51 protein-coding genes and 3 tRNA genes (1 of these 54 running past the window's edge) are annotated in these 57671 nt (G+C 26.5%); 16 read left to right on the plus strand and 38 right to left on the minus strand.

Annotation, left to right across the window (positions count from 1 at the left end; translation table 4 throughout):
• Positions 1 to 208 precede the first annotated feature (208 nt).
• Positions 209 to 1123, plus strand: a complete 915-nt coding sequence (locus ACWXVK_RS00870) for a gamma-glutamylcyclotransferase (protein WP_438340751.1) — start codon at positions 209 to 211, stop codon at positions 1121 to 1123.
• Between the two features lie 3 nt (positions 1124 to 1126).
• Complete coding sequence (locus tag ACWXVK_RS00875; protein ID WP_456016942.1) at positions 1127 to 2821, plus strand: GIY-YIG nuclease family protein; 1695 nt, start codon at positions 1127 to 1129, stop codon at positions 2819 to 2821.
• A 63-nt stretch (positions 2822 to 2884) separates the two neighbouring features.
• On the opposite strand, the gene ACWXVK_RS00880 is transcribed toward ACWXVK_RS00875, so the two are convergent.
• Complete coding sequence (locus ACWXVK_RS00880) at positions 2885 to 4579, minus strand: S41 family peptidase (RefSeq protein ID WP_456016945.1); 1695 nt, start codon at positions 4577 to 4579, stop codon at positions 2885 to 2887.
• Between the two features lie 457 nt (positions 4580 to 5036).
• On the opposite strand from ACWXVK_RS00880, the gene ACWXVK_RS00885 reads away from it, so the two are divergent.
• A tRNA-Arg gene (locus ACWXVK_RS00885) sits at positions 5037 to 5112 on the plus strand.
• 132 nt (positions 5113 to 5244) lie between these two features.
• Here ACWXVK_RS00885 and ACWXVK_RS00890 read toward each other — a convergent pair.
• The 8 genes from ACWXVK_RS00890 to ACWXVK_RS00925 form a co-directional block, all read right to left on the minus strand.
• Positions 5245 to 9624 (minus strand): hypothetical protein, encoded by a 4380-nt coding sequence (locus tag ACWXVK_RS00890; protein WP_456016947.1) that lies wholly within the window; start codon positions 9622 to 9624, stop codon positions 5245 to 5247.
• A gap of 265 nt (positions 9625 to 9889) precedes the next feature.
• The gene (locus ACWXVK_RS00895; RefSeq protein WP_455993963.1) at positions 9890 to 12019 is read right to left on the minus strand and encodes an MSC_0620 family F1-like ATPase-associated subunit; all 2130 of its coding nucleotides are present in this window, start codon (positions 12017 to 12019) and stop codon (positions 9890 to 9892) included.
• Entirely contained in the window at positions 12003 to 12476 is a 474-nt protein-coding gene (locus ACWXVK_RS00900) for an MSC_0621 family F1-like ATPase epsilon subunit (RefSeq protein WP_438340756.1), read from the minus strand. Before ACWXVK_RS00900 ends, ACWXVK_RS00895 begins: the two co-directional genes overlap by 17 nt.
• The gene (locus tag ACWXVK_RS00905; protein ID WP_456016949.1) at positions 12476 to 13384 is read right to left on the minus strand and encodes an MSC_0622 family F1-like ATPase gamma subunit; all 909 of its coding nucleotides are present in this window, start codon (positions 13382 to 13384) and stop codon (positions 12476 to 12478) included. Before ACWXVK_RS00905 ends, ACWXVK_RS00900 begins: the two co-directional genes overlap by 1 nt.
• 1 nt (position 13385) lies before the next feature.
• On the minus strand, positions 13386 to 13895 hold the full coding sequence (locus ACWXVK_RS00910) for an MSC_0623 family F1-like ATPase-associated protein (protein ID WP_455966326.1): 510 nt from the start codon (positions 13893 to 13895) through the stop codon (positions 13386 to 13388).
• Positions 13882 to 15363, minus strand: a complete 1482-nt coding sequence (locus ACWXVK_RS00915) for an MSC_0624 family F1-like ATPase-associated membrane protein (protein ID WP_456016951.1) — start codon at positions 15361 to 15363, stop codon at positions 13882 to 13884. Before ACWXVK_RS00915 ends, ACWXVK_RS00910 begins: the two co-directional genes overlap by 14 nt.
• On the minus strand, positions 15363 to 18161 hold the full coding sequence (gene mip / locus ACWXVK_RS00920; protein ID WP_456016954.1) for an Ig-specific serine endopeptidase MIP: 2799 nt from the start codon (positions 18159 to 18161) through the stop codon (positions 15363 to 15365). Before mip ends, ACWXVK_RS00915 begins: the two co-directional genes overlap by 1 nt.
• 140 nt (positions 18162 to 18301) lie before the next feature.
• Positions 18302 to 19180, minus strand: coding sequence for a DegV family protein (locus ACWXVK_RS00925; RefSeq protein WP_456016957.1), 879 nt, complete (start codon positions 19178 to 19180; stop codon positions 18302 to 18304).
• 271 nt (positions 19181 to 19451) lie between these two features.
• Here ACWXVK_RS00925 and tyrS point away from each other — a divergent pair, with 271 nt between their 5' ends.
• Positions 19452 to 20684, plus strand: coding sequence for a tyrosine--tRNA ligase (gene tyrS, locus ACWXVK_RS00930; protein WP_456016959.1), 1233 nt, complete (start codon positions 19452 to 19454; stop codon positions 20682 to 20684).
• Between the two features lie 700 nt (positions 20685 to 21384).
• Here the strand turns inward: tyrS and rplS are convergent.
• Genes rplS through rpsP form a run of 3 tightly spaced genes read right to left on the minus strand, consistent with a single transcriptional unit; the run spans position 21385 to position 22665 of the window.
• Positions 21385 to 21735, minus strand: coding sequence for a 50S ribosomal protein L19 (rplS, locus tag ACWXVK_RS00935; RefSeq protein ID WP_438340763.1), 351 nt, complete (start codon positions 21733 to 21735; stop codon positions 21385 to 21387).
• The gene (gene trmD / locus ACWXVK_RS00940; RefSeq protein ID WP_438340764.1) at positions 21725 to 22402 is read right to left on the minus strand and encodes a tRNA (guanosine(37)-N1)-methyltransferase TrmD; all 678 of its coding nucleotides are present in this window, start codon (positions 22400 to 22402) and stop codon (positions 21725 to 21727) included. The genes rplS and trmD overlap by 11 nt, the downstream gene beginning before the upstream one ends.
• A 2-nt stretch (positions 22403 to 22404) precedes the next feature.
• The gene (gene rpsP, locus ACWXVK_RS00945) at positions 22405 to 22665 is read right to left on the minus strand and encodes a 30S ribosomal protein S16 (protein ID WP_438340765.1); all 261 of its coding nucleotides are present in this window, start codon (positions 22663 to 22665) and stop codon (positions 22405 to 22407) included.
• Positions 22666 to 22872: 207 nt separating this feature from the next.
• Between rpsP and ACWXVK_RS00950 the strand changes: the two genes are divergently transcribed.
• Positions 22873 to 23277 carry a cytidine deaminase gene (locus tag ACWXVK_RS00950; protein ID WP_438340766.1) on the plus strand — a complete coding sequence of 135 codons (405 nt, stop codon included), beginning with the start codon at positions 22873 to 22875 and terminating at the stop codon, positions 23275 to 23277.
• A gap of 12 nt (positions 23278 to 23289) precedes the next feature.
• Complete coding sequence (locus ACWXVK_RS00955; protein ID WP_455966316.1) at positions 23290 to 24342, plus strand: helix-turn-helix transcriptional regulator; 1053 nt, start codon at positions 23290 to 23292, stop codon at positions 24340 to 24342.
• A gap of 78 nt (positions 24343 to 24420) precedes the next feature.
• Here the strand turns inward: ACWXVK_RS00955 and ACWXVK_RS00960 are convergent, their stop codons facing one another.
• The 4 genes from ACWXVK_RS00960 to ACWXVK_RS00975 are packed head-to-tail and all read right to left on the minus strand — an operon-like array spanning position 24421 to position 28845.
• A complete protein-coding gene (locus ACWXVK_RS00960; protein ID WP_455966314.1) occupies positions 24421 to 25002 on the minus strand; it encodes a hypothetical protein in 582 nt (193 codons plus the stop codon).
• A gap of 37 nt (positions 25003 to 25039) precedes the next feature.
• Complete coding sequence (locus tag ACWXVK_RS00965) at positions 25040 to 25513, minus strand: hypothetical protein (RefSeq protein ID WP_438340769.1); 474 nt, start codon at positions 25511 to 25513, stop codon at positions 25040 to 25042.
• A 10-nt stretch (positions 25514 to 25523) separates the two neighbouring features.
• Complete coding sequence (locus ACWXVK_RS00970; RefSeq protein ID WP_456016961.1) at positions 25524 to 27872, minus strand: OppA family ABC transporter substrate-binding lipoprotein; 2349 nt, start codon at positions 27870 to 27872, stop codon at positions 25524 to 25526.
• A 22-nt stretch (positions 27873 to 27894) separates the two neighbouring features.
• On the minus strand, positions 27895 to 28845 hold the full coding sequence (locus tag ACWXVK_RS00975; RefSeq protein WP_444705092.1) for a hypothetical protein: 951 nt from the start codon (positions 28843 to 28845) through the stop codon (positions 27895 to 27897).
• A gap of 101 nt (positions 28846 to 28946) precedes the next feature.
• On the opposite strand from ACWXVK_RS00975, the gene ACWXVK_RS00980 reads away from it, so the two are divergent.
• Together ACWXVK_RS00980 and ACWXVK_RS00985 are read left to right on the plus strand one after the other, a co-directional pair.
• A complete protein-coding gene (locus tag ACWXVK_RS00980; RefSeq protein WP_455994550.1) occupies positions 28947 to 30812 on the plus strand; it encodes an MAG3240 family lipoprotein in 1866 nt (621 codons plus the stop codon).
• Positions 30813 to 30815: 3 nt separating this feature from the next.
• The gene (locus tag ACWXVK_RS00985; RefSeq protein ID WP_438340773.1) at positions 30816 to 31826 is read left to right on the plus strand and encodes an HxHSH motif-containing lipoprotein; all 1011 of its coding nucleotides are present in this window, start codon (positions 30816 to 30818) and stop codon (positions 31824 to 31826) included.
• A gap of 61 nt (positions 31827 to 31887) precedes the next feature.
• Here ACWXVK_RS00985 and ACWXVK_RS00990 read toward each other — a convergent pair whose 3' ends face one another.
• Genes ACWXVK_RS00990 through ACWXVK_RS01000 form a run of 3 tightly spaced genes read right to left on the minus strand, consistent with a single transcriptional unit; the run spans position 31888 to position 34999 of the window.
• On the minus strand, positions 31888 to 33063 hold the full coding sequence (locus ACWXVK_RS00990; protein ID WP_456016963.1) for an ABC transporter permease subunit: 1176 nt from the start codon (positions 33061 to 33063) through the stop codon (positions 31888 to 31890).
• Positions 33053 to 34012, minus strand: a complete 960-nt coding sequence (locus ACWXVK_RS00995) for an ABC transporter permease subunit (protein ID WP_455966304.1) — start codon at positions 34010 to 34012, stop codon at positions 33053 to 33055. Before ACWXVK_RS00995 ends, ACWXVK_RS00990 begins: the two co-directional genes overlap by 11 nt.
• A 51-nt stretch (positions 34013 to 34063) precedes the next feature.
• A complete protein-coding gene (locus ACWXVK_RS01000) occupies positions 34064 to 34999 on the minus strand; it encodes a Vmc-like lipoprotein signal peptide domain-containing protein (protein ID WP_456011896.1) in 936 nt (311 codons plus the stop codon).
• Positions 35000 to 35222: 223 nt separating this feature from the next.
• Between ACWXVK_RS01000 and ACWXVK_RS01005 the strand changes: the two genes are divergently transcribed.
• From ACWXVK_RS01005 to recU, 5 genes are all read left to right on the plus strand, one after another.
• Positions 35223 to 36290, plus strand: coding sequence for a hypothetical protein (locus ACWXVK_RS01005; RefSeq protein WP_456012653.1), 1068 nt, complete (start codon positions 35223 to 35225; stop codon positions 36288 to 36290).
• A gap of 220 nt (positions 36291 to 36510) precedes the next feature.
• Positions 36511 to 37029 (plus strand): peptide-methionine (S)-S-oxide reductase MsrA, encoded by a 519-nt coding sequence (gene msrA / locus ACWXVK_RS01010; protein WP_438340778.1) that lies wholly within the window; start codon positions 36511 to 36513, stop codon positions 37027 to 37029.
• Positions 37030 to 37221: 192 nt separating this feature from the next.
• Positions 37222 to 38073, plus strand: coding sequence for an MAGa7180 family putative nuclease (locus tag ACWXVK_RS01015; protein WP_438340779.1), 852 nt, complete (start codon positions 37222 to 37224; stop codon positions 38071 to 38073).
• Positions 38063 to 40189, plus strand: coding sequence for a UU173 family protein (locus ACWXVK_RS01020; protein WP_456016965.1), 2127 nt, complete (start codon positions 38063 to 38065; stop codon positions 40187 to 40189). The genes ACWXVK_RS01015 and ACWXVK_RS01020 overlap by 11 nt, the downstream gene beginning before the upstream one ends.
• 51 nt (positions 40190 to 40240) lie before the next feature.
• Complete coding sequence (gene recU, locus ACWXVK_RS01025) at positions 40241 to 40744, plus strand: Holliday junction resolvase RecU (protein ID WP_438340781.1); 504 nt, start codon at positions 40241 to 40243, stop codon at positions 40742 to 40744.
• Here the strand turns inward: recU and ACWXVK_RS01030 are convergent.
• The 10 genes from ACWXVK_RS01030 to prfA form a co-directional block, all read right to left on the minus strand.
• Complete coding sequence (locus tag ACWXVK_RS01030) at positions 40734 to 41030, minus strand: HU family DNA-binding protein (protein WP_438340782.1); 297 nt, start codon at positions 41028 to 41030, stop codon at positions 40734 to 40736. The two genes, recU and ACWXVK_RS01030, sit on opposite strands and share 11 nt — an antisense overlap.
• Before the next feature lie 29 nt (positions 41031 to 41059).
• On the minus strand, positions 41060 to 42034 hold the full coding sequence (locus ACWXVK_RS01035; RefSeq protein ID WP_456016967.1) for an NAD(P)H-dependent glycerol-3-phosphate dehydrogenase: 975 nt from the start codon (positions 42032 to 42034) through the stop codon (positions 41060 to 41062).
• Positions 42035 to 42036: 2 nt separating this feature from the next.
• Positions 42037 to 43353 (minus strand): ribosome biogenesis GTPase Der, encoded by a 1317-nt coding sequence (gene der / locus ACWXVK_RS01040; protein ID WP_438340784.1) that lies wholly within the window; start codon positions 43351 to 43353, stop codon positions 42037 to 42039.
• A complete protein-coding gene (gene cmk / locus ACWXVK_RS01045) occupies positions 43353 to 44021 on the minus strand; it encodes a (d)CMP kinase (RefSeq protein WP_456016969.1) in 669 nt (222 codons plus the stop codon). Before cmk ends, der begins: the two co-directional genes overlap by 1 nt.
• A complete protein-coding gene (locus ACWXVK_RS01050) occupies positions 44021 to 44311 on the minus strand; it encodes a hypothetical protein (RefSeq protein ID WP_438340786.1) in 291 nt (96 codons plus the stop codon). Before ACWXVK_RS01050 ends, cmk begins: the two co-directional genes overlap by 1 nt.
• A gap of 3 nt (positions 44312 to 44314) precedes the next feature.
• A complete protein-coding gene (locus ACWXVK_RS01055) occupies positions 44315 to 45424 on the minus strand; it encodes a hypothetical protein (RefSeq protein WP_438340787.1) in 1110 nt (369 codons plus the stop codon).
• An 81-nt stretch (positions 45425 to 45505) separates the two neighbouring features.
• On the minus strand, positions 45506 to 47347 hold the full coding sequence (gene topA / locus ACWXVK_RS01060; RefSeq protein ID WP_438340788.1) for a type I DNA topoisomerase: 1842 nt from the start codon (positions 47345 to 47347) through the stop codon (positions 45506 to 45508).
• Positions 47348 to 47437: 90 nt separating this feature from the next.
• The gene (dnaJ, locus tag ACWXVK_RS01065) at positions 47438 to 48544 is read right to left on the minus strand and encodes a molecular chaperone DnaJ (RefSeq protein ID WP_456016971.1); all 1107 of its coding nucleotides are present in this window, start codon (positions 48542 to 48544) and stop codon (positions 47438 to 47440) included.
• Positions 48545 to 48579: 35 nt separating this feature from the next.
• Positions 48580 to 49290 carry a peptide chain release factor N(5)-glutamine methyltransferase gene (locus tag ACWXVK_RS01070; protein ID WP_438340790.1) on the minus strand — a complete coding sequence of 237 codons (711 nt, stop codon included), beginning with the start codon at positions 49288 to 49290 and terminating at the stop codon, positions 48580 to 48582.
• The gene (gene prfA, locus ACWXVK_RS01075; protein WP_444705103.1) at positions 49290 to 50369 is read right to left on the minus strand and encodes a peptide chain release factor 1; all 1080 of its coding nucleotides are present in this window, start codon (positions 50367 to 50369) and stop codon (positions 49290 to 49292) included. The genes ACWXVK_RS01070 and prfA overlap by 1 nt, the downstream gene beginning before the upstream one ends.
• Positions 50370 to 50464: 95 nt before the next feature.
• Between prfA and ACWXVK_RS01080 the strand changes: the two genes are divergently transcribed.
• Positions 50465 to 50539 (plus strand) — tRNA-Thr (locus tag ACWXVK_RS01080).
• Between the two features lie 101 nt (positions 50540 to 50640).
• Here the strand turns inward: ACWXVK_RS01080 and ACWXVK_RS01085 are convergent.
• From ACWXVK_RS01085 to ACWXVK_RS01105, 5 genes are all read right to left on the minus strand, one after another.
• A tRNA-Trp gene (locus ACWXVK_RS01085) sits at positions 50641 to 50715 on the minus strand.
• A gap of 36 nt (positions 50716 to 50751) precedes the next feature.
• Positions 50752 to 50976 carry a phosphopantetheine-binding protein gene (locus ACWXVK_RS01090; protein ID WP_438340792.1) on the minus strand — a complete coding sequence of 75 codons (225 nt, stop codon included), beginning with the start codon at positions 50974 to 50976 and terminating at the stop codon, positions 50752 to 50754.
• 8 nt (positions 50977 to 50984) lie between these two features.
• Positions 50985 to 51530 carry an MHO_1590 family protein gene (locus ACWXVK_RS01095; RefSeq protein ID WP_438340793.1) on the minus strand — a complete coding sequence of 182 codons (546 nt, stop codon included), beginning with the start codon at positions 51528 to 51530 and terminating at the stop codon, positions 50985 to 50987.
• Positions 51530 to 52663, minus strand: coding sequence for an MHO_1580 family protein (locus ACWXVK_RS01100; RefSeq protein ID WP_456016973.1), 1134 nt, complete (start codon positions 52661 to 52663; stop codon positions 51530 to 51532). The genes ACWXVK_RS01095 and ACWXVK_RS01100 overlap by 1 nt, the downstream gene beginning before the upstream one ends.
• Positions 52647 to 52955 (minus strand): MG284/MPN403 family protein, encoded by a 309-nt coding sequence (locus ACWXVK_RS01105; RefSeq protein WP_438340795.1) that lies wholly within the window; start codon positions 52953 to 52955, stop codon positions 52647 to 52649. Before ACWXVK_RS01105 ends, ACWXVK_RS01100 begins: the two co-directional genes overlap by 17 nt.
• Positions 52956 to 53079: 124 nt before the next feature.
• On the opposite strand from ACWXVK_RS01105, the gene ACWXVK_RS01110 reads away from it, so the two are divergent.
• Positions 53080 to 53787: a pseudouridine synthase gene (locus ACWXVK_RS01110; protein ID WP_438340796.1), complete on the plus strand. Its 708-nt coding sequence runs from the start codon at positions 53080 to 53082 to the stop codon at positions 53785 to 53787.
• A 16-nt stretch (positions 53788 to 53803) separates the two neighbouring features.
• On the opposite strand, the gene ACWXVK_RS01115 is transcribed toward ACWXVK_RS01110, so the two are convergent.
• The 3 genes from ACWXVK_RS01115 to efp are packed head-to-tail and all read right to left on the minus strand — an operon-like array spanning position 53804 to position 56506.
• Positions 53804 to 55645 (minus strand): hypothetical protein, encoded by a 1842-nt coding sequence (locus ACWXVK_RS01115; protein WP_456016975.1) that lies wholly within the window; start codon positions 55643 to 55645, stop codon positions 53804 to 53806.
• On the minus strand, positions 55638 to 55949 hold the full coding sequence (locus ACWXVK_RS01120; RefSeq protein WP_438340798.1) for an MMB_0454 family protein: 312 nt from the start codon (positions 55947 to 55949) through the stop codon (positions 55638 to 55640). The genes ACWXVK_RS01115 and ACWXVK_RS01120 overlap by 8 nt, the downstream gene beginning before the upstream one ends.
• Complete coding sequence (gene efp, locus ACWXVK_RS01125) at positions 55949 to 56506, minus strand: elongation factor P (protein WP_438340799.1); 558 nt, start codon at positions 56504 to 56506, stop codon at positions 55949 to 55951. Before efp ends, ACWXVK_RS01120 begins: the two co-directional genes overlap by 1 nt.
• A 139-nt stretch (positions 56507 to 56645) precedes the next feature.
• On the opposite strand from efp, the gene nadE reads away from it, so the two are divergent.
• Positions 56646 to 57413, plus strand: coding sequence for an NAD(+) synthase (gene nadE, locus ACWXVK_RS01130; RefSeq protein ID WP_456012663.1), 768 nt, complete (start codon positions 56646 to 56648; stop codon positions 57411 to 57413).
• 148 nt (positions 57414 to 57561) lie between these two features.
• Here nadE and ACWXVK_RS01135 read toward each other — a convergent pair whose 3' ends face one another.
• Positions 57562 to 57671 carry the 3' portion of an MHO_1580 family protein gene (locus tag ACWXVK_RS01135; RefSeq protein WP_456016977.1) on the minus strand. Its footprint extends 1000 nt past the window's final position, so the window shows 110 of its 1110 coding nt (coding positions 1001-1110); its start codon lies beyond the right edge, outside the window — the gene reads right to left on this strand; it ends in the stop codon at positions 57562 to 57564.

Genomic DNA, 57671 nt, shown 5'->3' on the forward strand with positions numbered 1-57671 from the left:
TGTTTTTTTCATAAACACCTCAATAAAATATTTTTTGTATAGTTTTTTACATTAATTTAATATTTTAGATAAAAAAAAAAAAAAAAAAGAAAAGAGGCTCAAAATTAGGAAATTTTTAAATATTACAAGCTAAAATGGGCTTAAAAAAATAATATTAAATATAATTAATAATATCTACCTAAAATTTGTTTATGTTTAAGGAGTAAAAATGGAAAAAGACAACAAAATTTATTTATTTTCATATGGAACTATTCAAGATGAATTGTTCTATAAAAATTTATTGTCGCCTGATTGCGTAAGAAGACCCGCTTTATTAAATGGCTATGCTAAGTGTGTTGATGAAACTGCATATTTTTTATTAAAAAAAGATATTGCCCATCAAGTTAAAGGCACTCTTTTTGAAATAACAAAGGATGAATTATTTATGATTGATAGATGAGAAATGTTTCCGCAATATCAAAGATTTCAGGCCAATGTTATTGCCACTGATACAAACGAAATTATCGAAAACGTATATGTGTATACTAAATTAGAATTTGGTAAATATTATCTAGCAACCGATGACATGGGATTTTCAACTTCGCCTAATGAAAATGAGCAAAATTTAAAAGCTTTTATCACGTTAGAACAACAAACAGAATTATTTCCGTTGGTTGATAATGCTATTTTGTATGAAATTTCCGATGAAGAATTTGAAAAAATAATTCATCTTTCGCATCCGTATGTTGCATTGATATTGGATGACCAAAAATTTAAGAATTATTTGGTTGACCCTTATGCAGTTTTAGGTATTAAAATTCATGATAAAAAATATGCTTTGTTAATTTCGTTTGGTAGAAAAAATTCATTAAATAGTATTTTTTATTATCATGCTATAGAAAATAAAATTGAAGGGGTAGAAATTATTAAAGATATTAAACCACTTTATAAATTTAATATTGATTTCTTATTAGATAAAAAGCCAATTAAGTACATTAATTTAAAGTTAGATAAAACAATCGAAAAACCTAAGTTTGGTGTATTTGAAGATATTGCCTATGAAATAACCCTTAATGATTTTGATATCGATCCATTTAGAAGATTAGATATTATTATTCATACTCTCGAAGAAAATATGAAATAGCTAATGATTGATAAAGAATTAATTAAAGGCGTTTCAACAAAACCTGGTGTTTATTTTTGAAAAGATAAAGATGGCAATGTTATTTATGTGGGCAAAGCCAAAAACCTAAAATCACGGATGTCACAATATTTTGACAAAAATGTTCATAATTCATTTAAAACTAGTGCAATGTTAAAACATATTGCTTCTTTTGATACAACTGTTTTTGATAAGGAATCGGAAGCCTTGATGTTTGAACGAGCTAGTATTAATAGATATAAACCTAAATATAATGTAATGCTCCCCTCTCATAATAATTATCCTTATATTTGTATTATAAAAAAAGCCAATAAAATTGATATACAACTTAAAAATGAATATAAAAAACGTGATGATATTATTTATTATGGTCCGGTTGTAGATGGTGAAAAAACACGTCTATTAATTAAATATTTAGTCCATTTATTAAAAACGCAAGAAGGATTAATTATTAAAAAAATGACTCCGGTAGAGGTAGATAAAAGATTCGCAAAAGCAAAGGAAATAATAAAATTTAATAAAGAATTTAAACAAGAATTAATTAGTAAAATTAGAAGCGCCTCCTTACAACTTGATTTTAGAAGGGCGGAAGAACTTAAAAAAATTCTTGATTTTATAAACGAAAAGAATAATATCCAAAACATTAGATTAAAGACAAAAAAATCTATTGATGTATGGGGCGTATATTTATATGATAATATTTTGTTTGCTTCTATTTTACAATATCGTTATTCATTGTTAAATAATCGCCAAGACTTTCAATTTTATTTTGAAAAAAATGAAGAAGAATTGGTATTTGAATTTATAGAAAATTTTTATAAAAACAATCCTATTCCTGATCAAATAATTATTGATGATAAATATAAGAATCAGCCTTTTAATAAAGAAATTAGAAATTCGATTATTAAAAAGAATTATAGTATAAATTCTAAATTACTTGATTTAGCTAATGCTAATGCTAAGAATGATTTAAGCAATAAAATAAAGAAAATAAAAGATAAGACAAAAAGCAATGATATTCTCCAATCTCTAAAAAATATATTAAATATTGATTGTTCAAGGTTTGCAATATTCGATAATTCGTTTCAATCAGCAACTAAAGAAGTCGTTGGCAGAGGGATGATTTTTGTTGATGGAATTAATGTTAAGAAATTTAATCGTTCTTATATACTTTGCAAAAATGAAGATGCTAATTCTGATTACCATTATATGTTTCAAAATATTAGTAAGTTTTTTTGTGACCATTCAATTGATGAAGATATTAATTTGATTTTTGTTGATGGCGGTGAGATTCAAATTAATGCTGCAATTAAGGCCTTGAAAAAATTTCATAAAAATGTGCCTATTTTCGGACTTGTAAAAAATAATCACCACGAGTTTGCAAGATTAATTAATGATAGTGGCGTAGAAATTAAAATTTCAGATGCTAAGGTGTTTAATTTTTTATCGCAAATTCAATATGATGTCGATAAGAGCGCTAAGGTCGTTTATAATAAAAGACACAATAAAATAATTACAGATAGTCTCTTAACAAAAATAAAAGGTGTTGGGCCTAAGATAGAACAAAAATTATTGGAAAAGTTTGGCTCATATCAGGCAATAATTGACGCAGATATTTTAGAATTATCTAAAATTATTAATACAAAAATCGCTAGTGAAATTAAGAAAATAAAAATCTAAAAGTAGGAATTTTAAATTCCTACTTTATTGTTTAAAGAAAAAAAATTCAATTTAAATTTAGATTTATTTAGGCAAAATTTTAGTTAGATAGTCTATATCATAAAAGTTGTTATATGGAATTTCAATGTCTGGTTTTACACCATCTTCTAGATTTATTTCTGATCCGTGATGTTTATATAAATAATTTAATGGTGAACTAGTTGATATTGATGTTCCATCATTTAAAACCAAGGGCAATACAGGCGCGGTCCCTCCTCCAGATTTTTGACCTATAATTTTGGCTACTTTTAGTTCCCTTATGATTCCTGAAAATGTGTTAGCAGCACTAAAAGTATTTTTGCTAGTTAATATATAGTAATTAAAGTTTTCAAATGCATCATTATCATAATAATTGCCGTCCTTGTTAGCATCGATTTTATATTTTTGTGTTTCTATAATACCAGAAAGTAGTGATTTACTATGCACAACAATGTCCTTATTTGTTAATAAACCAACAGCACGATACATTGCTCCAATATTTCCACCACCATTTCTAGAAATATCAATCACAACATTTTTAATATTTTTTTGTTTTAATATTTTTTGTAATGTATTTCTTAAAAATTCAAATGTGTCGCTTTTGATATTTTTTGCATAAATTTCATTATTAGATGCTGTTTCAAAATTATCGATAATAATATATGCTAAGTTACCATTTATAATAAAACCATCTTGTTTAATTTTTTGCTCAAGTATGGCTCTTTTTTGCTCAAGGTATTCATTAACTTTGGCATATTCACTTCGTTCAGTTCCATATAATTGAGATGCATAATCATTGATTTTTTTGCTATTGTTTGTGAATATATTTAACATATTAATTCTAGTATGCAAGTCATTTAATTTGTTAAAGAATAATTTTGCATATGCCTTGTTATATATATCGGGATTATTGCTTAATAATTCTTTTTTTATATCGGTGATATACTGTTGAAAGTTTGATATATTTTTATATGATTTAAGTCCATAAAAATTATCAAGGGTAAATAAGAGATTATCAAGATTATAAATTCGATCCTGTGTTGTTTCTTTATCCGCCGACCATGAACCTTGTTGATATGAGTAAGCGTCATTTTCATCTTCCATTAGTGAAAAAAATTTACCATAAACCGCATCGCCATTATAGTAGAGATTGTAATAGTTTTGACTACAAAATAAGGTATTAAAAATACTTAAAGGAATAAAAGTTCTTCTCCCCTCTTTAAAAATATCGATGTGATAACTTCTTAGATCAAATTTGATAGGTCCGTTTAAGTCGTCAATATTTTCAATTTTTGAGCCTTCATAACTTATGAAACGTGAGTAATTAGTCGAATTGCCTTGCTTAACAAAATTAAAAAATGCTTCGTTGCTAACACTAATAATATCACGATCTGCGTCAATATACATTAATTGATTATTTGAAACTAGTTGTGTTGCATTGATGTCATAAGTCGGTATTTTTCTAATTAGCGAAGTATCAACGAAGCCATTTAAAACACCTAACATTTCCTCAATAGCAACATATGGTTGATGAATTTTATTGTCAAGAAAATATAAGTTTAGATTTTTATTTTTTATTGAATAATCTTTTGATGATAAATTTATAAATTTTGTTTTCTTGATATTAAAAATTTTAGAAGGACCATTGTCTAAATAATCAAAATCACTATAACATGAAACAGCACTCAATGATATTAGCGGTAATGGTGTACCTAATAGAAATAAGAACTTTTTCTTCATATTTTAATTCCCTCTTAATTCCCTATAATATTGAAATTTTACGCTTTTATTAAGGTTCATTATCAAAATTATTGATTTACTTATGCAAAGATGTGAAATAGATTAATTTAATTAGTTTTTTATAAAAACTTATTGATTTTGAAAAATTTATAAGTTTGTGTTGCTCTATACAAAAACAAAATTTTTTGATATTTGAAATTAAATATTTATTTTCCCAATTTTATGATTTAAAAATACAAACTCAACTTAAATTAAGATAGATTTATGATTTTATTTAATTGTTTAACTACAATTTTATCAAAATTTTGCATCTTTTATTATAGGATAATAGCCTATATAAAAAGCTCATATTTTGATATCAAAATTCATTTTATATGTATTATGATAATTAATGCAAAAATAAATTTTATAAAAAGCGTTCTTAAATTTATTTTAGTGCTAAAATATTATATGCAACGGTCGTGTAGCTCAGGGGATAGAGTACGTGCCTTCTAAGCATGTGGTCGCAGGTTCGAATCCTGCTACGATCGCCATTTTTTTTATTCTTTTTTTATACTAAATTATTAATAAAACTTAATTTAATTGTTTTTAATACAAAATAAGAAAAGACCCAAATCTTTTTATTTAAATTTGAGTCTGATGTTTTTTTCTGATATTTTTATTTTTTAGTTATTAGTATGGGTTTGTGGTTTATTGATTAGTTGTTCAAGTTTCTTTGATTTTTCAACTAATTCTTGACTTGTTTTTTCTAATTCTTTTTTAGCATTTGTATTTGCTAAATTTGCTTCTTCTTTTTCCTTTGTTTTACTTACTAAAGTTTGGTTTAGGTTTGTGATATCTTTATTTATAGTTTCTAGTTTTTCTTCTTGTTCACTTATATCTTGTGTTGTTTCTTTTAAGACACTTTGAGATTCGCTAAGTTGTTGTTTGGTTTTTTGCAACTCGTTATCTTTATTTTTTAATTGCTCAATTGTGTTATCTAGATTTTGTTGTGCAATATCTAATAATGATATTGTATTATCTTTATTATTTTGAATTTTTTGTTGCTCTAATCTTGTGAATTCGAGATTTTTGTTTATTTTATTTATTTCTGCAATTTTTTTATCCTTTGATTGTGTCAGAGTTTTTAACTCAGCTTCCTTTTCTTCTTTTTTGTTTAAAAACATTTGAATATCACTATTTATTTTTTTCAATTTTGAAGCATCATTAGCTTTAGTATCTTTGATTTTTTTAATTTCTTTATTTGCTGCTTGTAATTTTAAGTTTATATTTTCTATATTTTGAGCTTTATTTGCTACCTTCTTATTTGCTTCTTCTAAATCCTTTTGTGCTTGTGCATTTGTGTTTTCAGTTATGGTTTTTGATTGATTTGAGTTATTGATAGCATGTTCTATATTTTTAATATTTTCATTAACAATGCTAATTTGACTTGCTAATTTGTCAGCTTCTTGTTGTGTATTTTGTTTTGTAGTTTTATAATCTTGCAATACTTGTTGTTCATCATTTAATTGCTTTGATATGTTGTTTAATTCTTGATTTTTATTATTTAGTTTTTGGGTTGCTATTTTATGTTCAAAATCTGCTTTTTCCTTATTAGCTTGGGCTTTTTGTTCTTCTAGTTTTGCTATTTCATGTGCATTATTTTTTTTGTTTACTTCTTTTTGTTTTTCATCTATTGTTTGTATCGTGGTTTGAAGTTGGGTTTCGAGACCACTTTTATTTTTTAGAGTTTCCTTTAAATTATTATCAGCTTCTAGTTTTGCTAAGGTTGCTTCTTCTTTATTTTTCTTAATTTCCTGAATTTTAGCGTTTGCTTCTTTTAATTTAGTGTTTGCTAATTCAAGATCACTAGTTTTTTGTGTTACATTTTTATTAGCTTGACTCAATTCGCTTTCAGCTCCGTTATTTTCTGTTTGCAATGTTTTGCTTGAATTAGTTAATGGCGCTAATGAAAGGTTGATTTTAGCAATTTCATTATCTATTTGATTTATTTTTGTTTCAGTTTCTTGTATTTTTTGTTGTAATAAATTTTTATTTGTTTCTACATTATTTAAGGTATCTATAGCTTTTTGTTCTTCTGCAATTTTTGTATTTAAGTTTTTTATATTACTTTCATATTCTTTTTTAGCTTCTTGTAATTCTGCTATATTTGATTGTTTTGTAGCATTAGCATTCTGAAGTTCTTGCTTCGCAGCATTTAACTCTCTTTTTATCCTATCTATCTCATTATTTTTTGTTTGAATAGAAGATTTTGTTTGTTCAAGTTCGTGCATTGCGTTATTTTTTTCACGTTCAGCATTGTTGTATTCTTGTTGAACATTATCTTTTTCTTTAGTTTTTTCGGCAAGTATTTTTGTTTTTTCTTCTAATACCCTTTGGGCATCATTATATTTTTGCTCATAGGATTCTAATTTAGAATTAAGGCGCAATATGTCATCATTATAATAATCGTTTTTCTCCTCTTCTAATTCTCTTATTTCTTTTTCTATTTTTTTTATAATTGACGCACCACCATATGTTATTGGCTCATCATGTTTGCGTTCAGATTCTAAATCTCCTTCTGTTTCTTTCGTTAGCGCCTCAAATATTTGGGCATATTGTTTTTCTATTTCTTTTTCAAGTTTTTTTATTTCATTATCAAAGTCTATCTGATATTTTTTATTTTGTTCTATTAACTTATCATATTCATTTTTTACATTTTCGTAGTTATTATTTTCTACTTTTGCGGTTTCAAATGCTGATTTTTTTTCTTTTTCCGCTTTTCTAAATTCATTAGTTGCCTGAGCTAAAATTTGACTAATTCCATCTAATTCGGTGTTCTTTTCTTGTAACACTTGCATATTATATTGTTCTAAACGTTGTAGATTTGATAAATTAGTTTCTTCTATTTCTAATTCTTTTTCTTTTTTAGATACAGCAACTGATTTATCTTTAATTGAGTTGTTAGTTTCATCTAATTTATTCTCAGTTTCTGTGATTTTTTGTTTACTTGTATCTAATGCACTTGAAGCTTTGTTTTTTTCTTGTGATTTGGTAGTTTTGGAAGCAGTTTTTTGTTTTATTTCTTCCGTGTATTTTTGTAGGCCTTGTTCTAGCTTTGCTTTTTCTTGTTGTAGTGAACTCTTTAGATTATTTTGTTGTTGCAATTCCTTATTTTTTAGAGCAATATCATTTTGATTCTGCGAAAGTTTTTGCTTAGCTTGCTTTGCTTTTTCTATTGCACTCTTTTGAGACTCATTTGCCTTTTTTAATGCATCAATCGCACTTTGTAAATCATTTGCTAATTGCAAAATTTTGATTGATTCCTCTTGTAAATTATTGTTGATATTTAAAAGGTTTGTATCAGCCTCTTCTTTTTTAGTTTCTAGTTCTTTTAATTGTCTGTTTGTGTTTTCTAGGCTTTGCTTTGTTGATTTTTGTGCTTCCTGAGCTTGTACTAGTTCTTTATTTGCCTCTATTAATTCATTATTTTTAGTCGAAATTTCACTTGCTTTTTGATTTAGTGATTGTGTTGCTTGTGCTAGCTTTTCATTTGCTTTTGTAACTTCTTGTTGTGCTTTATTTTGTTCAACCATTAATTGTTTTTTTACATCGGTTTTATCTAGAATTTCTTTTTCTTTTTTGCCTATATCTAAACTAATTTTATCAAGAAGTTGTTGCACACTTTGTTTCTGAGTTTCGAGAGTTTCTTTTTGTTTTTGTGTAAGTTCTAATTCCTTGTTTTTTAGTGAAATTTCGCCTTGCTTTTCTAGCAGGTTTTGCTTTGCTTGTTCAGCTTTTTCTACTTTATTTTTTTGATTCTCATTCTCTTTTTTTAATTCATCAATAGCAGAGTGCAGTTGCATTGTTATTTGATCGATTTTGTTGGTTTGTTCTTGAAAACTGTTGTTATTTTGTAATAAATTTGCCTCAAGATTTTTTCTTTGTTTTTCGAGGTCTATGATTGTCTGATTAATATTATCTAAATTTTGCATTGAATTATTTAGGGCTTCCTGAGCTTGTGCTAGTTCTTTATTTGCCTCTATTAATTCATTGTTTTTAGTTGAAATTTCACTTTGTTTTTGTGCTAAAAGATGATCGGTTTGTTTGATCTTTTCTTGTAGTTTATTGATTTTCTCTTGATTGTCATTTTTTTGTGCTTCTAGTTGATTTCTAACATTAGTTTGTGCCTGAATTTCAGATTCTTTTTGGCTAATTATGTTGTTAATTCTTTCTAGATTTTTATCGGCATTTTGTTTTTGATTATTTATTAGTTCTTTTTTATTTTTTGCTTCTTCAAGATCTTTGTTTATTAAAGAAATTTCGTTTTGTTTTTGGACTAAATTTTGGTTAGCCTCATATGATTTTTCTGTCGCATTTTTTTGGTTATGGTCAGCTTGCTTTAATTCAATAATTGCCATTTGAAGTTCTTTGATTATTGCGCTTAGTTTTTTTGAATCAATAGAAGGATTTGTTTTTGGTGAGTCTTTATCTTTTTTTAGATTTTCATTCTGTTTTTTTAATTCCTGGTTTTTTGTAAGTGAATCTAAGAGTTTTCTTTCTAAATCTTCTTTAATTTTTTGCGCTTCTTTTAATAGTTTATTTGTTCTTTCTTGTTCTATTGCTTTCTTATTAAGTTCAGTTATATTGTTTAATGTCTTGAATTTATGGCTTAAAATAGGTTTATTTTTAAAAATTATTTGAAATTCATAATCAGTGCTAGATTCTAAAGGAGCTTCGTTTCTTTTCTCGCCCCAAGAAATAGTTTCATTATTTTTGTTTATAATGTATTTCTTTTCAAGAAAAGCTTTTGGATTATTTTCGGGAAAGATTCTTGCTGTAAATTCGGTGTTTTCATAATTTTTATAGTTTTTTAGTATAAATGAAGCTGAGTTACTAGTTATTTTTTGTTTGTTTATTTCTAACTTATTTTGGTTATTGCTAACTAGGTATGCTGTTATTATGGCGCCAGTTGCTAATGTTGCTGCTATCGCTAGTTCTGCTCCTAGTAAAACTCTAGGTGTTTTTTTCTTTTTTGTTTTAATTTCATGTTTGTTTTCAGTCATATTTAAACCTTTTCTTATGTTTTGGTATTTAATTTTTTTACTAATATAATAATGTTTTTTTTTTTTTTTTGAATTTCGGGTTATGAACATTGGGCAGGGTTATAAATTGGGCATCAAATTTGAACTTATTTTGCTATTGAAATGTGAAATTTACTAGCTTTTTTGAAAATTTAGCCTGGTTAATTTTGCTTTTTTTTTTAAAAAAAAAAAAAAATAGAGTTTTAATAATTGTGTAACAATTTCTTATTAAAAACTCTATTTTGAATTAGATTATTGACATTACAATAGAAAGAACAAGAACAAACAAGATTATGCCGATTACTGAAATTGAAAGTTTTTTTAATTTTATAGTACCGAGTTTTTTGCTTTTTATAGCAATAAAGGTAATTGCAATTATTGTTAATAATGCACTAATTGCAAATATTGCATAACCAGCTTGGTTTAAAGCTTTCTTTCCTTCTAGATTATTATCTTTAATTTGAATTTCTGCTTTTAGATATGAATTTGTAAATTTTTCTTTGTCCTCTTTTTTATCTGGTTTTTTATTATCGATTAAAGCAGCAAGAATATCAAATCTTTCAATAATGTTTTTGACTTGTTTAGTGTAATTATCATATCAGCTAAAAATATTAATAGTTCTTGAACCAGTTGAAGAAATTAAACGAGATATTTGTTTATTTATAAGGTCATAATATTGATTTATTAAATTTAAATCAAATCCATTTTGAGCAAAGTTTTTCTTAATAATGTCTTTATTTATCTTAATTATTTCTTCAAATTGTATTAAAACAGCTTTAAGAGAGTTAGCAAGACTACTAAAATAATCTACACCATTGATTGTTGAAGAAAATAAACTAGTTAATAATAGATAATTTGAGTTTTTAATGTCGGCTTCGATAACAGATTTGTTATTTTCGTTTTTTAAGAGATTTTCAGCAGCTTTTGTGATTATATCGTTAGCAGCATTTACATACGATTCTTTATTAGTGATTAAAACTCCTGTACCAACCATATTATATAAAACGCTACGTAGCGTATCATTTCTTAAATCATTATAGTTTATTTTGTCATCAATTCCCAAAGCGGTAAATATTTTGCTAAATAGTTGTTTATTTTCTTTAATTATTTCTTCATATGCGTAATTAAGTGATTCTTGTTCCGGAGAAGTATCAATATTTATTTTAATTACATAATCACGACTCTTTTTAGGATCTACTCTATCACTAATTCTCACTGTTGCTGATAATGAATTTCCACCTTCACTTTTTAGATTAATTACGCTATATTTAAATCTAGTGTTAATGGCATTATCAAAAAAGAATATCTTTTCTTTTTCTTCTGCTTTTGAACTATCAAAAAACGTTTTTAGATTGTTTGCTGTTTTAGATGTGTAAATTGAAGAAACATTAGGTATTAGCGAAGGAAGAGCTTGAATTTGCTCTTGGGTATCAATTTCTTTTTGTTGTTTATCCCCGGGAATTATTGGCGGTTTTCTTATTGGTTCATCTTCTTTTTTATTTTTTTGTTCATCAAGAATGAATTTTTTATTCTGATCAAGATCAAATTTAACAAATTTCTTATGTAATTTCGAAACAATGTAATCTTCTCATGATGCAAAGTCTTTGGGCTGAGTAAAACTAAAACCATTAATTGTATTTTCTTTTTCTTTGAAGGTGCCGAATTTAATATTAATTTGTTCTCCTATTTTAGGAATGTCTACCTTGTCAAAAAGCATGTTTGGAAGTTGCTTTTGCAACGCACCAAAGTAATCCTTTATTAATTTATCAAGTCTTTGTTTGGTAATTGTATTAAGTTGTTCTTTATCTTTTGTAATTTTTCCATTTGGCTTAATTTGTTCTTCATAGTTAGTTTCTTTAGTTTTTCCGACCTTTATGTTATCAAATTTTTGCCCTTCGTATTCAACTACAGATGGAATGTAATTTTTATTAGTTGACATTACATATGGAAAAACAATTGTGAAACCAAGGTTATTCATATGCTTAGTTTTTAATGCATCTTTGTTTTTTTCAAGATACTGTTGTAGGACTTGGATGTAGATGAGTTTTTCTAAATTAGGTTTAAAATCCTTGTCTAAATCTTTCAACAATTTTCCTTTTTCATTATCAAGATATTTAATAGTAAAGTCAATTATTTTTTCAACATTTTTTTCCACATTATCTTTTGTAAATTTGGCAAAGGTATCAAAGTCGAGAGCTAGGCTAGGTTTTTCTGGAGCTTTTGGTTTTTGCTTATTTGGATCAGCGGGTTTTTGAGGCGCATCTTGTTTGAGTTCTTTTGTTTCATCTTGACGATTGTAGGCAGAAATAAGAGCTAACGAGGGAAGCGGGATCACACTGATTAAACTTAAAGAGAATAATTTATTTTTTAATTTCATAATTTTCCTCCTTGACTAATTTTAGTTTTTGCTCCATTTTTAGCATATATAGCCTTTGCTTTAAATGTTTTTCTTCAAGAAATTGGTCAAGACTTAGTCCAATTTTTTGCAATGATTCATAGTAATTAATTTTAGTTGTTATTTCTTTGATTTGCAAATTATCAAATTTTATCTTATTGTTTTGTTTGTATAATTCTAACTTACTAAATGAATTAATGTTAATTTCGTTTTCTTTGATGATTATATTTGCGTTAATTAAAAATAAAAATAATTCTTTTTCTTGATCAAGGTCTCTAATTTTAATAACTGTGTTTTCAAATGCCATCATTGAATTCGAATTAGCAAGACCCCACTCATCCTCTTCATCAATATTGATAAATAATATGGCATTTCTGATTGATAGATGTTTATTACCAATGAAGTGAATATTAATTTTAAATGAATTATTATTAATCATTATTTAATACCCCCAAAACCTTCGTTTGCTTTTGTTAATAAAACAATTTCTTCAATTTCCTTTTCGCGTTTAGTACGAATTATTTTTTTCTTAACCTTTGCAATATCTTCTTCAATTTGATTAATAATTTTATTGGTTGTAACAAGGTCATTTTTGGCATTGTAGAAAAATGACTCAATTAACAATGAATATATAGCATTTTCTAAAATGATGTTTATTTCATTTTCAACAAAATCCTCAATACCGGGATAAATTTTGTAACCAGAAATATCACCAACTGAATTTTGTTTATCAACTTCATTTACTAGTTTATTAATGTTGAATTCATCAATAGGAAGAACTGTAAAGTGCCCGTTATAATTTTTGTTGGTATTAAGAACAAAATTAACTTTTGAATAGTTATTATCTATATATAAGGTCTTAACTAATTGACTAACTCTTCAAGTAAGATTGGTAGCCTGTTTTTCTTCTTCACCAAAGGATTTTATTACGTTAAACTTGTTTTGATTGCAAAATTCACTAGCTCTTTGGCCAATTGTTATAAAATCATCGTGTTTAGGATTTACATTTGTAAGTAGCTTTTTTTCATATCTACTATATGAATCTGTTGAGTATTTTTGGTTCTCGGTCAAATAAATCCAAAGTACTGATCGTTTTTTAAATATATTACGTAATTTTTGAATAGTTTTATTATTATTTTCAGAATCATTAATTAACTTATTTTTTATTGTGTATTTTTCCTTAATAGCATTGATTAAGTTGATATTTAGCAATGCATTAGAAATATTGAATTTTAGCTTCCTCGTAAGCTTCATTATCTCAATCAAAAGAATATTTTTGGAATTATTTACCTTTGTCAATATTCCTTCAAGGTTTTGTAATTTTTCTTCTCATTTTTTTAAATGCATACTATCATCCTATAATACTTTTTTCGTTGTAAAATATGTTTAATAAATTAGATTCATTATCTGTTTTAACGATAATATTTTCAATAATTTCAACAAAGAAATTCTTATTTAATAATTGCTTTATCTCTTCATTGAAGTAAAGCGCTATTTTTGATTTAAATAGATTAGTTTCAGTTCTTAGATTAATTGATTCAATATTTGTTGATGGAAATTGCTTTATAAATGGTACTAGGTAGTAATTATTCAATCTTTCGTCCAATTTATAAGATAAAACAAATTCATCCAAAATAATTTCATATTTTTTATTTTGAGCCTGTTTTAGATAATTAAACAATTTTTTAACATCCATATCCTTTGATTTTGTTTGAGCTTTTAATTGAATTGTTGACATTAATTTATCGAAGGAGATAAAGTTAGGTTGTTTCTTTAGTTGCATGAAATCATAATTAAATACTTCTAAATCATTTTGTACGGCTTTTAAAATATTTTGCTCTTTCCTACTTAACTTCATTTGAAACTCCTTGGTTTATGACATTATTTTTCTTTGTAATTACTGTTAGAGTTCAAATTAGATTTATAACAGTTGATATGTTAAATAAAACAGCAAAACTTAAAGTAGTGATTACAAAAATTTGGTCCAGCGAAAGTTTTGAAGGAATATTATAGAATGATTGGTTATTATTTGAAAGTAGTAATGCATTTAAACCGTTAATTATTAGGGTAAATATTACTAATAAAACTAAACTCTTCAATATTATTGAAACATATATAGGTTCATTTGAAGTTCTGTATTTATAAAGCATTAATATTATAATGCTGAATATTGAAGAAAATAAAAGAGTAATATTTGTGACAATAATTTCTTGATTTTTTAAACTTACAATTGCGGTTATTATTCAAATTAGTGTAAAAATAAAGCCGGTAAAAATTGTATTTAATAAAACTCCTTTAATTTTTAGTGGTTTTAGAAAACTTACTAGGACATAACTAATAAAAAATAGGACAATAAATATTAAGCCAATAAGATAAATATAATTTCTTGATGGTTTTTCAGCATCAATGACATTTGAACTTGTTTTATAAAATAGTGCACGAATAAATCAAATTACAGTAGTAAAGGCAAAACCAATATAAAGAAGTAGTCTTTCTCTAGATTCATTATTTTTTTGTTGTTTTGATGCAGTTCATAAAATTCTTTCGATATTAATTCCAAATATTAGCACTCCTAATGTGACAAAAATTAGAATTAAGTAAAATAGATTAATTCCACTTTTTTGTGAAAATAAACTTATAAAGAATTGATGTACAGGATTATTATCTAGAAAATCAAATTTTTGCTCATCTTTTTCGATGGTGAATATTCATGCTGATATCGTAGCCATAAATCCTATGACTAAAATTGATCGAGAAATAATTGAAATAATAAGAGTTTTTTTGTTTTTATAAAATAAAGGATTAGTTTTTTTCTTTAATTTGTATGTATAAATTGCATAGGCAACATCGACAATTAATAATATAACTGATAAGAATGATAAATAGTAGTAACTTAGTGTTTTTTCATTAAACATCGTAAATAACAATATTACAGAAATAATTGATAGGGTTGAATATATGATAAATCAAGGTATATATTTTTTAGCCGATTCTTTATGGGTGAAGATATTAGAAAAGTTTTTGCTAATTGTGTATAAAAAGATACTAATTAATAGTGAAATTCTGAATATAGCAAGGTAATTAATACGTTCCAATGATAAACTTGAAAAGTTTAGGAAGTATTCAGGGGTATTTGTAAAAGGAGCGAAAAGTTTTGTTGAAAAAATTGTTATGGGGGCAAAAAATAAGATTAATCCTGATAAAAAAATAAACAAGGAAATGATAGTAATTTTCAAGATTGATACTAACAGATTTTTTCGCTTATTATTGAATAATGACTCAAAGTCATCATATATGCGATTTTCTTTGACTGTGGAATTTTGCATTATCTTGTGGTTCCTTTCTTAAATTTAAATTGCTCTGGAATATTCTCATCACCTAATCCGTTTGTAAATAGGTTGGTTTTTTGTAGATTTGGATAAAGATTTTTTAGAGCTTGTCTATATGATTTTGTTTGATTCTTGCCACCACCATAAATTAAGTCATATTCTGGAAGATTATATTTTCCGAATAAACCTTGATAATCAAAACCTTCTGATCTAAACGCAAGAGCAAGCCCAGTTCTTGCAAATTGATTGGTTGTATGGTGAATAGCGACTAATTCATTATTTTGGTTTCTAATTGATGAACCAGATGATCCGCCAGCTGGTGCTCATCTTCTTGGTAGATAGTTAAGGCTCATGCTGATATATTTCTTATTTTCATATTCAAATAATTTATCACCATTGATTGGCGCACTAATAAAAGAATCTAAAACCCCAGGTTTGTCAGCGAATGAACGATAACCAATTTGATATGATAAATAATTTCCTCTATTTAGCACATCGCTAGGGAATGAAGATGGCCCGTTTTCAGAATTGGTTAATTTTGCATCATAAAAGTCATAATTAGCATTAAATCATAAACTAAATGAATAACCAAACTTTGCTCTTTCTCTTTGATCATCATCGATGTATGCTTTTAAATAGAAATCTTCACGGGCGCTTGGCCATCCAACGGCAAATAAATGATCAAGACTAGGTGGAATCTTTCCACTTAACGGATAATCTATTGCTTGATAATCCACAAGATATGATTTGCTTCTAAATTTGATATGAGATTTTTTATCATTTGCATAATCATTTGTAACTTCTTTAGCTAGATTGAAATCTTTTTTAGCCTTTAAAGCTTCAGTTAAGGTTGCTGAATTAGAGGATGCGGAAAAATCTTTAATTTTTTCAAAGTCAATTTCAATAACAGCAAAATCAGCAAATTCTTCAACACCTTCATAAATTTTCTTTTGACGTTCTGATAAAAAATCAGTTGGATGAGTGCTTAGGTAGTCAGTTGCATTAAAAATGGTTCTAATTGCATCTTTATTTTGAGTTCCAAAAGTTGTGATATTGTCATCCATATCTGATATTCTTAGTTTTGCTCCGCTATGAATGTCTTTATTAATTCTTGTTAATGAGAATCCACTTAAATCCTTAGTTATAGCCCTTGCAACGTGGGCATTTGTTCCAAAATATCATTTAGTTGGATATTTTCCTGTGCTATCTGGTTGAAAGTCTAGAATTCACATAGTACCAGATTCAACATTATTTTCCTTCTTTGATTCAGCACGTTTTTTGTATTCATTAATTTTTTGCTCTAATTCCTTAATTTCTGCCGGTCTTGTATGTTTTTCGAAATGAGTTATTCTATCATCATATTCTTTAAGACTTTGTGTTTTTTGCTTGTTAAGACTTTCCACAAGATGTTCATCAGTATTTTCTTTTATTTTTTTATCTCAATCTGCTTCAACTTGTTTTTTATCTTCTTTTAGCTGAGCAATTTTTTCTTGAATTTTTTTCTTGAAGGTTTCTTCATTTTTTTCATCTTGTCAGAATTTAATTAAATCATTAGATTCAGAAATTTCTTTTTCATAAGTTTTGTAATTACTTATTGAAATTGAAAATGTTTGTTTAGCTATTTTTAGATACTGTTCGTTAATGATTGTTCTTGCGACACCGATGGTTTTAAAGATATCTGGTTTTCCTAATGAATCAATTAAACTAGGTTGCTTACCAACCTCAACACCATTTAATTCCAATCCATCTAATGTGCCATCTTGTTTGTATGTAGGGACACTGAAACCTTTGTAGGCGGAATTTTCATAGGTATCTAATTTTAATTCTTGCGCTTTTTGATCAAATTCTTTTTTCTTTGCATCGCTTATATTTAGGGAAGCTCTGAAATCTTTTAAATTATTAATACCGTTTTTCTTATAATTATCTTTCAGTCTTTCTACATATTCATTGTTATCTTTTTTATAACGATCATATTGACTTAATTTTTGATATTTTTGAATTTCACTTTCTTCAATTTTTTCATCAGAAACTCTTCCATTAGGTCTATTACCTTCACTATCAACATTGAAATTATTTTTGTTTAAACCTGATAGTTTAAATTTGTAATTTTTTTGCGTGTTAGTTGCTTTGTTTCTAAATACAAGTCTAATTTCAGCTTCGCCAGTGGTGTTGGCCTTATCTGCCAAATCAATATTAAAGACACTAAATTCAATTTTTTTGTTTATCGCATCATCTTTGGCTTTTATAACCAGTGATGCATATTGTTTTTGAAGTTGACTAGGAAAGATTTGCTTTTTTTCATGATAAGGGAAGAGATTTTCAAAAGATAAAACAAAATTAGTCTCAATATCTTGGGAACTAGTTAATCTATTAAAATCAGCTAAAAATTGTTCATCAGAATATTTAAGAGTGCTATCAATTTTTGGTTTACCATCGTTTTCTTCGTTAATTTTGCGAATATTTTCTAGTTCACTAGAAATTTGATTGTTTAGTTGAGATAATTTAGTTTTTGCTTTTTTTAGTTCAATGTTACTAATGTTATTATCTTCAAGCAATTCTTTAATTTTTTTAATTTCATTTTTTGATTCGATATAGGCCTTGCTTTTGAAATTTGTTTTATTTTCATTTTCAACATTTTTTAATAAACCTTCTAATTTAGTAAGGGCTTCTTTAACTAAACGCTTTTCTTTATCTTGCTCATTTTCACATGAAATTAAGCCTAGAGTAGGCAGAAAACTTAATACCGATGATGCTATTAAAATATTTAGCAAAGTGCGTTTTTTCTTTGTATTCATAATCTTTCCTTTCAAATGCTATATTTTTATAATTTATAGTTTAAGGTTTTAATTTATAAATTAAACTTGTATTCAATTATTAGGAATTATATACTACTTTTATTTAAAAAACGAGTTTTTTACTCGTTGTTTAAACCTAATTATTTTTTTAGTAATGAGTCGAATTTTTTTTGGGTTTCATTATCTATAGAAACTATTGAAACTGCTACGGCCCCAATTCCTGTATGAATAGAAACATCGGCTGGTAACTTGTATGTATAAATTGGGATCTGATCATTTATGATGTTTTTAAATTTTGTCAAAAGCTCCTCAATCATTTCATTATCTGAATGAAGAACAAAAAGCACTTTTCCATCAGGAGTGTCTTTGCTTTTATTTCACATATCTGTAACAGTTTTTTCAAGTGATTTAGTAAATACGCGTCCAATTGAGTCCTTTTCTAATACACCATTGTCAAAAGCGATTAGTGGAACTATTTTTAATAATTTAGCTATTGCAGCAGCACCTTTTGAAAGCCTTCCACCTTTGACAAGAGCGTCGTTAAATTGTGGAATTAAGATTAATCTTTCATTATTTATTTCAAAATGTTTTATAGCATCTTTAAAAGAAACACCTGAATTAATTTGAGATTCAAATTTAAATAAATCTTTTAGAATCAAGAAGGAAATTCTTTTTGATTCAACAATATATACTTTGTTATTATCTTGAAATTGTGTTTTAAGAAATGATGTTTGTGATGATAAAAATTTAGAGATAGGATAAACTAAAATTAAATCATATTCATTTAAGTATTTGTTTATCTCGATATCATTAATCGCTGGCGAAGAAGCCGCAGTGGTGGCATTAATTTTTTTATTTTCTCTTCACATTTTAGTATAATCATCAACAACAATATCTCTTCCGATTTGATATGTTTTACCGTCTATTTCGCATTGCAATGGTATAAATCCTCAACCAAGCTCATTAGCCTGCTTTTCCGTTAATCCAGATGAAGAATCAACAATAATTTTTATTTTCATACATTCCTCCTAAAAAATGGTTGTAGCAAAATAATTTAGTATTATATATAAATAATTTAAAAAAAAATTATAAAAACCCACAAAATAAGTTGATTTATTAAATTTTTTATATTTATATTTATGTTTGCCATTAGTACTTTTTCGTTTTTTAATTAGTATAAAAAGTTTTAAAAATTAAAAGTTAGCTATAATTTTAAAAATATTAAACAATAGAGTTTTAAAATAATCATAACCAAACTAGTTGGTCTTAACTTAAGGAGTTATTTACATTATGAATTTTTTAGAAGAGCTTAAAAACAGAAAAATACTAAATAATATTTCTAACGAAGAAAAGTTTTCTCAAATTTCTCATGATTCAGGAATTTATATTGGTTTTGACCCTACCGCCAAAAGTCTTCATTTAGGAAATTATTTGCAAATTGCTACCTTATTAAGATTTAAGAAACAAGGCTATAAGGCTTATGCAATTCTAGGAGGGATTACTGGGATGATTGGTGATCCAAGTTTTAGAAAGAGTGAAAGAAGCTTCCTTGATCAAAAAACCCTTATCAGCAATAAGGAATCAATAAAAAAACAACTAGAAAATTTTGGTTTATCAGTGATTGATAATATCGAATTTTATAAAGATATGACGTTATTTGATTTTCTTTCACAAATAGGAAAAATGATAAATGTAAATTATTTATTAGAAAAAGAAAGTATTGCAACTCGATTGGAAAATGGATTAACATTTACTGAATTTAGTTATCAGCTTATTCAAGGTTGAGACTTTAAGAACATGTTCGAAAAGTATGATGTGAAGATTCAGGCTGGCGGTTCAGATCAATGGGGTAATATTACAACTGGTCTTGAGTTTATTAGAAAAATTTATGGAGAAGCTGCTTGTGCGATTGCTTTAACAATTAATTTATTAACTGATGAAAATGGAAATAAATTTGGTAAGTCAACTGGCGGCGGCTCCTTGTGGTTAGATAAAAATATGACAACTCCTTATTCTCTATATCAATTTTTATTAAATCAATCAGATTCCAAAGTGGATGAATATTTAAAGACATTAACTTTTCTTAAATTAGATGAAATTCAAAATATTATGAGAGAGCATGAGCAAGCTAAATTTAAAAGAGTAGCGCAAAGAATTTTAGCATTTGAAGTGGTTAAGGATATTCATGGAATACAATATGCAAATCAGGCAAAAAAAATAAGTGAAATTTTATTTGCAAATAGTAAAGAGGAATTATTAATTAGCGATATTGAAATAATTAAAGAATCCCTTAAAACTTTTAGTGTTAAACACGGTACTAAATTTATTGATTTTATAAAGGAAAATAAAATCACTTCTTCAAATAGGGAAACTCGAGAATTTATAGCTAAAAAATCCTTTATGCTTGATAACGAGATTGTTGAAAATGAAAATATTGTAATTAATTTTGATAGATATGATAATAAGTATGCAGTCCTTAAAAAAGGAAAAAAAGAGTTTTTTATTTTAATAAATGCAAATTAGAAGAAAAAATATTCTACCCTTAAATTTAATTAATGAAATAAAATTTAATTTATTTGATTTGTTTTAGGCAAAATAGCAAAAGTACAATTGATATTTGCAAAAGATGGAAATTACTATTAAAGATTTTGCAGAAATAAAATAGAGGATGATTATAACATAAGATATTTTGGAGATAAAAGACTAGATAATTTTGAAAAATACAAAGAAATCTCGAACCTTAATTTTTTTGTTGTTAACAAAGCCAAGAGTGTATTCTGATTTTAGTTGTGAATAATTTTTTTGGATAATTTAAATATGAAGACAACTGATGTATGCTAGGCAGTAATTTTCCAAACTTATATTATGGTTTGCAAAAAATAGAATGCCTAGCAAAAATTTAGTAATTGCTTTTGTAATAATATTTAGATTAAGAATATGTATTTGCACAAGTTAAATAGCAATCCTTAGAAGCAAAATAGAAGTATTGATACTTATTTTAAATTGCTATTTTTTTAATACTTTTGGTAATAAAGCTCCTTGTTTTGAAAATATTGATATTAATAAAATTATTTTAGCTATTGAAAAACTGTGGATACGATGTTTTGCAATTAATTTACTAAGACAGCAAGATTAATTATTTTAAGGGTGATTGCTGAAAAAAATATTTTTGTTATAAAAAAGCATGTTAGGTGAAACATGCTTTTTTAAGATACAAGAATAACTATTTTTTAATTTCTTTCAATCTTGCGCTTTTTCCTTTAAGACCTCTCATGTAGTAAAGTTTAGCTCTTCTAACCTTATTTTTTCTAGTTACTTGAATAGCAGAAATTAAAGGAGAGTTAATTTTAAATACACGTTCAACGCCAATACCATATGAATCTTTTCTAACAGTGATAGATTTATTGATACCTTCACCATATGCAGCAATAACTAGCCCTTCAAATACTTGAATTCTTTCTTTATCGCCTTCTTTAATTCTAACGTGAACTCTAACTATGTACCCTTCTCTTATTTCGGGAAGATCTGTTCTAATTTGGTCTTTTTCTACAAGTTCTAATAAGCTACTTCTCATTTTTTATCCTTTCGATAATATCTTTACGATTTTTTAGTGTTTTTAAATAAGCATGTTTCTCACGTCATTCTTTTATTAGTTTATGATTACCAGAAAGTAATATTTCAGGAACTTTTAGTCCTTTATATTCTGCTGGTCTAGTGTATTGGGGATAGTCAAGTAGCCCTTCGTTTTCAAAACTTTCATTTTGATGGCTCCCCTTGCGCAAAACTCCGGGAACTAATCTAGCAACAGCTTCACAAACAACCATAGCTGCAGTTTCTCCACCTGTTAGAATATAATCTCCAATTGATAATTCTTCATCCACAAAATTTAAAACGCGTTCATCAAAACCTTCATAATGGCCACACACGAGTGTTATTTCATTATGCTTAGCAAGTTCGTGTGCTTTCATTTGGTTGAATTTTTGTCCTTGTGGACTAATTAGGATTTTATAACTATTGGGTAGTGTTTCGAGAGCGAGATCGATAGGCTCGACTTGTAGAAGCATTCCATCACCCCCGCCGTATATAGAATCATCAACCTTATTTCTTTTTTCTTTTGAAAATTTTCTAAAATCAATAATATTTAATTCTAGGTGCCCAAGACGTATTGCTTTGCCTATAACACTATAGGTTTTAAATGCTTCAAAATGTTCTGGGAATATTGTGAGAATGTTTATTTTCATAACTATTTGTTTTTTGATTCGATGTATTTTTTGTAGAAATCGTTCTTCTTTAAAAGAGTTCTAACTGTTTCAGTAGGCTTTGCTCCGTTGTTTAAGTATACAGTTGTTAATTCTTCATTTAGATATAAATTTTTTGTATGAGGATCATAGTATCCTAATTCATCAATAAATTTTCCATCACGTGGTGCTCTAGCATCAGAAGCAACAACTTTATATGTAGCATGGAATTTTTTTCCGGTTCTTTTTAGTCTTAATTTAACCATAAGTATTCCTCCTTGAAGTTTTTATATATTTTTAGTATATTTAAATTTTAATAAAAAAATTTTAACACAAAAAAATAAATGTTAAGTAAAAATGCTTAACACTTTAATTTGATTTTTATATTTGATATAAGCAAAGATGATTTGTATTATTTAGTTTTATAGTTTTATAAACTATAAACTATAAATAGTATAATTATTATTATTATTATGAACAAAGAATTATTAAAAGAAAAATTAAACTATTCATTTGCACCATATTCAAAGGTTAAAGTGGCAGCTTTAGCTATTGATAAGTTGGGCAATGAATATTATGGAGTCAATTGTGAAAATGCTGCGTATCCTAGTGGACTTTGCGCTGAAAGATCTGCACTTTTTGGTTCGGTAGCATATGGCGCAGAAGTGGGGACATTTAAGGAAATACATATAATTAGCAATTTGAATAAAATATTATTCCCATGCGGTGCCTGTCTACAAGTAATGTCTCAATTTTTAGATAAAGATTCCAAGGTAGTATTGCATTCTACTGATCTAACTGAGGAAAGACAATTTTCGATGAATCAATTAATACCTAGCGCAGTAAAAAATGAAGACATTATCCACGCTGCAAAATAAAATGGGGATTTTATGGAAACTGAACATGTTTGCGATTTAAAACATCTTGATTTGCATGGAAATAATTTTGGAGAAGAAATTTCTTATTATTTAGAAAAATTTTCAATATCACAAAAAGAATTGGCACAACGTTTAGGGCTTAGTGCTCAATATGTCTATATAATCATTAATAGCAAAACGAATGTTAATTTAAGTATTGCAATTATTGAAGGCTTGGAAAATGTTTTTAATTTGGAATTAGGTACGCTATCTGAGGTTTATTCAATATATGCTAATAAGGAAAAATCTAATCTGCAAGATGCTGAAAAACTTTTGGTGCAATATGGAGAGGACTTTATCATTAAGAATCCAAGTTTGCCACTGGTAAGTAATATTAAATTAACAAAGGATATGCCTATTAGCAAAAAATTGATGATTATGAATAGGTTTTATGGCGTTGCTAATTTAGATAATTATACCCAATATTTGCGTGAAAATGCACTAGCAGATGAAAGTATTTATGCCAACCCTAATAGTAAGGTTTGAATTAGATTTTGTGAGTTATCGGTTTTGGAAACAATTAGTACTAAAAAAATTGGTGTTTTTAGAAAAAATAATTTTGAAGTTGTGTATAAAAGAGTTGTTAAATTAATATGCGCTAAAAATTTAAACTTTAAAAATAAAATTGATGAAATACAAAATTATTTATTGACTAAAGGAATTATTTTGATTACAATGCCTTTTATCGAGAATAGCGATATTGCGGCCATTACTTTTCAAAAAGGAGCTAGAAGACTTATATTTGTTTCGGATATTTTCAATTGTGAAGCATTTATTTTTAACTATATTTTGCATGAATTAACACATTGTTTTTTTGTTAATAAAAACGAAAATGAAATTGATGATATTTATATTGAGGCATATCATAAAATTAAGTCTGAATATAATTTTAAATATGAGGGTATTGATGATGCTCTATTGGCTTTTGACAAGTGTAGTGCAGTGCAACATGATGATCGCAAGGGTGAGGTTTGCGATATAACTAAGAAAGTTTTTTATAAATACGAAAAAGTTTCTTTTAGTTAATATTTCTTGTAAAATATTCATTAAATGAAATAATTAAGAAATAAAAATAGGATCTGACTTAATAGATCCTATTTTTATTTAATTGTCTAAATCCAAATAAATATACTCAGTGGCCTCAGTGTTCATTTTCCCATTAACAATTATATCTAGGCATTTTACAGAATATCTGATAGCAGGTTGCTTCTTTTCGAGACCTTCAAGTACAAATTCCATCTCTATAACATGACCAGAAAGATATTTTAAGTTTCCTAATGTTGATGTAAAAGATAAATATTTTTTAAAATTTTCATTTGCTTTAACATTTTCGAACGTTCTTGAAGGGTCATTAGCAGCTTTTGATGTAATTCCCCTATCAATTGGATAGGAATCAGCTCTAATTTTTTGCAATATTTTCATTAATTCTTCACGAGGTAACTTTTTACCTTCATTTGTTAGGGTATATGAAAATGAGTTTTTTATTTCGCCTAATTGTGAAGTCGTTAGAAGTTTTGCTTTAGGACGTTTTAAAGGGTTTATTTTGCCTGTTGCATTATTTTGACTTTTGTCAGGCAAAAGCTGATTGTTTTGGCTATTTGTCGGTCCTCCACACGAAACAGCTATTAGCGGAAATATGATTCCACTAAATGAACTAAATATTAGAAATTTTTTTATCTTTTTCATATCTATATTATACCACTCCATTTTTTAATGTTTTAAATTAATCAGTTTGCAATTTGACTATTCCATTAGCTTCTTCTTGATAATTTCTATCGACACATTTTATAGTGTATTTAATTATTGGTGTTTGTCCATCAAATGCCAGTTTGAATTCATATATATGTGCTGAACCTAAACCATTTAATTTATGATATTTAAATGAAAAGTTTTTTTTAAATTCAGCATCTCAATTAATGATTTGAAAAGTATTTATTTTAGTATTATATTTTGATTTTGTAAACTTATCTCATAAGGCATATAATTTTCCTTCTTCATTTAATTTTTTGCCCTCGGGTTTTAATGTGAATTCAAATTTGTCTTTTATTTCTTGGATTTGTGAGTCGGTTAATAATTGTACTTTTGGTTTATTTGGATTTTTTTTATCAAAATTACATGATAATGTAACAATTGGCAGTGTGAGGATAGAACTAGTAGCAATTATTGATAAGAATATTTTCTTCTTATTTTTAATCATTTTTTTCTCCTTATTTAATTTTTATATCTTGTAAATAATTTAAGTTATTTCAACCAAGTGGTTTAATGATGTTATTTTGATAAATAATTTTAGAAAAGCTATTGATGTTAATTTGATTTATAAGATTTATTGAATAACTAATTAGATTATTAATTTCATTAATAAGTTTTAATTGGTTTTCTACTTCTAAATTACTTAGATAAGTGATAAATAATGTTTCTTGTGTTTTGCTCAAACTATTTTTGAGATTTATATTATTATTCACTAAAAAATTATGCAATGAAATAATCTGTTCAAAACTAGTTAAATAATCTTTCTTATTTTTAGATATAAGGTCAATTAATTTATTTAAATTATTTTCAAAATTTGTTAATTGTTTGTATAAATATTCTGGTGTTGTTCCTTGGAATAGTTTAAATGTAGATTTTTTGTATATTGATTTATTTCTCTCAAAAAATTCTTGATATTTTTCAAAGTTATCAATTTTAGTTATATCTATGTTTAGCCGGCGGTCGATAGAATTAAAAATCTTTTTAATCAGCAGTATCCTTTTGTTAATAAATTGATTATCCTTGGTGATCATTATAGGAATATTTACATAAATATTTTCATTTGAATTAGATGTTTTATAAAAATTATCAATTATATTTCTTAGGTTAGTTTCAATAAATTTAAATCATGTTGATTTAATCTTGTCTTCAACAAAAACAATTAATGGATCATTTAGTCTATTTTTATTTTGGTATTGGAATGTATCACTTAATTTTTTATTATTTGCTCCAAAAATAATAGGTTTCGATATTTGATTATATGCATCCTTTAGTTCACTTATTCCAATAGCTTCATTAGAAGCTAAAATATCAAGATTTTCTGGTGCTTGACTTAATCATAGATTTTTGTCATCCTCAATTAGGCTATACTGGTTTATTAGGTTGTTAAATAATGATTGAAATGTCAAATTATTTTTGCTAAGTTCTAGTGAGTTATTATCTTTTAATCCATAATATAGTTTCATAAAGTTTTTATTCATATATTTCGTTTTTATATCAGGATTTTGGTTAATGATAATATTGTTGTTAATTGAATATCTATTATAATTTTTTTGATATGAAAAATTATATTTCTTATAGTTTTCAAGAATATAGTTTTTTTCATCTAAATTAAGGTCTTCATATTCTATTTTTGAAATAATATTTTGCTTAAAAGCATTTAATGATTGGAGTGAAAACGTAGATTGCGATAAGGGCAACGAGTTGTATTGAATGATTATTTCTTTAAGATTATCATCTTCATTTTTTTGATAGTTTTTATTTATTTTTAAGGTAGTTTCATTGGCATTCATATGCGAAATAAAATAATTACTTGCATAAAATCTGTTTTGGTAGGTTTCACCATAATTAAAAAATCAATCAAGATTTTTTAGGGGATCTTTGTAACTTGATTCTATTATTTCATAAGGAATTGCATCTAGATAATTTTGAATAATAAGGATATTATCAAATATTTGTTTTAGATTTTTAAATGATCCGCCCCTTGTTTTAATAGTAATTTTATTATTATCAAAATTAAGTAGTGCATCAACATCAATATCATTTTGAATTAGGTAGTTATATAAATCGAAACCATCATTTTTTTGTAGTTTTTTATTGTTATATTTTGAAAGATCAATCTTATGCTTTGCAGCAAAAGAGTGGCGATATTCTTTGTTTCGTAACAATTTTGATAATAACCCCAGTTTAAATGATTTGTGGTTAATATGGTTATTGGTATTTATAATATTGCCTAGGTAATTAATCCAAACATTGTCTCTATTTTTGATGTCTATTATAACTTTATTTGTGTTATTCAAATCTTTAGCAAAGTTTGGGTTATTTATTGATTTGATATCACTCGAAGGAACAAATAGGAAGGGTGAGTTAAAACCATTACCTTTATCCTTTTTAGGCTTAAAAATACCATTTTCTGGTTTGTTTGATTCATTTTCATAATCTACAATATCAGTATTATCATTACTATATTCATTAGTGCCTATTGGTGTTGTGATATTAATTTTGTTGGCCCATTCTAATTTATAATGAAGTTCCGAGGGAGCTAAAACAATATTGTCTCTAAAATCAATTAAGGGCTGTTGGCTTGATTTTATTCGTATTAGTTTTGCTGCTGTTGCTAGGTTAATTTTGTGAATATTTTTACTAGTATAGTTATCATCAAGGTAGCTAAAGCTAGCATAATCATTACCATAATTATTTTTTTCAATGAAACGATATTTATTGGTGTTGAAATTATTTTTTACACATGATATTGTAATTATGGGCATTAAACTGATTAACGGTGTTAATAAAATCATTTTTTTGTTCATTTTATTTCCTCCCTTAGTTTGTTTAAACATGACTATGAAAACTTAAAAGCATTATTGTTGTGACAATAGAAGCAGCAAAAATTATTAATGTTCGATATAAAGTTTTAGTATCTTTGTTTCTTATATGAATAAATTCAGGGACTAGTTCAAAGATAGCGGTAAATATGATAATTGCGCCTCCAAAAATCAATAATGAGGATTGTATTCATTTTAAATCATCGTTTATGAATCGCCCAGTAAATGCTCCTAAAAAAATGAAGGGGATTATAAGTAAAAAAGTTATGAAATTATATAAAACTGCCTTTCCTTTTTTTTCTCCATATTGAATTTGACGGAAGTATATGATTGTGACTTCAATAAGGATATGGATGGTAAATGTTATTAGTAGAGTAAGTGAACTTGAAAAAGTATTTTGAGTAAATATTATTTTAAATATTGAATATCCAATAAAAAAACCATCAATTATTCTGTGACTTAATAACATAACAATTGCTAATCAAGCTGCTTTGGGGTTATCAATATCTTTGAATGAAATTAGGTGATCTGAGTGGTTATGTTCTTCATGACTTTTATGAGGATCTATTTTAGATTTTCTAATAAATAAATACCTTCCTGCAATAACAACACTAAAGCCTATTAATGCACTTATCCCGAGAATACCGACAGTTACTAGTGTCCTGTTTATTTCTGAACCAAACTTATTTGGGCCATCATGTGTAAAATCGATAGCAATTTTATATCCTTCTCGCAAAAAACCGAATGCCCCTATCATTAAAAACATTCCAGTTGAAAAAGCGTACATATAAATAATTGCATTACCTTTTTTTGCTTTTTCAGATGGCTTTATAAACGAAAGGAGACCTAATAATATGAGTGGTAAAATCATTAATATTGGGATATAAACTAGTATATTTATGAATATGGTTAATTCTATATTATTTTCAAATGCAGTCCCCACGTTATTTATTATCATATATTTACCTCCTTTCACAATGTTTATTAATTCGTAATTTTGTAATAATTATACAATATTTTTATAACTATAATATAAAAAAAAGTGATAAAATTTGTATTATGAAAATAAGAAAAAAGCTATTAAATTTGTTATTAATTTCTCCTATTGTGGCAATTCCTTTTGCGGTTTTAAGTTGTAGTCAAAATATTAAAAAAGAAGTATATTTAGATATTGATAAGGTATCGAGAGTATTTTTGAATAGATTAACTCTTAGTCAAATAGCTTCAATAGAAAAAGATGAACATATATTTTATTGATTCGATAAGAATGGCCGCCATAATTTTGATGCAGTAAAGATAGAAAATAAAAAAATGTACCTACTTAATAAAAATGAATGGGTTGAATATAAACCGGATTTTCCATATAGAAATAATTGAAAGCAGTTTACTACTGGCAATAATAATATTCGTATATTCGATTCAGATGAAAAGAGTGATATTAATAGCTTTTTGAATGAATATTCGTTTGATGATGTTGACTCAGCAGGTTCTTTTAATGACGAATGATTTACAACTCTATCATTGATATTTGGGAAAGATTTTAATAGAAATAGGGACCCCTATTTCGAGGACATACAGACAGTAATTTTTAGATTGAACCAAGATATTGATTTGAATTATTCTATAATGAATCGTAAATATCTTATTAATGCTAAAAAGCATAGGGTATTGTTTTCAAATTGAATTCAACCTCAATATATACAAGCAAAATCTTTTTTGTCAAATGAACATAATGAGATGAGATCAACATTTGTAAAACTATTAAAACTTTATTTAAATAAGTTTAACGTTGATGTGGCATCAATCGATATTGATTGAAGCAATAGCGAAATAAAACATTCATACTCTGGAGCTACAGATTATATTTCCTTTGAGATAAGTAGTATTAAGGATTGGAACGGTCAAGAATTAATAAAATCTAAAAATAAGAATAAAAAGTATTATTTAAATGGCTTCAGAAATTATGCCACAAATGGAAAATTTGGGGTCGGAACTAAAGGAATAAAAGAAGAATATCCATTATTTACTGATTACGTCGAAAATCCCCTTTTATTCATGGATGGAAAGAGATATCTAACAATTATTGATAATATTAATCACTTCATAAAGTCATCAGGTTCAAAAGATTATTGAAATGCCAAAGGTTTGATGAATTTATTTTGAAATCTAAAAGATGAGATCTTTGTAATAAAGATTCCAGAATATAGAAAAAAAGAAGATCTTGAATATAAAATAGTTGATTTTGAATTTACTGATTATTTTGACACTAATCAGGTTTTTAGAGCAATTGTTGAGGTTACTAAGAAAGATGGCACAAAAAAGAAATATTCCTGGTTAAGTTCTAACTTTGATGATCATGGACACAGATTAAAGGGGTTGATTACTAAAAATAAAAATAACGCAAATATTTTACCTGAGGATATTTATTCATTTAAACCAAGTAATAATGGGATAAAAGCTGGCATAAAACTTTCGGATTTTGTTAACAGTAACAAGGATTCAGCGTTTATGGAAGGGCTTAATGAAGCATCAAATAAGATGGATAAATTGTTTAATTATTGAAATAACGATAGTAGACAAAATTTTGATGTTTCGCTTTTAGATAATAATTCATATCAAGTCAAGGTGCTTGAAGCATATATTAATAACTATTTATTAGCTTATGCTCTAGAAAATAAACAAGGCAAAACATTAGATGGTATAAAGAGAATTGAACTTAATTTAATACCAGAAAAAAATAAATTAGGTCAATTATATATTGAATTAAATTTTATTTCATTTAATAATCCGTCTGATTTTAAGTATAAATCAAAAAATGATAAAGTTATAGCAAAGGCTTCTGTTTATTGAAATTATTTTAAGGGCTATGATGTTCAAAAATCTAATGATATATTTACACTTATTAATTTTGAAAGGTTGGTATAACTAATGAGGATCAAAAAAATTTTGACTAGTTTTTTGGGATTATCTTTATTTGGATTGCCTGCTATTTCAATCTCATGTATAAGATATCCAAATGATTCAGAAAATGTATCATTAAATGAATCGATAGAAAATAAGAGTAACATTGTTGAGATAAAACTTGAAAATAAACCAACACTTGAAATAAAAAAAATATACGATAATGAACTCTTGAAATTATTTTTAGAAGTTAAACAGACGTATCGAAATTATCGTAAGCGATATATTAGAATTATAAGAAGAATAGATGCTTTTAGAAACAAGGTTGCTGCATTAATTATCGACCAAGGAAAACCTGAGAATTCAAAAAAAATTAATGATTTTTTTGTTAAATGATTAGAAGAAGCAGGTAAACAAAAAACAAGTTTAGCTAAACTTTTAGATAAATATCAACTAATTTTTCAAGATGTTGATGCCGTTTTGAACGATGTTAATTTAGTTTTTGATAATCAACAGTTTATTAAATTTATCGAAATTATTGATAAGAGATTGAGTGGAAAGGATATTAATCTTGGTGAGCTGCAAAAGTCCATTATCGATGCCTGAGATTTTTTAAGAAAGAATGTATTTAATGAAAAAAAGGTTTCGAAAATAGAAGATCTTGACAAGATAAATATCGAGAGTGACAAGAATTCTCATACTCATTCACATGCCATTGTTAATCTTACCTTTGAAATGGGGTTATGGCATTTATTGTTAAAAAAGAGTGTAAAGGATCAAAAAATAATAGGTGAATTAAAAAAAGATTTTAAAGTTTTAAAAGAAAATGTTATTGACAACATTGGCCAAAAAAACTATGAATCAGATTATAATTTTTTAATTAAACTATTTAGTGAAAATATGGATTTTAACAAATCTAATAATCTAATTAATGATGAATATCAAGCCAAAGCTAAACAAATTATGGAAAGTATTAAGAAAATATTGATTGATGTTGCTAAAAAGGAAGGTATATCTGATAAATTAAATCTTAATTAATTGAATTTTTTAAAAAAATAGGCCTAAGTTGAATTTCTTTGCGAAGTATGCTTGGCCTATTTTATTTTGTTTTTGGGTTAAATGTATTAGCTAAACCTGATGATAGTAGCTTTAAATTTATTGAAAAAGCAATTATAAATATTGATGCGGTTAAGAGATATCCAGGATTATTGGATACCAAACTAATTGCTTCTTTTAAAATGAAACCTATATTTATGCTATTTGAATCATTAATAAAATCTAGGAATGCTAATGAAGAAGCAATTAAGATATTAATAGAAAATCTTTCAACTAATATTATTAGAAAGTTTGCAAAAATTCTTTTGAAAATATGATTATAGGCAATTCTTCAATTTGATGCACCAACAGCCCTTGAAGCAACGATAAATTCTTGTGTTAGCAAGGAATTGATTTCTTCTTTTGCAAATTTGAAATATGAAATTCAGCAAATTATTGATAATGATATAAACAACCCATATAAACTTGTTCCGATAAAAATAGATAATAGAAAAACTCAAATAATTTCTGGGATAACACTAATAGAGTTAATTATTCTATCAATAAATCGTACAATTATATTTTGCTTATAAATATTTATAATAACTGCAAAATTAAAACCGATAAAAATATTAATAATAATTGCAGCAAGAATTATTAAAATAGTTGACCAAATAGATGTTATCGTTCTAGCATATATATCAATTCCTTGGTTGTTTGTTCCTAGAAATAAACCATTAGGAATTTCTATGGGCATATCTTTGGATAATTGTAAGAGATTTACTGCTTTGATTAGATTGTAAGGATTGTATGTTAAAGTAACAATATCTGTATAAATAGTTTGCTCTCCACCAATATCTCTCGCTGAGTCAAATTCAATTCAAAATATTAAGTTTCTATGTTCACTAGCCGCTGATTTTGCTTCCAGTTTTGCGATGTTTCTTATAAAATCTAATTCAACACCACGATTAAAGTTTTTTGTTATTTTTTGAGAAATATTTGATGGCAGGTCATTAACTAGTGTTGTATTTTCATTGATTGAGTGAGTAGGAGAGTTTTTAATTAAAAATGTGGCAATTAATAAAGCTAATATTAAAATAGCAAAGCATATAAAACAAATAAGATTAAATTTATTGGCAAAAAATCTTTTTCAGTATTGTTTTGCGGAATTTGTATGGATAACATAAGGATTCGAATTCGATTTTTTTTCTCTTGCAAAGTTAAATAGATTATTGTGCATTTTTACCTCGTTTATATTTTTTAAAAAGAAGTAAAGAAGTGAATTCGTTTTTCGGGCTCAACTTTATTATAGCGATTTTATTGATTAATAAAAGAAAACTTAGTAAAATAAAATTAAAGATAAAGTAAAACATAATAATATCTACTTCACCTTTTCTGAAAGCAAATGAAATTAATAAACTTTGGCCTGGGATTGAAAAAATTCTTTCAACTAAAATTGTTATTGTGAATAATAAAACATAGAGAACAAAAAATAAGTTGAGTTCGCCAATTAACAATTCTTTTAAAACAACTTTTTTTAGTAAATCACGCTTTTTCATTCCATATGTTTTTGCAAATAGATAATAATCTGATTTAATAATTTCAAACGTTTTTTTTCTTGATTTAGAAAAGAAGATAGCTACTGTTGGAAGTGAAGAAATTAGTATAGGAACTATTAGCGAAGCAAAGCTAAGTTTACTATTTAAAAACTGCGAGGGATAGCCAAATATGTCTGCACTTGATAAAGCAAGAATGCAAATAATTAAGATTGGTAAGGAACCTAAAAAAGAAATAATAATAGAGGTTATAACATCATATGATTTATTAAATTTATAAGCAGAAAACACTCCTAATATGTTGCCGACAATAAAACTAATAATAAATACTGATAGACTTATTAAAAAGGTCCAACGAAATTGCCGTAAGTAGAGAAATAAAATGTTATTTTCAACACTTGCTAATTCATGAGAGTATATTTTTCCGGGATTAAATGTAAATAAATTTGTTAAAAAGGTCTTAAATCTAGCTCCATAGTTATGTGAAATTTGTGAATAAATAGCTATATTTTTTTTAATTTGAGGTTCAATTAAAACATTTATTGCAAAGAATATAATAACAATTGAAATAAAGAAAATAAAAAAATAGAAAGCAATATTTTTGAACAAGTTTATCTTAATTTTAGTTGTCATAATTTACCCCCTATTTTTAACCCTATCTATCATTGGCGTATTTTGAATGCGTTATTCTTCGTGATGGTCATCGATGTTTTCTATTTGAATTGATTCTGTTTGAACTATTTTTTTGTCTGCGGTGTTATAGAAATTTATATTTAATATTAAGAAGTTATCTACAAATTTAGTTTTTGAATCATCAAAATTGATACTAAATTCAATATCATTTTTATTCTTATCAACTTTTTCGATTGGTAGTGTTTTTTGTAATTCTTCTAATAAATTTTTAAAGCCTTTTTCCTGCTCTGCTTTTAGTTTATTCAAGAAATTAGTTTGTGCTTCTTTTTCTTCAATTTTATTTTTTAATTTTGTTGTAAATTTTCAATTTGAAATCGTTTTTACAGGTTCGATTTTTTTGAAACCAATTAATGTAAATCTAATTGTAGTATTTAAAACCTTGAATTTAATATCTAGGTGGATTTCACCCTCATCATCATGCGAATGAGTTGAAGCGGAGATACTTAATTCTTCTTTTTCTCTTAATTCATTTTCGATAAAAATAATTGAATATTTTGAAAAAACTTTTTTAACATCTTCTCATTTTTTTGCTGATTTTAATTCCTTAACTACATCAGAAGCAATAACTTCTTCTTGATTTTCGGCTATTTTTTGAACAATTAATCCTGATTTTTCTTGTGTGTTTCTTTTATTGAAACTTGATATTGCTAGTTTTATTTTTTCTAATAATGATTTAACCTTTTTTTCGTCTTTTTCATCTTTTTTAAGTTTATTTATCTCTTCTAGTATTTTTTGAGCATTCTCTTTTTCATTTAAATCTTCCTCATATTTAATAATTTTTTGAATTTGGTCTTTTTTTGAAATAATTTGGTTGATTTCCGCAGTTGAATCGCCATTTTTATTACTACATGATGCAACTACTAATGGAGTGCTTAAAACTGCTATTAAAGGTGATAGTGATAAAAATAACTTTATGTTTTTTTTCATATATTTACCTCATTTAAAATTAAATTACTTTAATAAATTATAACAAAAATAGTTTAACTATATTTTTATTTTTTTTGCATTTTTGTCTTATTTATGCGATTTTTATTAAAATAATGTGAAAAATTAAATAAAATTTAAATTAACAAAGTAATTAACTAAAATTAATTATAAAATTGTTTCCAATTGGTATTATAAACTTGTTGCTGAAAGGTTAAGATGTTATATGAGTAAAAAAGATTTATTGATGTTAGAGAATCGAATAAATTCATGTACAACCTTTGGAGAATTTTTAAGAAATATTTTCACAATTGCCAATATTAAGACAAATGATGTTTGTAAAAAGATTAAAGCCGATCGAAGAAAAATATTTAACTTGTTAAACGATTTAAGAGATGATGTTAGTCTTAATTTAATTCAAGATTTAGAAAAAATGTTAGACCTAAAAATTGGCTATTTAACAAATAAATGATATTTTTTTAGAAATAATCTTAATGTTGGCCCATTAGACAAAACAGAAATAATTAAAAGACTAGGCTGGGAGATACTTGAAAAAAATCGTTATCTTACTAATATCTTGGGTGATAATAGGCTTAGCCAGTCGCCAAGTGAAGAAGAAATAATTGAATTTCTTGAAAAATATTATGGAACATTGAACATTGAGGAATATTCAAAGTATATTTCAAAACATTTGTATATTAATCATTGCAAAATTACAAAACATAATAGAATCCCTTTTATTCGTTTTTGTGAATTGTTCATTAGAGAAAATTTTAAAGGAAAAGACATTGCTTCAAGATCAAGATTTAAGGAATATTTACCAAAATTTGTTATTGTTAGATTAATTGATACACTGTTTAATGAAATTGATTCTTTTGATGAAAAAATTAGTAAAGTTTCTTTGCTTCTTAAAGATAGAAATATTGAGTTAATAAAACTGCCCTATATTGAAAAAACGATGACAAGATCGATAACCTTTTCATTTGGCCCTAAAAAATATATTATTATAACTGATATGTATAATTCCGAAATATTGATTTTATTTTCATTATTTAGAGAAATTATGATTTGCTTTAATCCTTGATTATCAAGAGAAGAGTATTATGAAGAATTTAGAAAAAAATATGATATTTGAAGAGGATACAATAAGGCTAGAAATTTAAGAATGATTGATGATATTTTAGAAGGAATTAAGCAAATTTCTTTGCTTGATAAGAATAATGCTAATTTTTATGAAAATATTCTTGAAATTTATAAGAGCATTGCTAAAAAATATAAAAAAATAAAATTTTAGATGCTAAATATTTTAAAAACTACTAAAAATAAGTTGATTTATAACAAAATAAAAAAACATAAAATATAGGCTGATATCTATTTTTTATTTTTAATGTTATTATATTAAAATAAACTAATAATAATTTAAATTATGAATACCTAATAGAAATTAAGATATATTTAGCTTGGTTTTTAAGTGTTATATTAACTTAAAATTAAATTAAATAAGGAGGAAAATTATGAAAAAAACTATCTATCTAGCTGGCGGATGCTTTTGGGGTGTGCAAGCCTATTTTTCGCGTTTAAAAGGTGTTATAGAAACTAAGACTGGTTATGCAAACGGTAATACTGATGTAACCTCATATTATCAAATTAAATCAACCTTACATGCTGAGACAGTGAGGGTCATTTATGATAATGAGAAAATTTCTTTAGAGGAACTTGTTTTACACTTATTTAGAATTATTAATCCAGGATCCTTAAATAAGCAGGGAGGTGATATTGGTATCCAATATCGAACCGGTGTATACTATGATAATGAAAGTGATTTTACTAAATTAGAAAAGTTATTTAATATTTTAAAGGGAAATTATAGTGAATTTTATGTAGAACTTTTACCTCTCACAAATTTTGTAATCGCAGAAGAATATCATCAAGATTATTTGCAAAGAAATCCATCTGGTTATTGTCATGTAAGACTTGATATTGAACCTGAATTAAATGAGAGTGAGAAAAAAATTATTAATTTATTAAAATAATATCATTATATTAAGATAGGTAACGAGAAAAAAACATAGCAAGAAAAGCTATGTTTTTAGTTAAATCCATATTATTTCGTTTATTTTTTTAAAAAAATTCAAATATAGTTAACATAATACTTAGTAAAATTAATAAATAATAACTTAAATGTATTTATTTTTATTTTTTTTAAGTATAAGTGAGGTAAATAAATGAATGAAGAAAAGAAAATAATTATTCCCAACCGCTTGCATTATAACGGCAATCAATATGTAGTTGATCATGAAACAAAAACAGTTAAATTAACTGCTGAATACCATAAAAACTTATTATCAAAAAAACCTGGTGAATTTGGCGGTTTTAGAAAAATAACTGGTTCAGCTCTTGGAGATATTTTAAAACTAACTCAGTTTAATAGCCCTTTTGCTGCATTTGCGAGAATAGCTAATTTTAGATTTCCAGTATTGGATCCGAAATATGTAAATGCCGGAGTTATTCTAGAACCTAAAATTCTTGAAAAAATTGAAAAATCATTCAATTTACCTATTCAACGGTTCCCTGCCGAAAAGTTTAACTATGATTATTTCAAAAATAATGTTTTTTTTGGCGGATTACCAGATGGCTATATTGCTGAAAAGAAGATGATTATTGAAATAAAAACCGTCGGAAGCAAAAAACTTGAATCTTGGAAACAAGGTATGATTAATGTTGCTTATTTAAAACAAGCACAATTATATTCGTATTTGATGGGGGCCAAACATTTTGCAATTATTGCTTGTTTTTTAGAAGAAGAAGATTACAAAGACCCTAATTTAGTTGACATAAATAATCGAGTTGTTAAGGGTTGACCTTTTGAGGTAAATGAAGAACAGGTCTTGGATGATATGGCAGCATGCAAAAAATGATATGATAAATACACAAAATTAGGTATTAGTCCTACTTGAAATAATAGTATAGATGTTGATATTGTAAAATATTTAGAATGTAAGAATTATGATGAATGAAAAAAATTATATCTAGAGTGAGTTAATGAAGGCAAGGCTGTGGCAGAGTATGAAAAATAAGGTAAGATATTCATTTAGCGATTTTTTAGTTGCTAATACTACACACCCATGGTTAGTATTTAATAGCATTGATGGCAATTTAGATTCAAGCCATGAAATTTTTGCAGGTAATTTTAATTTTGATTTAGAGGACGATAATGATTCTAGTGTCAATCATGAACTTATTAACTTTTATTTTGATAAAATAGACAATATTTCAAACGAGTTTGCGTCTAAATATTTAGATAAGGAAAAGCAAGACTATATCCAAGAACTCGACACCCTGGAAAAAATAGATTTTTTAAAGGAAACAGTTCGTAATAATCATGAATTAATTAATAACACAGTTGATGAAGATGTATATAAAAATTTAAATTTTCTTTTTTCCATTTTTACAACAGTTAATATTCTTTCCTCGGGCTTAGATACCGTTTATGATCAGGCAATTGATTTTTTAGTTGATTTTTATAAAGAAAGATATCATATAAAGGACGAAGAAATCAAATATATATCATTGAAGCAAAAGCAGGATGATGTATTGGCCGATACAATTAAATCAATAAATGAAAATTATCGCTTGATTATAAACCCAGCCTTTGAATATCAATCTTGTTATGCAAAAGTTGCTTTCTATGATACAAAATTAAAACATTTTGGTGATTTAATTTATTCGCAAAAAACGAATAGAAAAAATCTATTAAAGGCATATTGAAATTATAATATCATCACCAAATCACTAAATAGTGATATTAATGAGATATTTTTGTTAAAACCTAGATATCAAAAGAAAAAGAATGTAAGAAAAAATATTCTAAAGTTCAATCTATCAAAATATTGTTCTCCAAATAAAGGCGGCGTAGATATTAAACCTAATGATAAAGTCTTATTATCTGAGGATGAAGTTGAAGCTAAATATATTTGTGATCCTAATTTTGCATATACAAAACCAGTAAGATCAAAAAAAACAAATAATTTATCAATCATTGACCATGTTAAAGGTGAATTGATTTCCGCTGGATACGATTTTAATGAGAAAAGATTGGCAAATATTGAAGAGCACGCAAAAAATATAAGTGATTATACGTGTTCATTTAAAGAGTTTATTTATTTAATTAATAATAGAGATTCGCTACAAATGGATTGAACTTTAACTAAGGATGATTTCATTGACAATTTTAATTCGAATATTTTCTTTTATAAATTAGTTGAAAAACAGTTCCCTAAATATAAATTTGGAAGCAAAAAAATATTAAAGCTAATTTCCGGTTTAAATAATGATGTTGATTTACTAACAAAAAGAACTGTTAGTGAATTTTATGATAATAATCTTATTTCTATAAATCCAGAAATACAAAGCATTTATGAGTATAATGTAATAACGGATAAGAATGCCAAGATTGCTTGGTTTGATTTTGAAGGTGTAACATTACCTACTCCAATGCTCGATTATTTGCCAGCATGAAATCAAGTAATATCTCAAACATCAATTGTAAAGACGCAGAATGATGAAATTTATGAAAGTAATGATTATGTTTATGATCCTTTAACTTTTGATATCAATACATATAAAAAAATTATCGATGATTTATATGACCAAGAAATTTCATATTATATTATTTACAATATAAATTATGAGAAGAGCAGATTACTTGAAATAAAAGAGTCGCTTCATATTTATTGTTTACAAAATAAATTAGACGAGATTCAATTTAATGAATATGCAAAAAAAATCGATTTTATTGTAAACCGTCTTGTTGACATATGCAATTTTTTTTCTGGACGAAAACAGAAAATTTTTGTTGTAGATAGAATGATAAATCTAGGATATATTAATGGATCATATTCAATAAAAAAGATTGAATATTTTGTAACAAATAATAATTTAAATAAACATTTAAAATATAATATCACTCCATATTCAAAACTTAATGTTAAAAATGGTTCGGAGGCGCTAACAATTGCTACGACAAGAGCCCTAAATCTTATTAAGGATAATGAATGAAACCGAAAAATTAAAGATCTAAAAATTTATTGTCATAATGATGTTATGGCAATGTTAATGGCTGCAGAACTGGTTAAGTATTTGTTAAAAAATAAGGACGAATATTTTGAGAATTTTTATAAATACAATAAATAATTAGAGAAAAAACAAGGAAAAATTTTATTGTTTTTTTGTTGTAATTCTAACATGAAAGCTAATTTCAAAAATCGCGGTATGTTATTAGAAACAATCATCAATCAAACGAGAGAGTTTTATTTTAAGAATAGCATTTGTATTATCCATAAGAAGAATCTTGATATTACTTTTAAATCTGTTCAATTGCATGATAAAAAGTTGAAACTAGATAATGCAATAATCAGCAGCAAAAGCTCTGTTGATTATTATGGAATATATAAAGGAAGGTTTTTGGCATTTGAGGCCAAAAGCACTGAATCGGATGTTTTACCTTTTAATAATATTAAACAGCATCAAATTGAATACCTTGATCTTATTAAAAAGCATAATGGTATTGCTTTTTGAATAATTTATTTTAAGCCTAAAAATTTATTTTTGTTAATTGAACATCATATTTTGCAGGAAAAATTTAAAACAAAAAAAGCCCTTCACTATGAAGAAGCCTTGTGTTGAGGAAAAAAATTATCATTATCTTTTCCTGGAATATTGAACATAGTTGAGAATATTACTTTTTAATTTTTTGATATATTTCATCAACTTTTGATTTTAAAACATCTGAAAACTTAAATCTTGGGTCCATTTTTGAAGGAACTTCAATTTCCTCTTTTGTAATGTTATGCTGTTGGGTTTTTGCAGCTACATATTTGGAGGAAAAAACGCCGAAACCTGAAATAGTTATTTGTCTTGAATTAGCTAACTCTTCAATAATGATATCGACAACTTGATCAAAAATTGATTCAACCATTGCTTGTTGAAAGCCCGTTTCTTCCGATGTTTTTTTAATTAATTCTCTCTTTGTCATTATTCAGACTCCTTAATTTAATAAATAGTTTAAACCCTTTTAATTAAGCTATTAATAATAATTTGGGGATTTTCTTTATTATATACTATTTTGTAAATTCCTTCTATTAATGGTAAATTTAGTTTATTTTTAGATATATTTTGATGATAAATATATTTTAGGGCATATAACCCTTCGACGGTTGTTTGGCTATCATCTATTTTATTTTTTAGGAAGTTTAAACCATATTGGTAGTTTCTTGATTTTTCTGATAATCCTGTAAGAATTAAGTCGCCTAAGCCGCATAAATCATATATTGTTTCGGTTTTAGCGCCTAAAAATTTTCCATATTTTACCATTTCTTTTAATCCCATAGTTAATAGCGCTGCCTGTGTATTGGTCGAATATCCTAATGATGCGATTATGCCTGATGCTATTGCTAGTATATTTTTATATATTGAGCCTATTTCAGCGCCAATAACATCATCAATAGCCGAAACTGCAAATCAGTCATTTGTGAATATTGTTTTAACTTCATTAGCTTTATTTATATCCTTTGAAACGACATTGACAATTGTTATGTGTTTATTTATTATATCAATAGCAAAGGAAGGACCGATTAATGAAGTTATGCCTTTGATGTTTATGTTATCTTTTGCCATTTCAGCCATTTTGTTATGTACAAAACTGTTTGTATTAGGCCAAAACCCTTTTATTACATTAATAATTGTTACGTCGTTTTTGATTAATTTTATTAATTCTTCAAAAACAGGTGGAATAAATCTTGAAGGTATTGCTATGATGATAAATTCAACATTTTCTATTGCCTTTTCAAGGATTTTTGTTGTTTTGAAATTGGCAATTAATTTATTATCAAAATATTTTTTATTAAAGCCCTTTTCAAGGTCCTGCAATTCATTATCATTGATGCCATAAAATATAACGTCATGTCCGTTTTCGGCTAAAACATTTCCACATGCAGTACCCATTGCCCCGCTACCAAGAATAGCTATTCTTTTTTTCATAATTATTTGTCCTCTTTTTTATTTTTATTTTTTAGTATAAGGGTAATAGGTGTTCCACTGAAATCAAAATTTTGCCTTATTTGGTTTTCTATATATCTTAAATACGTAAAGTGCGCACATTTTTCATCATTTACAAATAATAAAAAAGTTGGAATTTTTCCATCAATTTGTCTTGCAAAGGTTATTGATAATCTTTTACCCTTAATGGGTGAAGCAGGTTTTATCATTTGTGCAGTCATCATTACTGAATTCAATTGATTGGTAACTATTTTTCTAGAAATATTGTTTTTAATTTTAATTATTTCATCTTTTAGTTTGCTTATTCTGACTCTGTTCTTAGCGGATATAAAAACAATAGGTGCTCAATCTACAAATTTTAATTTCTTAGAAAGGTTTTTTTTGTAAATATCCATTGTATTGGTATCTTTTTCAATTAAATCTCATTTATTTACAATAATAATTAATGGTTTTTTTAAATCATAGGCAATCCCAATAATATTTTGGCTAAAATGACTAACTTCTTCTGTGGCGTCTAACATTAATAAACATAAATCAGCTTCTTGTATTGAATCTGTGGCTCGCATTAATGCATAGTGCTCGATGCTATTGGATAATTTACTTTTTCTTTTAATACCTGCTGTATCAATAATTTCAAATTCCTCATTTTCAATTTTTATTATTGAAGAGACAGAATCTCTAGTTGTTCCAGCAATATTCGACACAATAGAACGTTCCTCATTGGTAAGGGTGTTAAGTAGCGTGGATTTTCCGACATTAGGCGAGCCTAATATAGTAAGTTTAAAGTGATTTGTTTGTTTGTCATCATTAAAATTTAGATTTTTAACTATTTCATCTAGCAAATCGCCAACTCCATCGCCATGAATAGCGCTTATTGGAAAAATGCTTTGAAACCCCAATTTATATATTTGATTATCAAAAAATGTTTTTATATTTGATTCTAGCTTATTTAAAACAAGCAAAACTTTTTTGTTTGATTTTCTTAATAAACTGGCAACAAAAAAATCTTCTGATGTGATCGGTTCTCTACCATCAACTATGAAAACGATAATTTCAGATTCATTGATTGCTACTTCTGCTTGTTTTTTAATTTGCTCTTTAAAGTCTTCGTTTTCTTGTGTTATTCCTCCGGTATCAATAATATTAAAATCATATCCAGACCATTTTGCGCTATGATAAATTCTATCTCTAGTAACTCCAGGAGTATCATAAACAATTGATTTTCTTTTATCAATTATTTTGTTAAAAAGAGTTGATTTTCCGACATTAGGCTTTCCTATTAACGCTATTGTATTTTTCATTAGTTTAACCTCTTCTTAACCTCTTTTAGCATTACTAAAAAGTTTTCATCCACACTCATATTTGTTGAGTCAATCCTTATACTGCCTTCACTTTCTATTAATGGATCTATATCACGGTTTGTATCATTTTCATCTCTTATTTTAATTGATTCTAAAATCTCATCATATTTGGACTCTATACCAAGTAAATTATTTTGCTTTAAACGGCGATGAGCTCTAACTTCTGGTGTGGCTCATAAGAAGAATTTTGCTTCTGCATCTGGAAGAATACGGTAAGTAGCATCTCTTCCATCGACAATTATTCCCTTTTCTTGTGCGCCTTTTTTTTGAATGAATGTGTTAACTTTTAAACGTACAGATTGATATTTGGCAATTGCTGATGCATACAAAGAAACTCTATCCTCACGAATTTTTAGGGTAATATCTTCTCCTCTTAGAAAAATTTTTTCATCTTTTGTTATGAATAAGTCCTCAAAATTTCATGCTTTATTAATTTCTGATTCGTTATTAGAATCAATGTCATTTAATATAGCATTATATGCAATAGCACGATATAAATTTCCGCTACTTATAAAAATGTAATTTAACTCACTAGCCAGCATTCTGGCCATAACAGTTTTGCCTACGCCGCTAGGTCCATCTATTGCGATATTAATTTTATTTTTCATTACTTATTTTCCTTCCTAAAGTCTTTTATGAGTTTTTCTAGTTGTTTATCAGTTTTTAGTTTGATAGGTTTAAATTTTTCTTGGATTGGTTGTTTTTTTAGCAAATAGATTAAATTTTTGATTAATAGTGTGATATCATCAGATTGATTATTATTTAATTTATTAAGCAAATCGTTTTGGTCGATGTCAAGGTTATATTTTTGCGCTACTTTAATTAGTTTTATTGCGACTTGATGATCGCTTTTGATGATGGCCTTTAAATTCTTATAATTTTCCTTATCCTTACTCATATTTTAAACATCCAAGGTGAAAATTTTTATTTCATTATTGCTTTTAATTTTTTTGTTATTAATATTAACAAACTGATATTTGATGGTCAATTCATTAACACCTTTTTTCGGATTTCATAAAACATATTGGTCATTATCTTTTTCTTTAAACGGAACAATTTTAAAAGTTTTCTTTGGATATATATCTTGTGCAGCGTTAGTTTCATTTATCGCCTTAACAAATCATGAAAAAATTTCTTCTTGAAAATTATTGGCCTTGAAGATTTTATCTACTTCCTGTTTTAAGTTATTAATTTTAATTTTTAAATCTTCTAATTCCTGCATTTCCAAAGGAGTTTTTGATTCTTTTTCATTAATGTCTTTTCGTTTTTCTTCATATTTCAGAATTTTTTCTTTAATTTTTTTGTTTATCTCATCATATTTGCTTACAATCTTTTCGGCTTCTTTTTTAATTTTTGGTCATTCTTTTGAAAATTCTGTGCCTTGATGTGTTTTTAAGGTATTTGATAAAAAAGTTACAACTTGGCTTGATTTATAATAGTATTTTGATTCAGGGGTGGATTTTATTTTATTTGTTTCAAAAACTCCACTTGCATATTCATAATTTAAAAAAACTTCATAATGAATTCTAAGGTCAAAAGGGTTATTTTGAATTCTTTCAACATCTGTAAAATGAAAATCTAAAAACTTTGATTTTTCAAAATCGAGGATAATATTAATTTTGTTTTTTAAAAATTTATCCGCGTCAAATGGTTTTGGCCGATTATTGAGGATTTTTCTTTGTTCAAAAGTAAGTTTGCTCTTGTTCATTTTAATAATATCTTTATAAGTGTTATCAAAATCTTTAGTTCGGATTTCTGCAAGTTTTTGTTGATTTTTAAAATCTTCATACAAATTCTTAGCTTGCAACGATCCTATGATATTTTTTTCTAAGAGAATTTCCTTGGCTTTATTATTGAATTTATCAATTGACCAAAATTCTTTTTGAATTGTTTGACTATTTTTAACAATATAATATATAGCACCTGCTACTGCAGATAGCGTGACAGTTGGTATTACAAAAAGTGTTCAAAAGTCTGATTTTCCCCTAGCTTTCTTTTGCCTATTTTTCATGATTAATATTTTACATATTAATATTTTTTTTAAATAAAATAAAAATAAAATACAAAGTATTTTACGAACTTATGTATTTTATTATTTTTTTGCTTTTTTTCTTCTGTAGAATTTTTTTACAGGATTATCAATGTTCTTAATAAAATTGCATTTAGGAAAAGCAGAGCAACCAATAAATTTTTGTTTAGTTAGTTTTGTATAGCGATAAACGAGTTCTGCATTGCATAAAGGGCAGCTTTCATTAGGTTTGGCTGGCTCCAAAATGGTAACATTTAATTGATCCTTTATATCTTCATAGCGTTCATTGAAACTATCTCAGAATTTTTTCATTAAAGTTTTGTATTCTTCTTTTCCTTCTGAAATTAAGTCTAATTTTTCCTCAACCTTAGCTGTATATTCTTCATTAATAGTTCTTGGGAAACTTGTTAAAAGTTTTTCAAGAACAACCTTTCCGAATTCTGTGGGTACTAGATGTCCGTCAATTGGTTCAACAAATATTCTTTGTTTTAATACTTTTATTGTTGAAGCAAATGTTGAAGGCCTTCCAACTTTAATATCATCAAGTTTTTTAATTAATGAACCTTCACTATAACGTGCAGGCGGTAATGTTTTTTTGTCCTCTTTAATAAAATCTTTTGCCTTGATGATATCGCCAATTTTAATATTTGGAATATTAATTAATGACTCTTTGCCTGAATAAATATAATAACCGTCAAAAAGTATTCTACTATACGACATTCTAAAATTATTGTTCCCGTTATGTAAATTAAATCTTACAATTTCTTTTTCAGGACAGCTCATTAGTGACATTATTGTTTTATCATAAATCATCTTATATATTTCAAAATCGATATTGTTAAGATTATACTTTTGTAATGCTAATTCTGGTGTTAATTCAATGTATGTGGGTCTAATTGCTTCGTGAGCATCTTGAGCGCCAGAAAAACCTTTTATTTCTTTAGCTACATATTGGCTACCATATTGTTCAGTTATGTATTTACGAGCTTTTTTAACAAATGTTTCACTTAATCTAGTTGAATCAGTTCTGGGGTATGAAATTAACCCGTTTTCAAAAAGTTTTTGGGCTGATGATTGCACTGCCTGGGAATTGTGTTTTGCTTCCTTGTATAAAACTGATTGTTTAAAAGGTGTATAAGCTGATTCCTTGCGTTTAGAAACATTGATGTCATCAACAATTAGTTCATAGTTGCTATTTAATAATTCAAAAAGTATTTTTTCACCTTGTTCATTGGTTAACCAAGTATTATCTTCATATTTTTTGTCTTTTTTTAAGTACAAAGGAATGTTGACATCATTATCTATAATTGCTTCAATTTTTGAATAAATTATTGGATCAAATGTTTCAATTTCGCGCTCACGATCACAAACTAGTTTTAAAGCAATGGATTGCACTCTTCCTGCCGAAGGGTTAGTAGGAGCATTTTTTACTTTTTGCATCATTAATTGTGATAGTCTAAAGCCTATAATTCTATCTAGCATCCTTCTTGACTTTTGTGCTCTTACAAGGTTTTCGTCTATTTCAGAAGGATTTTCAACTGCTAATTTTATTGCTTCATCTGTAATTTCATTATATCTTATTCTTTTGTATTTATCTTTTAATTTTAAGGTTGAAATTAGATTACTTGCTATTGCTTCGCCTTCGCGATCGGGGTCAGTTGCAATTAGAACTTCGCTAGCATTTTTAGTTGCTTTTTTTAAATCTGAAATGGTTGACTTTTTCATTGGATCAGGAATCATCTCTGGTTCTCAATTTTCGAAATCTATTCCAAGATTATTTGTGCCTGATGTTGCCATTTTTAAAATATGCCCTGAACTAGCAATAACTTTAATTTGATCACCAACAATTTTTTGAATTGTTTTAATTTTATTTGGTGATTCGACAATCATTATTTTTTCTGACATAAGCTAAGCCTCTCTTCTGAGTAAAATATTTTAAAATGTTATCAAAAATAATAGCACAATTTTATTTTAAAAAACGAATTAAAAAAACGATTAGAATTTTTTTAATCATTCTTCTCGTTTTGTATCACTTGTATTTTTAAATATTTCCTTAATTTGAGAATTATCGCTCTTGCTTAATTTAGGAACATATAAATCAAATTTAATGAATAAATCGCCCTTGGAACTAGAATTTTTATATGGGTATCCGCAATTTTTGATTTTAAATGGTTCATTTATTTTAATGCTATGGTCTAACTTAATTTTTTTTGTTCCGTATGGTGTTGGAACATTAATTTCCTCTTCGAGTAATAAGCTCTTAATTGATAAAGGCATTTCAATGTAAAGATCATTATTTATTTTTTTGTATTTTTTGCTACGTTTAATAGCGAATACTATATATAAATCTCCAATATTATTTCCGTTTGATGAAGGTTTTCCAAAACCAACAATTCTAATTGTATCCCCATCCTCAATCCCAACCGGAATATTTATCTTTTGAATAGTCTTTGAATTTACTGTTTTTTTGCCGTGGCATTGATGGCATATCTTATTTATTTTCTTGCCCAATCCTAAACATACTGGACATGGCTTTATGGTAGTAAATATTGCAACTCTTTGTTGTATTTTTCCAGAACCATGGCAATTATTACATAAAATTACATCAGAAGGGGTGTCTGCACCGCTGCCCTTACAATGACCGCAAACATCATATTTATCTAGGTTAAGATCAATTGTTTTTCCATATAGTGCATCTTCAAAATCAATGTTTAATATTAGTTGTAGATCTTGACCTCTTTGATGGTTTGATTCATCAAAATTTGAAAATGATCCAAAAATATCCCCAAAGATATCAGCACCAGAAAAACCTCCGCCAAAACCCTCAAAAAAACTACGGAAAATATCCTCCGAATCCCCGAATTGATATCCATTAGCATCAAATGCGTTATGACCAAATTTATCATATTTTGCTCTTTTATTTGTGTCTGATAAAATTTCATATGCTTCTGATATTTCTTTAAATTTTTCTTCAGCATCAGCATTTTTGTTTTTGTCTGGATGATATTGCATTGCCAATTTACGGTAGGCAGCTTTGATTTCCTTTTCAGTCGCACTTTTATTTATGCCTAAAACTTCATAATAGTCTCTTTTATTCATCATAATAATAAAATTTTAGCACATTTTTAATTAGAGTGCTATTTTTTAAGGTCATCATATTTTAGAATTGCAATTCTAAAATTTTTATTAATATCTTTTTTAAATGTAACATTAGAATATTCCTTTTCGATTCATTCTTTAGCATAATCATCAATTTCAAGAATTAAGTAACCATTATTTTTTAAGAAATTCGGTGCTTCTTTTGTAATTTTTTTATAAAAAAATAATCCATTATCCTTGGCAAATAGCGCTTGCTTTGGTTCTCATTTTAAAGAAGAAGAAAATAAATGTTTCTTATTTAAATAGGGTGGGTTGGAGATAATTAAATCAAATTTTTTGTTTATTTTTTTAAATAAATTACTTCTTATAATATTGTATTTTGATAGATTATTAATTTTTGCATTTAATTTAGTTTGTTTGATTGCTTGTCTTGAAATATCTGATAATGTTACATTACATCCTATATTTTTGCAAATAGCAAGACCAATAAAACCTGAACCGCAGCATAAATCTAGGACATCAGAATATTTGCTAATGTAATTATATGATTCGATGATAACCTCTTCTGTTTCGTATCGTGGAATTAATACATTATATCTAATATCGATATGGATATTTTGCATTGTTTGATATCCGATAATTTTTTGTACCGGATAGTCCTTTTTTAATAATTTTTCTTCCTTTTTTGAAACAAAAAGAGGTAGCTCATATCTTCTTTTTTCTTGTAGCAATACCTCTTTTTTAATCATTATAAACCTGCTTCTTTTATTTTGTGAGCTTTTTCATCAGCAATTAGCGCCTCAATAATTTTTTTCAAATCACCTTCCATAACTATTTTTAAGGAAGTTGAAAACCCGATTCTATGATCTGTAACCCGATCTTGTGGATAGTTGTAAGTTCTAATTTTTTCACTTCTTTCTCCGGTACCCGCAAGTTTTCGAAGTCCACTTTCTTCTTCTTCGCGCTTTTGAACTTCTAGTTCATAAAGTCTACTTTTTAATACTTTTAAAGCAGTTTCTTTATTTTGGATTTGACTTCTTTCATCCTGTGATGTAACTACTATTCCAGATGGTTTGTGTGTAATTCTAACTGCAGAGTCCGTTGTGTTAACTGACTGGCCTCCTGCTCCTGAAGATCTAAACACATCAATCTCGATTTCATCAGGCTTAATTTCGATATGAACGTCATCATCTACTTCAGGTAAAACCGTAACTGTCGCTGTTGAAGTATGAACTCTTCCCTGTGTTTCGGTTAATGGTACTCTTTGTACTCGATGAACTCCTCTTTCGAATTTCATTTTTGAAAACACTTTTTCACCCTTTATACTAAAAACTATCTGACTATATCCACCTGCTGAACCGTATGTGTAATCAATAATTTTTATTTTAAATCCCATTTCTTCACAAAATTTTTGGTACATTCTAAACAAATCACCTGAAAAAATATTGGCCTCATCGCCGCCAGCAGCCCCGCGAATTTCCACAATAACATCTCTTTCATCGTTTTCATCGACGGGCAATAGTAATTCTTTTATTGTTTCTTCGAGTTCATGCATCTGTTCTATTTGTCTATTAATATCATTTCTTGCTAATTCAATCAATTCAGCATCTTTTTCATTGTTAATAATATCTTTTGATAATAAGTATAGTTCTTCAATATCTTGGTATTTTTTGAATGATACATAGATATCTTCAATGCTTGCTTTTTCTTTAGATATTTTTGTGTATTGTTTGATGTTGTTATAGATTTCAGGATCGTTTAGTTTTTGCTCTAATTCCAGGAATTGCTTCTTTATTGAGCATAGAGATTCATACATTGTTTTTTCCATAGTAATAAAAGTATATTTTAAATTACTATAATTTGCGTCAAATTTATTAAAAATAATATGCATTTTTTTATATAATTATTAGCGTATTAAATATTGCCGTCATAGCTCAGGGGCAGAGCACTTCCATGGTAAGGAAGGGGTCGCTGGTTCAATTCCAGTTGACGGCACCATATGTTTAATTGCCAAAAGCCAATTCAATTGGCTTTTATTTTGCTTTTTGTAGAAAAATAGAACAACCTTAGTTGTTCTATTAAAACATTTATTAATGATATGGCACGGGTAGCAAGACTCGAACTCACAACACACGGGGTTGAAGCCCGTTGTTCTACCATTGAACTATACCCGTATAAGAAACGCTCATAGAATATTATACATTTTTTTTCTATTTTGTATATTTTTGCTCTATTATGTAAATAATATCACCAATGGTTTTTAATTTTATTAGTTCTTCGTCTTTTATTTCTATTTTTAGTTTTACTTCAATATCTGAAACTAATAGAACCAGATCTAAACTATCGATATCAAGATCCTTAATTAATGTTTCGTTATTAAAAATTTTTTTTGTATGTTTTTTAAGTTCGTTAAATACTAATTCTTTAAAATTCATAAATATTATTATAACTTATTTGTATTTATCTTGTATGTTACAACACTTTTTTCTTTTTCACTGCTCCATTTAAAAGTTATTAACAAATTTTGGTCATCAATTTGTTTGTAAGCATATTCAACTTCGCCTTCAGTTACAAGCATTCTATTTATGATGTCTTTTATGATATAAACTATCATGTCTTCATCAATTCAAGCCTGCCCGTTTCTATAGTTTAATTTGTCATAATAGTCACTGCTCTTTATATTAGGGAAAACATCATTTCAATTAATATTTTTCTTTTCCTGTGGTTCTATGTATGAATCTTCTTTATGGTCATTTTGTTCCAATTCATTCTCTTTATTTTTTAAATCTTTTTGTTGTTGGCTTTTTTTAATTGATAGTTTATTAGTTTTGTCGTTTAATTTTTCTTTTTGAATAGTATCGACTTGGCTACTTTCTTTTTCTTTGTTTTTTTGTTGTAATACTACAAATGCTGTCGCCAACCCAGCACAACCACCAATCGCTATTGTTAATGATGTTCATAATAATAATTTTTTACTTTTTTCACTCATTATTTACCTCCTATTTGTTCTATTGATTGCAAAGAGTTTGCCATTTTGATTACGTCTGCAAAATTATCATATTTAATTTTGTGCCATTTTTCATCTGTAAGTCAACCTTTAATTGATCTTGTATTCATTCTTATTAATCCATTGTTGATATCAAAAAAAGGTTTTTCAATTTCCTGTGAATAACTCATTTTAAAGGACTTTAAATTTTTGCCTATATCAAGGTTAATTTCATAACCATATGTTCCCTTGTATTTTAATGGTATTAGAATCCCTAATTTTGCATTAAGGTTTTGATTATTTACCATAACAGTATCTGAAAATTTATCATAATAAGAATATGTATCTATAACTAAGTCTGCATTATTAAAATTATGATAGCTAAGCTTAGTATCATACTTATTTTTTGCGTAGTCATAAATGTTTGCAGATGAAAATGTTAAATCATAAATATCGCTATTATCTAGAATGTATTCTTCATTAGTCTCTTGGTCGCTTTTGGCAATTTTTAGTGATAATAGTTTGATGTTATGAATTCCTTGTTTTAAATTGTTGGTATTAAAGAATAAATTCAAATATTTTGTTTTGAATTTATGGTTAATTATGTTCTTATTAATGCGGTCCGGTAGTGATTTTATTTCAATCTCACTTAATACATTTATGGCCTTCGTATTATTTAGATTTATATTTTTAGATCTTGGATTGTTTTTAATTCAATAGGTAAATGCTTTTGCTTGATATCATAAATTTTTCACCTTATATTCAATTTCAAAATTGATATTTACTATGTCATTAAATTCCAATTTATTTTTAGAATCATTATCACTATTATAAGTTAGTATAAAATGACCACTATTATATTCATATTTTGGCTTGAATTCTATTATTTTATTATTAATTAGTCCATTAACTCTTATGGCCTCTATTTCTTTTAATGGATTTTTATGCTCAAATGTAATAATGAATTTATCACTTCTTATAATGCGTCTGATTTTAATTGTGGTTAATTCATTGAAACTATTTCAGTTTTCTAAATATTTTCTTTGTTTTGCATTTATGATATATTCTTCCATTCACTGTTCTTGCTTATTTTCTAATGAATGAAGTTTGGGGGTTTCATTAAAAGCAATAAACATAATCTATAAATAGGTCTACTAAATAATTTAATTTCTTATAATAAGCATTTTTAGATCAGTTTTCAAGATATCACGACGAATCACCATCTACTGTAATAAAATCATTAATGAAGATTTTTTTATAGTCCTCACTTAGCGAACTTATGAAAAAATCTAACAATCCTACATTCTTAGTATCTTTCATGTTGTTTTGTATTCTTTTAAGTTTTTGATTTAGGCAAAAATCAATTATAAAAGCTCGTTTTCTTTGCAAACTCATACTTTTAAGATTTTTAATTTTGTTTTCCAACATTTTTCCTCCTGCTTTAATTAAATTAGATAAATCAAAAAGATAAATAAAAAAGAAACTATGAACGCAAAATATTTATAATATAAATATATTTTTTTTAACGTGTTATTTGAAGGGTTTGTTAATTATGGAAAACAAGGTTAAATTGCAAAAAATGATTTCGGATTTTGGTTTTTGTTCGCGACGTGAGGCCGAAAAAATGATTATGCAAAAAAGAGTATTAGTTGATGGTCAAGTTGCAAAAATTGGTCAGAGAGTTGATGCTGAGGCTGTTATTAAAATAGATGGCGAGATCATCGAAAGAAGTGATAAAAAATTTTATATATTGCTTAATAAACCTCGAAACACCATTTGCACTTTAAGAGATCCGCAGGGTAGAAAAACTATTTATGAGTGAATGGGAATGGATAAATATTGCTATTCAATTGGAAGGCTTGATTTTAATACAACAGGAGTAATAATTATTTCTAACGATGGCAATTTTGCTAATATTTTGGCCCATCCTTCATCTAATATAGAAAGAGAATACATTGCAACATTGGAAAAGCCAATGAGTGAAAAAGATTTAAATTTTTTAAACTCTAATTTTGTAAAACTTAATGGTGTTTTTTCTAAACAAACAATAAAACATATCAAGGATTTAACCTACTCTATCGTTCTTAAAGAAGGTAGAAATCATCATGTGAAAAATCTTTTTTTATTAGTTAATAATTTTGTTAAAAAATTACACAGAAAAAGATATGGAGTTATTACAGATGATGGTTTAAGAGTTGGGGAACATAGGCATATTACGGCCTCTGAGTTGGAATGGTTTAAAAAAATTAAAAAAAGCTAGGTAGATATATAAGAACCTAGCTTTTGTTATTAATGATTAATTTTATATTTTTTTCAATATAATTAAAATCTGATTTAATTTTGTTGTTTGAGTTATTTATGTTGAGGTTATATTTAGCATATTTCATTCAACCTTCAGAAATATCTTTTGTGAATGTTATAGCCGTTTTTTTATCATAATTTAATTTTGCAATATTTTCATCATTTGATATTGAAATTAAATTCAAGTTATGTTTATTGGCAATTTTGAATGCAACCTGGAGATCGTTGCCTTTGGCTAAAAGGCAATATTTTGAATCATTTTTTAGTACATGATAAGACCCTGATAGAAATTTGTATTTTGAAGTTTTTTCACAATTTCAATTGCTATGAAAATTGGCTATAATGATTACGGGACCATTAAATTTATTAAGGTAATATTCAATAGAGCCCATCAATTCATTAAGATCGCCAGGATATAAAATTTTTATATTAGGAATTTGCAATAAAATACCTATTTGTTCCTCGTTTTGGTAATAAATATTAGAGTTTTCAACAGAATTTAAGTCATTTTTTAGAATATATAATACCTTTAGGTTATCACTAACAGATTTTTTGATTCCTTGAATTAACTTGTCTGTATTTGATAAGGAATCAATTATTATTGGTTTAAAATTTGAGTGTCCAAATATACCATTTGCAATTAAACTCATTGCCTCGTTTTTTAATCCTAATAGTAAAGAACGGCCATCTTTGTTGTTAAAATCAAAAACTCCGTTAGTTGATTTAATTCTTGTTATTGGATCTAGCGAAGAAGAAAGTAGGAAAGCGTTTTTGTATTTATCAAATATATTATTTAAGATAACAACCATATTAGAGTAGATATCGCCTGAATTTGATATAAAGTTATCATTTACATTTTCTTTTAGATCTTCTCCCAAGAATTCAATTAATTTATCTGAAGCAGTTCATTTATTAAATAAATCGTTATTATAATTAATAACTTTCTTATACTCATCTACCACTTCTTGATATTTCTCAAAAAAGTCACCACGCTTGAAGTTAGTTGTTTCTTTGAATTCCTCAATTTCATCTACTGTTAAATAATATTTATTATTGTAGTAGTTGTTAAAATTATTAACTGCTAATTCAACAATTGAACTTTTGATTTCGATAAGTGTTGGTTTTTTTGCTTTCTTAGCTTTCGATATTGCGTTTGCAATAGATTTATAATTAGCATCCTTTAAAATAATATAATTAAATCCATATGATTCATATGTTTTTCTAATGTCATTACTATTCTTTTTAGAATTAAAGTTATTTAATAATGTGTTTGAATCATATAGCACAATTAGTTTATTTAGTTTGATTGATCCTGCATATTGTAGAGCTTCAGTCGCAATGCTTGTTTCTAGATCTTTGCTTGAAGCAAAAACATATGTAAAGTGATTTATTTCAGAAAAATTACTTGATAGAAAGGCCTCAGCAACCGCAATACCAACAGCCTCTGCAATACCACAACCATGCTTGCCTGATGAAAAGTCAATACCAAGTTTGTTATTGCGTTTTAAATAGTTATGATATTTGCAACTTGGTTTATTAATGCTTTCAATTTCTTCCTTCGTAATAAGATTCATTAAATATAAAATTGTGTAATAGGTGGTATTTACATCCGGACACGAAACAATGAATCTATCTCTAGATATTCACTGGGGATTATTTATATCAAATTTATAATGAAAAGCAAAGAGTGCATGAAAAATCTTTGCAGCGCTAATATTAATTGCTACATTTGGATTTTTAGTATTTGCTATCTGAGCTAATGAATTAATTTTTATATTATCAATAGCTAAATTATTAATTCTTCTATTTTTAAACATTTTCAATTCCTTCAAAAACAATGTTAATATTGTTTGGTCTAACATTGATTAATGAATAAATTCTTTGTTCAAGCATGAATATTGCGTTCTTAGTTTCGAATGATAATATAGCTTCTTTTTTTAACTTGTAAGAAATAAAAATCTCAATATTATTTGTGCTATTTTTTATATTAATAATAGGTTTTTTTGTAAGAATTATTGAGTCTTGAGACTCAAAGAATTGATTTATTGCTTGATAAATAACATGTTCTTCAACCTTGAAGTCAAAATTCATTCTTGTGTTGACTGAGATAAAATTGCTCATTATGCTCTTCCTACATATTTACCAGTTTCAGTTGAAACCAAAATTGTTTCTCCTTCTTTGATGAATAGAGGAGTTTCGACTACATAACCGGTTTCCAAAGTAACTTTCTTTTGGGCGGCTTGAGCCGTGTTTCCTTTAACTGCATCTGGTGCTTCTGTTACTACTAATCCAACATTAGCTGGTAATTCAATATCCAAAACTTCTGATTCATATTTTCTAACAATAACTTTCATACCTTCTTTTAAAAAATTGACTTCTCATTTTATTGTTGATACAGGTATTTCTATTTGTTCGAATGTTTCTTGGTCCATTAGCACAATGTTATCTCCTGCATTGTATAGATAGTCCATTGATACCTTATCAATCATTGCTTTTTCTACTTTTTCACCACCAGTAAAAGATTTTACAGTTATCGATCCGGTTCTTAGATCTTTTGCCTTTGCTTTAACATTGGCTTGGCCTCTTCCTTGTTTTGAGTGTTGTGCTTCTAAAACAACATAAATATTACCGTCTAATTTAAAGGTTACACCCGGTTTTAGGTCATTAACATTTATCATAATTTAACTCCTTAAAATATTGTTTATTAATTATATTTGCTTTATATTGTTATAATAAAAATATCTAAATTATAAATTAATAAATTAATATTAATTTAAAAACATTTATAAAATATAAATTAATAATAGAATAATTACTATGAAAAAAAATGAATTAAATAATTATAAAGATAAAAAAAACTTCAACAATAAATACTTGATAATGATTAAAAAAATTCAAAATTGGATAAGAAATAAGGTGAAAAAAGCTAATGCTAGTGGGGTTGTCCTTGGGATTTCTGGCGGCATTGATAGTTCAACCTTGGCAATTATTAGTTATCAAGTTTTTAAAAAAGATGCTCATTTTTATTATTTAAAAACAAGGGCAGATGATATTAATGAAATGCACATCAAGAAGTTAAATTTAGTTGTTGAAAATAAGATTGAAACAATTGATTTAACAAAGGAATTTAACGATTTTTCTGATAAGTTTAATTTAAAGGAGGATTGAATAAAAGCCAATACTAAATCACGATATTTTATGAATGTTTTATATACCAAAGCACAACAAAATAACTCATTGGTATTGGGTACAGACAATTTTGATGAATATTATTTAGGATATTTTACCAAATGAGGTGATGGTGGTTGCGATTTATTACCATTTGCAAATATATTTAAATCTGATATTTATGAGATGGCTAAACTATTAAATGCACCAACAGAAATTTTGGATAAGAGGCCTTCTGCTAATTTGCTTAATGATCAATATGATGAAGATGAACTTGGTTTTTCATATGATGATTTCGAAAAATATATTATGGATAATACTTTAATAAGTAGTGATATTTCAACTAAAATTGAGTATTTTCATAAAAAAACAAGCCATAAAAGAAAGTTAATTCCAAGAGGCCCAAAGTTTAAATAAAATTTATTTTTTTATAACTACATTGAAATTATTAATTTTTAATTAATGAATGTTATATATAAATTTTTTTTTAAATTTAGTTAATATATAGGCATAATGTTAAATTAAAATTTAGGCCTTTATTAATTCGAACCTAAATTTTAAAAATTTATGAAGTTTTTATGTGTTTTTTTCAATTTGAATAATATAAATTTTGATATTCATCAGTTGTCTTTACAACTTGACAAAAAAGCTTGATTAATCCCTCGTTAGAATCAA

Source organism: Mycoplasma sp. 3398 (genome assembly GCF_053851555.1).